This window comes from Vibrio sp. 2092, assembly GCF_033339635.1.
GTDB classification, from domain to species: domain Bacteria; phylum Pseudomonadota; class Gammaproteobacteria; order Enterobacterales; family Vibrionaceae; genus Vibrio; species Vibrio alginolyticus.
Map to the genome: position 1 here is coordinate 1 of NZ_JAWOUY010000010.1, position 57671 is coordinate 57671.

Here is a 57671-nt window from a genome sequence, read left to right on the forward strand (position 1 = left end):
GAGTGGCCAAAGGGAGCAGACTGTAAATCTGCCGGCACTGCCTTCGATGGTTCGAATCCGTCCCCCTCCACCATATTGAAGAAGCCAGCTCATTGAGCTGGCTTTTTTCGTTTCAGGATCTTGATAGCATAGTCCTACTACAACGAACCCTTTCACTCCTAACCGAAACTCTTCTCGATTGAATACCTATCACGGTAAATAAGTGATCAGAAATAGCGTAGGGAAAATGCTTGAGAACAAGGCGCAATTTTTCGATAAGTAGTTATTCTACAATCAAAAATTGCAACGCAGTTATCGAGTATTTTAACAAGCTAGAATGACCAGTTATTTACTACGATTGGTATAACCTATACTCAATCTCACTAAAGCAACCAACCCCATGTGAAACTCCACAAACAAAAGGCTGAGGAGCAGATCTTTACCCTACAAACAATGTACTAGCTATTTTGATTTTGTTAGTTCGTATGGCCTTAATATGAATGTTCAATATAAATAGGAAAACACTTGAGGACTTACTAGAAAAAGTGGGCTCGCAAAATTACCAAACGGACTCAATTAGTGATGTTTGCATAAAAACACGTACAAGAAATATAAATGATAGATACAAAAAATCCCGCAGGGGATGCGGGATTTTTACTAGTGACTAAATTGGTTTAAAGGTGACTAGCCTTGAATACCAACGATTAACCATGGCGCATTAGGCGCAGTCAAGTCACGCTCTAGGTGCCAGATATCTTCGATTTCTTCTTCAACACCTTCTACTGTGTCACGGTAACGACCGCTAAACTGCAGACTAAGCTGTGCTTTATTTGCATCGTAATCAGCACGGACGATCTCCGCATCAACGTACATTACGTCAGTATGCTGCTCACCGTCGAGCTTCGCGCGCTCTGCTTTTAGGTCTTCAAACAAGCTTGGAGAAACATATTCTTCAATAGTTTCTAGCTGGTTGTGATTCCACGCACCTTGCAGGATTCGATAGTGTTCACGAGAACCATTAATGAACGCTGCTTGGTCAAAACCCGGTGGGTAGTTATGTGGTACGTCTGTTTGAGCGCCAAAACCACCAAAGCCACCATTATTTGTGTTTGGTTGTTGCTCAAAGTTTTGCATGTTTGGTTGCTCAAACTTAGATGCGTTGCCACCAAATGCAGGCTGTTGACGATGCTGGTTCATACTGCCCTGCTTCGCACCTAGCATACCGCGCATTAGTTTAAAGATGACAAAGGCAATCAAACCAATAATTAGGATATCCATAAACTGGATACCTTCAAAAGCACCGCCAAAGAATGCAGCAAGTAGACCACCAGCAAGAAGTCCGCCTAGCAGCCCCCCCATAAGGCCTTTCTTACTTGAAGACTTTGTCGTCTGATCTTTGCCGACCGTATTGGTGTTTTGTTGCTGTTGTTTCGGTGCTGGTGCAGTTTTGTAGCTCTTACCGAAAGACTTACTGCCACCAAACTTCTTCGCTTCCGCGATAGGCGTTACAGCAACAGTAAACATCAATAAAGCAACAATAGAAAATAAACGTTTCATCGTTATCCTTAAAGTTAGCTATCTAAGATAGTGCCCCATTTTCAAGACGAAACAATCGTTGTTTCAAACAGTAGCACGCCAAAGATGATTTTTAAGTCATCATACTCTGTATACCGATTGATGAAAATAGCTTATAGAAGCTGACATGTATCAGAATATTGCCAAAAATGCAGACTGCTCACACTGCTTGCAATTCAGCTGAAGGCGCTTGATCAATGTAAAAAAAGTATGGAATAAGTTCACTAATACTCCAGATTGTTTTACTTGAATTAGAATCAGTGACACAGCTCAGAATCCTACACCTTGAGGGCACTTGGACACATTGCCTTGTTGACGGTTAATAGGTAGCTGACTATCATATTGAACGATGTTCAATAAAGTAGTTTGAGAGTATGGCGCGCAGAAACGATCACACCCGAGAAGAGTTAGTGAATTTGACGTTAACAACGGTCAAAAACTTTTTAGATGAGAATTCTTACCACGAACTCAGTCTTCGTAAAATCGCTAACATGATTGGTTACGTGCCAAGCACATTGGTAAATGTTTTTGGTAATTATAATTTGTTGTTGCTTCATGTTGTCGCTCAAACTTTAGATGAGTTATCTCAAGAAGCACGCAAAGCGACTAATGACAGCAAAGACTCCCATCAAGCGCTTTTTGAACTCGCTTATTGCTACCACGATTTTGCTCAAAAACACCCATACCGTTGGCAGTTAGTGTTCGAACACAACATGAATGGAGCAGAACTTCCGGAATGGCATGCCAAACGTATCGATGGTATGACGGGAATGCTAGAGTCACTATTGGCTCAAATCGCACCACATCGTACTGAATCCGAAGTGATTCAAGCGAGTCGAGTCCTTTGGTCTGGCGTACATGGCATTACTTTACTCAGTGTTGATGATAAGTTTTTCTCTAGTGAACCGATTGATGGCAAAGAATTGATCAGTAATCTTCTTTCTAACTACCTCACGAACTGGTAACAAAGGATTATCCATGTCATCCGACAGACAGCCGTCCTTACTTACGCAGAGAAAGTTCCTGCCCTATTTCATTACTCAGTTTTTTGGCGCTTTCAACGACAATATTTTTAAAAACGTTTTGCTGTTGTTTGTCGCATTCGCTGGCTCCAGTGCACTACCTATTTCGAGCAATTTGTTCATCAACCTTGCGGCAGGCTTGTTCATTCTACCGTTCTTTCTGTTCTCTGCTTCCGCTGGCGTATTAGCCGACAAATATGAAAAGTCATGGTTTATTCGTAAGGTCAAACTATTTGAAATAGCCATCATGCTGTTAGGTGCCATCGGATTCATAACCGAAAGTTATGGTGTGCTTTTATTGCTACTGTTTTTAATGGGCACACAGTCAGCATTTTTTGGCCCAGTTAAATATGCCCTTTTGCCTCAAAAGTTAAATGCTAAAGAGTTAGTGCCCGGCAACGCTCTTGTTGAAGCTGGTACCTTTATCGCCATCCTTATTGGCACCTTAGGCGCTGGGATTATAGCCTCTGCAGACAACGCAAAATACCTCGCCGCATTTTGTGTCGTGATCTTCGCATTGTTAGGCTACTTGTCGAGCCGCTCAATCCCCTTTGCTGCAGCCAGCGCGCCCAATCTCTCTTTTCGTTGGCAACCATACAAGCAAACCAAACACACGCTCTCTATCGCCAAATCCGATCGAGTTGTTTTTCAATGCATAATGGCAATAAGCTGGTTTTGGTTTTTAGGCGCCGCATATCTAACACAATTTCCGAATTTCACTAAGATTTACCTAAATGGCACCGAGAGTGCGGTGTCTTTCTTGCTCGCTCTATTTTCTATTGGTATCGCGCTAGGGTCGCTACTTTGCAATTGGATCTCAAACCATCGTATCGAAGTCGGTATTGTGCCAATTGGTGCCTTTGGCATTACGGTATTTGGGTACCTAATGGCCACTTCCATTCCCAATGATCTACCTACTTTCCATAACTTTGTAGACTTCTTTAGATATGAGCCTTTTTGGCCATTATTTTTCTACCTATTGATGATTGGCGCTTCGGGCGGTTTGTTTATCGTGCCTCTTTACGCATTAATGCAGCATCGAGCAAAGGAAACCGAACGTGCTCAAGTCATCGCAGGGCTCAACATCTTTAACTCTCTGTTTATGGTCGGCAGCGCTGTCTTGGGTATTGTGTGCCTAAGTGTAATCAAGATGACAATTCCTCAGCTGTTTGCATTGTTAGCCATTTTAAATTTCTTAGTTGCCGCTTACATCTTTTTGCAAATTCCTATTTTTGTAGTTCGCTTTGTCATGTGGATGCTTACGCACACCATCTATCGAGTTAAGCATAAGAATCTACACAACCTACCCGAGCATGGTGGGGCATTAATTGTATGTAATCATGTAAGCTACATGGATGCATTGCTACTTAGTGCCGTATGCCCAAGGTTGATTCGTTTTGTGATGGAGGAAGATTACGCCAACCTACCTCCATTAAGGCGCTTTTTACGTCGAACTGGGGTAATTCCAATTTCAGCGAGTAACAGAAGCTCTATCAGACGTGCATTTAACGATGTGGAAGCTGCGCTAAGCGAAGGTCATATCGTCTGTATTTTCCCTGAAGGAAGATTAACTTCAGATGGTGAAATGAATGAATTCATGCGAGGTATTGATATCATTCTACGTCGTAGCCCAGTACCCGTCATACCTGTTGCACTTAAAGGCTTATGGGGAAGCTATTTCAGCCGCGCAAAAGGTCGCGCATGCTGTGGCTTACCGACTCGATTTTGGTCAAAGCTAGAAATAGAGGCAGGACAACCGGTGCCACCAAATGAAGCAACGGCAAAAACAATGTTCGATAAAGTGCATCAACTTAGAGGCGACTGGCGATAAATACACTTGAACACATGTTTAGGATAACTGAACATGTGTTCAAATCATTAAGACAAACTGACCACACCCAGTGCGATATACTCTCCCTTTCATTCACAACAGCGAATAAAAACCTTGAATAGAAACTACCTCCTGTTTGGATTGGCGTTACTTTTTTGTCTAACCCCTCTTGCCTCCTCTCCCATTGCTCTAGTTATCGGTTTTCTACTCGCAAGTTTTGGTTTTGTGCCTTCCGAGCTGCCCATCGCTTCTTTTACTAAAAAGCTGCTGTCTTACTCGATTATTGGCTTAGGCTTTGGCATCAACTTTGAGCAAGCACTTGCAGTCACATCGGATGGTATCGGCCTGATCATCGCCACTATTACAGGCACACTGATCATGGGCACTCTCATTGCTAGGGTACTTAAATTGGAGCGAGTAACCGCTTACTTAATCTCATCAGGTACTGCAATTTGTGGTGGTAGCGCAATTGCTGCTGTGGCACCGGCGATTAAAGCGAAAGACGAGCAGATTGGATTAGCACTGGCAACGGTATTTGTCCTGAACTCCATTGCACTCTTTGTGTTTCCTGTGATTGGACATGCTTTAGGGCTCGATCAACACACATTTGGCACATGGGCTGCGATTGCCATTCATGACACATCTTCTGTTGTCGGGGCTGCCTCGGCCTATGGGGAAGAAGCGCTAACTACGGCAACAACATTGAAACTCGCGCGCGCTTTATGGATCATTCCTGTTGCTTTGATCAGTGCCGTCATCTTTTCAAGAGGCCAAAAAGAGAATGGAAAGAAAAAACTAGCTATCCCTTATTTCATTTTTTGGTACTGTGCAGCTATCGCGTTTAGCGACTTCTTTCCTCAATTTGAAATGGTCTATCACGGCATTTTCATTGGAGCAAAGCAAGCGTTGGTTGTATGTCTGTTCTTGATAGGTTGTAGCATTTCAATTTCAAAACTAAAGTCTGCTGGAGCTAAGCCACTGTTGTTTGGTATGACTCTGTGGGTGTTAATTTCGACCACTTCTCTAAGTTGGTTACTGTTTTAGATATTGGTGGTCTGCTTATCGCGTTGAGGGGACGGCATTTCCCGTTTGCTATTTTTGTATATAACGACCAACGCAATAGCGATCAAAAATGCCGTTAGCTCTGCAAGAGAGCGGGCTAGCCCTTCACTACTTATCGCGATGCCAATTTGTAGTGCTACTGCCGCAATTAAAACTAGCTTTGCCATCCTGAACCTTATGCATTTTCTCTCCACGAAGAAGCATAATTATGATTCAGAGTTATAAGGATACGAAATTCTCTTTATGACTAATACATAGCAAAATTGACTAATGCTGAAGTGATGACAGCAGCCACTCTTTCACGGCCTTACGTGAAATTTTGATCCCGCCTTTTAGTAGAGTTTGTGGCATTACATGGTATTCCACTGGCCATTTAAACTTCTCTAACTTTGATTGCAAGTGCTGGTCATACTCCGACTTGCTGCGCAATCCATTGGTCTGAATCACAGCTACTGGTCTATGACCAAACTCCGCGTCTTCGACTGGAACCACTATACTCTGCACTACACCATCAATTTGGTTCAAAGCGGCTTCAATCTCTTCACAATGGATATTCTCACCACCAGAGATAAACTGATTGTCGGCACGGCCGATTATCTTTAATTCATCACCTTGCCACTCGCCAAGATCTTTGCTGTCAAACCAGCCTTTCTCATCCAGAAATGGGGTAACATGTCCTTGATGGAAATACCCTGCCGCTAATGTCTTACCGCCAACAAAAATGCGTTGGTCAACTAATTTTATCTTACGGTGCTTCAATACATGTCCAGCATTACTGGTGCTGTCAATTCTCTTTGCGGTAACGGTAGAGGCCGCCTCCGTCATCCCATAACCTAACCATGTCTCAATGCCTTGCCCTGTTGCTCGTAGTGCCAACTCGTGATCAACGTGGCTGCCGCCCAGTAGCACATGTGTCAATGACAAATGTGCATCATCATCCAATAACCGTTTGAGCTGAGTCGCAACCAAAGAAGCGTGTGATACGCCCTGAACATCATCAACAAGTTTCCCTGAACCGACTTTTAGTGTTGCTCCGACATATAGCCAACGATAGACAATCGCTAATCCAGAGACGTGATACAGCGGAAGCGATAACAGCCAAGCATCTTGCTGAGTGAAAATGAACTCCTGCAACAAGCCCTCTGCAGACGCAAGATGCTGTCGATGTGTATGAACCACAGCTTTAGGCTCCCCTGTAGAGCCAGAAGTAAATACTACTGAAGCGAGCCGGTCATGATGATAGCTATCTTCAGTCAACGAATCACTCTCTTGCTGTGATACTACAGGCGGTGAAAGCAATGTTGCCTTGAGTTTTTGTATATCATGTTCAGAAAAGGTCGAAGCGCACTCCTGAGAAAACCAGATAAACCGAGTTTGATCAGGCCTGTAAAGTGTAGCAAGCTTACCCTGCAACTTATCTAGTGGTTGTTCCATGGTCAGCGCAGCGAGCGCACCCAACTGTTTGGAGGCAAGATAAAACAACAGTGTTTCTACTTGGTTCTTGCCAACCAAAGTCAGCACATCCCCCCGAGTTACACCCAAGTCATTCAAATAGTGAGTGTATTGGTCAATACGCTTCGAGAGTTGTTGCCAGTTTAATACTTCTGTTGATGTCTTGAGTGCAATAGAAAAAGGGCTCGTTTGAGCCCAATATTTCCATGGTGCCTTCGCAATATTGTCTACGCAGAATGCCACACAATCTCCTGGTCTTTTAGAGGAAGAACGGGAAGTTCACACTTAGGCCAGCCCTGCTCTAGCTGAGCTTTGAATAAGCCAATCGTATCCAAACCTGGAACTTCATCAGGCAGCTGCCATTGGGCAAAGCGCGCTAATTGAGTTAAACCGAGACTGGATTCAATGCTCGAGCTAATCACTGCTTTCATCCCTAGTGACTTCGCTTTCTTTATCAGTGTAATACAAAAATCCACTGAACCAATGAGTGTGGGTTTGATGATGATCGTTTTCACACCAGTTAGATCTTCAAGACGGAAATCTTCACGACGAACCGCATCTTGCAATGTTTCATCCCAAGCGATAGCAATACCAGTATTAATCGCAAAAGAGAGACTATCGCCAGGAGAGCGGCACGGCTCTTCCAAAAAGGTAATGCGCTGACGCAAAGACGGAGTAATGTATTTAGCAAACTGCTGCGCTTTTTCTGGTGTCCAACCGCGGTTTGCATCAAGTCGAAGCGTTAATTGAGGGATTGATTCAAGAAAAAGGTTCACAAGCATGCCATCGCGAATTGGCTCATAAAGTCCAACTTTCACCTTAGCGACTTTCTCACCTTCCATTTCGTTCAGCTTTGGAATGAGCTCATCTGGGTCGCCAGTGCATAGTGGCGCTGTTTGGTATTTACCTTGTTGTGGTAAGCCACCAGCTAATTCAAGCTGTGCCATCGATAAACCAAACGCAACCGACGGGTACATATTGGCATAATCCACATCCAACTCTGCAACCCAACGCTCCGCCTGTTCTTGTAGCTGAACACCCGCATCTTCGGCGCTCTCTAAGCTAAAACCAGGAAGAGGAGCGACTTCTCCAAGCCCTGTTTTACCATCTTCGGAAAGCGCAACAACATAACCAACACGTTCGGTTAGCTTGTTGTCACGTAGGATGACACCACTATCCATGGGCAAGCTATAACGATAAATTTTCGCTTCACGCATAATTCAAGTCCTATGTAATGCCGTATATTTGAGCGTTCTGACGAGCAATCCCACCAGCCTCCCAGAGGGCGAGGCGCTCAGGAAAAAAGGAACAGAGGAGCTAACACGCTCCTCATTTAGACGGATTATGGGTTGCGAGGGAATTTATCGAAGTCTGGGCGACGCTTCTCGTTAAAGGCATTACGACCTTCTTGGCCTTCATCTGTCATGTAGAACATCATCGTTGCGTTACCCGCTAACTCTTGCAGACCCGCTTGACCATCACAATCTGCGTTTAATGCAGCTTTCAGGCAGCGCAATGCCATTGGGCTGTGCTGTAGTACTTCACGACACCAACGAACGGTTTCTTTCTCTAGATCCGCCAGTGGTACAACTGTGTTTACTAGGCCCATGTCTACCGCTTCTTGAGCATTGTAGAAACGACATAGGAACCAAATTTCGCGAGCTTTCTTTTGGCCTACGATGCGAGCCATGTAAGATGCCCCCCAACCACCATCAAATGAACCCACTTTAGGGCCTGTTTGACCAAATTGAGCGTTGTCAGCTGCAATCGTTAGGTCACACATCATGTGCAGAACATGACCACCGCCCACAGCCCAACCAGCTACAGATGCGATCACTGGTTTTGGACAAGTACGAATATCACGTTGGAAGTCCAATACGTTTAGGTGGTGCGTACCTTGGTCGTCTTTGTAGCCGCCGTAGTCGCCGCGGATCTTCTGGTCGCCGCCAGAACAGAATGCGTCTTCACCTAGACCTGTTAGAATGATCACGCCAACACCAGAGTCGTAACGCGCATCTGCCAACGCATCAATCATCTCTTTTACCGTTTGAGGACGAAACGCGTTACGCACTTGAGGACGTGCAATAGTGATTTTCGCGATACCATCTTCAGACTTATGGTAATGAATGTCCTCGTATTTCTCGCCGCAATCTTTCCATTGAACCGGAGCGTAAAGTTCTTCTTCAGAAATGCCTACTGTTTTAGCCATGGTGATTCCCATTGTTCTCGTTACTCTCACCAAAGTGAGACTGAATTATTTGCTTGGTATGTATCGCAAACTGTTTGGGCTGCTCTTGATGGACGTTATGACCAGCGCCTTCAACTTGTCGATACGCCAACCCGCTACGTTGTGCCAGTTGGCTAAATTTTTGGTCTTTCTCACCACACAAGTAATACACTGGTATATTCTGCTTTTGCAGTGAGGGCAACAAATATGCCTGTTTGGCTAACGATGTCGCCATCAACATACTCGCCACCGCTGAGCCAAGATTATCACTTCGCTTCGCAATGAATGTTTGTCTTTGCTCATGGTTTAGTGAAGAAAACACCGCTTGTTGGTACCAATCGTTCAAAACACGTTCAAGTGGTTCAGTTTTGAAACGCATTGCCCAGCGAGCATCATTCTCTAATCTCACCTGTTTCTCTGACTCAGTTTGAAGCCCGAAGTTTCCCCCTTCAACAATCGCGCCCGCAATATTGAGATCTGGAAAACATTGATGGGCAATACCATGCATCGCAATGCGGCCGCCCATAGAGTAACCAATCAAAATAAGTGGTTGTTGTGAGGGAAATAATAAAGATAGTGTGGAACCAAGAAGTTTGCAGCAATCATTCAGATCGCTGCAAGAAATAGATTGGCTATGCCCATGACCAGGGAGGTCAACCGTAACACGTTCATACTCGGGTAACGCGTTGATACACGATTGCCAATCTTCACCGCTACCAAGCAAACCATGCAAAAACACCAGAGTAGGCAAAGTAATACTTTGGTGCTTTTCCGTTGCTGGGAAGCGTTTAGAATAGAGCATGCAAATTCTTGTTGAAGGATTTTAGTTGCTCTACCGCTTGGTTCGATGGCGTTTGAACTTCAACCACTAACGCCCCTTCGCCGCTAGCAAAATGCTCAGAGACTATAGATTGATACTCAGCCAGCGTGTTCGGTTTGCAATACTGTAAACCAAACTGTTTCGCTGCATGTTCAAATTCATAACCATGAGGCATTTGATAGAACGACTCGCGATGCTCTTGCGGTACAGGCAGTAAGTCAAAAATCGCCCCACCATCGTTGTTAGTAATCACCAACACCGAAGGCAACTTGTTGTGCGTAAACAGTGCCAATGAGTTCAGCCCATATAAGGCAGAAGTATCGCCAATAAACATTAACATCGGGTTCTGGCGCGCGCGTTGTACCCCGCTTGCTGTGGCAAACAGCCCATCAATGCCAGACGCACCACGGTTAGTGAAAACCTCTGTGTTATCAAGCTTGCCGAACATGTCGATCAATCGGACAAACAGACTGTTGCCAACAAACAGATCCACACCCTGAGCACGCTCAGCCACATCAATCGCTAACGCAATCTCACTCAGCTCACTCTTAGGGTCAGAAGCAAACAAGCCTTTCGCGTGTTGCGTGACCTGTTTGATGTCCGCGGCAAGTTCATTTGCCCAACCAGCATGTTCTGATGAAAACTCCGTCGTACGTTCAACCCATGAGCTTGGCTGCTCCGCCCAGTGCCATTGTGGTAAGTGACTTTGGTTATCTCGCTCTAATCGAGGCGATACGTACCAATATTGAATGTCACCACCTTGCTGATTACGTGCTACGTGTTTTTCTAACCAGTGATTAAAACGTTTAGAAATGATTCGACTACCGAACTGCACGATTAAGTCACAGCCATCCAGTAGGCTAGCCAATTTCGAATTCTGCAACCATAAATCAAAATGCGCCCAATCCGAACTGACACCACTTTGTGGATCAGCAAGGACTGGCCAGCCCATTTGCTCTGCAAACGCTCGTGCAGCTTGAGCCTGAACCAGTGGCAAACTACCAATGACCACCACACCTTTGTTATCCCCACAGCTTGGAATTGCACTGCTGGTTTTCGGGTTAAAGCGCTGGCAATACGTCACCTTGCTATCTCGCCAGCCAGCAACGGTATCAAGGTAATCCTGATAGGTACTCTTTTCTGTATTGGAGTACAAAGGCTCTGGAAATGCACAATTAATATGAACAGCACTACCCTGCAATTGCTGAGTAAACATCACTTCGTCAACAGAGGTCAGCAACCAGTTAAGCGACGTTGCTAAATTTGGGCTTGGTAAATTCAAACTGGCCGAAACATGATGTGAAAAAATACCCAATTGATTTATCGCTTGGTTTGCACCACAGCCGACAAGTTCTACTGGACGATCTGCTGTCAGCAGCACCAGTTTTTCACCAGTAAGTTTGGCTTCGGCAACCGACGGTAATAGGTTCGCCACTGCCGTACCAGAGGTAACGATAATTGCCACTGGCTCCTGAGTAGCTTTCGCTAAACCAAGAGCCATAAAGCCCAGTCCACGCTCATCAAAATGAGTATGAATGGAAAAGTCGGACTGTTCTGCCGCTTCTAAAGTTAAAGGAGTAGAACGAGATCCGGGAGCGATACAAACATGCTTAACGCCAAATCGCTGAAGCTCAATCAATATGGTTTCTGACCAAACTCGATTGAGCACCGCTTGGTCATGACTCATGATGCGACTCCCAATGGCGGATGATCAGAAATCAGCGTAAGTAACGTCGACATTTTCTTATCAAGTTCTGCCCACTCATGTTCTGCCACAGAACCAGGCACAATCCCTGCGCCCGCAAACAGTTGTACTTGATCACCGAGCACAAGCGCGCTTCTGATTGCAACACAAAACTCTGCTCGTTCATGGCTTATATAACCCATTGACCCCGCGTACCAGCCGCGTGCAAAGGGCTCATTATCAAGAATAAACTGCATGGACTCTTGTCGGGGTAAGCCAGCAACCGCCGCTGTTGGCTGAAGCGCCGATAACAACTGAACACCATTTATCCCCGCTCTTAGACTAGCGTGAATATTTCGCTTAAGGTGCTGCACTTTTCGTAGTCTGACCAAACTAGGTTCAGCTTCCACTTCAACCATTTCAGAATGCGGTGATAGACGATCAATGATGTCGTCCACCACATACTGGTTTTCGTTGAGGTTCTTTTGGTCTTGGGATAACCAATTCGCCAACTCCATATCTTGAGTGGCATTGTCTCCCCGACCAATCGTACCTGCTAACGCTTCGGTATGTAGCTCATGCCCTACGCGAGAATACAAACGTTCTGGTGTAGACCCCATAAAACTGTGCTTACTGTCTAAGCTCAGCATGAAATGGAAGCTATGATGGTTATTTAAGTAACTTGCTTTAAGTAGCTGTGCAGCACTTAATGTGTTATCAAGCTGCACGGTAGATCGACGCGCTAAAACCACTTTCTTAAAATCATCATTCTCTATACCAGTCAGAACCTTATGAACTAACTCATTCCATTGAGGCTGACTTGGCGTATGAACAATAGAGCGGATGTGAGACGAAATTGGAGCTAAGGCCGCGACCTCACAAACCAGTTTATTCAACCCAGCTAGAGTTCGCGATTTGTCTTCTGAAATATTAACTGCGAGAGACCACTGATGGTCAAAACGAATTAACTCAATTTGAGGCAAAAAGAAAAAAGAAGGCATACAGCGACGATTCTTCTCATGCTGTCCATCAAAAGAGCGCCCGCCCCAGACTCTTTGCCCTTCACCTAGAATGGTATAAGCAGGACCTGGCTCAACAAAAGCGTGCAATTGCCCTAGTGCAACGACCTCTTCACGTGTATCGCGGGACTGCCAATAAAACTTAGGGAAAAGTGGTTGTGCATCAAGCCAATCAATAAATGAGAAATTGGGTTTCTCGCTAAGGGGCTCGACCAGACGTGTTTGATTGCCTTCCGATTGCTGAACTCGCTCGATAATTCTCTTTACGGCTTGATGGAACTGTGACAAATCAACCTCGTTGTATGTGAGGATAAATGGTAACTGACGGCTACTCTAAGTTTAGACCCAAAGCAAATCAAGGTCGTATGCGATCTTTTGCAAAATCCTGTGATAGCAAGCGAGCAAAACTTAACCAGCAGACAGATTATTTACAGATATATATTCTAATAAAAAACAAATTATTGTATTTTAATAAAGAAATTAACGAATTTTTAGGAATTAAACAATGCAAAATATCGGGATGTCGTCAAAACTCGACAATGTCTGCTACGACATTAGGGGTCCTGTACTCAAACATGCTAAGCGCATGGAGGAAGAAGGGCATAAAATCCTAAAGCTAAACATTGGTAACCCTGCCCCATTTGGTTTTGACGCCCCTGATGAGATTTTAGTCGACGTGATTCGTAATCTGCCGACTTCTCAAGGCTATTGTGATTCCAAAGGTATTTACTCTGCTCGTAAAGCTGTGGTCCAACACTATCAGCGTAAAGGTATACGCTCGCTAGATGTCGAAGATGTGTATGTAGGTAACGGCGTGTCTGAGTTGATCGTAATGGCCATGCAAGCGCTATTAAACAATGGCGACGAAATGCTGATCCCAGCACCAGACTATCCGTTATGGACAGCTTCAGTTGCACTATCTGGTGGTAAGCCGGTTCATTATCTATGTGATGAAGAGGCTGACTGGTACCCAGACCTTGAAGACATCAAAAAGAAAATCACACCAAAGACACGTGGCATTGTTCTGATCAACCCGAACAACCCGACAGGTGCGGTATACAGCCGTGACTTCCTACTTGAAGTGATTGAGATAGCACGCCAGCACAAACTGATCATTTTCGCAGATGAGATCTACGACAAAGTGTTGTACGACGGTGCAACACATACCTCAGTCGCCACACTCACTGAAGACGTGCTAGTCATGACATTCAATGGCCTTTCAAAAGCCTACCGTGTTTGTGGTTTCCGTGGTGGCTGGATGTTCTTAACGGGGCCTAAACATCTGGCTCAAGGGTACGTGAATGGCTTGGAGCTGCTTTCATCGATGCGTTTATGTGCAAACGTACCAATGCAACATGCCATTCAAACCGCGTTAGGTGGATACCAGAGTATCAATGAACTGATTTTACCTGGCGGACGCTTGTTAGAGCAGCGCAACCGAGCGTATGAACTGATCAATCAGATTCCTGGCGTTTCTTGTGTCAAACCTAAGGGTGCGATGTACCTCTTCCCGAAAATCGACACTAAAATGTACAACATCAAGAACGATCAACAGATGGTTTTAGATTTCTTAAAACAAGAGAAAGTCTTACTGGTGCAAGGTTCCGGCTTTAACTGGCCAAAACCAGACCACTTCCGCATCGTGACACTACCGCACGTTGAAGATCTAGAAATCGCCATTGGACGTTTTGAAAGATTCCTATCAACCTACAGCCAGTAATGAATCACTGGTAGTAATTAGTGCTGATCTCTCATATGCTTAGAGGAACTCCTAGTGAGTTCCTTTTTTACACCAGAAACGGAGAAAGCCATGAAAGAAAGCCATTTTTTCGCCCACCTGGCTCGAATGAAGCTGATCCAACGCTGGCCTTTAATGCGGTCCGTCTCACCAGAAAACGTTTCAGAGCATAGCTTACAAGTTGCTTTTGTCGCTCATGCCCTTGCCCTCATTAAAAACAAAAAGTTCGGCGGCAACCTTAATCCAGAACGCATCGCGATTCTTGCCATGTACCATGACTCCAGTGAAGTATTAACGGGTGATCTTCCGACTCCAGTGAAGTATTACAACCCTGAAATTGCCAAAGAATATAAGAAGATAGAATCGGCAGCGGAGCAAAAATTACTCTCAATGTTACCGGAAGAGTTCCGAGATGATTTTGCCCCCTATCTTCTTTCTCACTCTGCACATGAAGAGGACGCAAAAATCGTTAAGCAAGCCGATTCCATCTGTGCCTATTTAAAATGTCTCGAAGAACTAAGCGCCGGCAACCATGAGTTCGCTCTGGCAAAAAAACGCTTAGACGTCACTTTGCAAGAACGCAGAACGCCTGAAATGGATTACTTTCTCAATACCTTTGCCCCAAGTTTCGAATTATCGTTAGATGAAATCAGTTAGCTTACGGAGATAATCGTGTCGTTTGAATTACACCCGCAATGGCAAGAGCGCCATGATGATGAGCATAAAATCCGTCGAGACGACCATCGGAGCCCGTACCAACGAGACCGAGCGCGCATTCTTCACTCGGCTGCATTTCGACGCCTACAAGCAAAAACCCAAGTACACGGCAATAGCTTGGAAGACTTTCACCGCAGTCGGTTAACGCACTCCTTAGAAGCGTCGCAACTCGGGACCGGTATCGTCGCCCAGTTAAAGAAAAAACAACCAGAGTTCCGTGAACTATTACCATCAGACAGCTTAATTGATTCATTATGTTTGGCTCACGACATCGGGCATCCTCCATACGGTCATGGGGGAGAAGTCGCTCTAAACTACGTAATGCGCGAACATGGCGGCTTCGAGGGGAACGCCCAAACCTTTCGTATCGTCACTAAGTTAGAGCCTTATACCGAGCATTTCGGAATGAATTTATCACGCCGCACACTGCTTGGTTTGATTAAGTACCCTGCCCTCATTAGTCAAACACGCTCCGTCAAGTTGCCTCAACCAGCCGAGCATCAACGTAAACTAAAAGCAAAAGATTGGAGCCCAGCTAAAGGCATTTATGATTGTGATAAAGACTTATTTGATTGGGTAATTGCACCGCTTTCTGACAACGACAAGGCATTGCTTAGTCTGATGCGTTCAACGCCAGAATCGGAGTTTGAGCACAGTAAAACGCGTTTTAAATCACTCGATTGCTCAATCATGGAGTTAGCAGATGATATCGCCTACGGTGTTCATGATTTAGAAGATGCAATCGTACTTGGTATGGTGACACGTCAGCAATGGCAAGAAGGCGCAGCAAGTCAATTAGTGGACTGTGGCGACCCGTGGTTTGAAGCTCATATCGATTCCATCGGACAGATGCTATTTAGCGGTAAGCACCATGAGCGGAAAGATGCCATCGGTGGTATGGTTAACGCGCTACTGACCAGCATTTCAATCAAAGCGGTGGATGAGCCGTTTAATAACCCGTTACTGTCTTGGAATGCGTGTTTAGAACCACAGATGGCACGTGCACTTGACGTACTCAAGCACTTTGTCAGCACCTTCGTTATCCAAGTCCCGCAGGTCCAGATCGTTGAGTATAAGGGTCAGCAAATTATTATGGATATTTTTGAAGCGTTAACAGCAGACCCAGAGCGATTACTACCCGTTCATACAAAAGATCTGTGGTGTCAGGCGAAGAGCGAGAGCAATAAGATGAGGGTCATCGCCGATTATATTTCTGCAATGACCGATGGTCACGCGCAAAAGCTACACCGCCAACTTTTCTCTTCCATCGTTCTTTAGTAACACTCAACCTTTCAAGTAATTCTTTTCAAAAACGCCCGGAGGCATCTGGGCGATTTGGAATTCGATCATCTTTTCAAAGGCACGCATCAGCGGTGTAAAGTCTCGCTCGGGTTCAAGCAAGCGAAGCGAATGATAACCAGCCTCGACTGTCGATAAGCTATTCTCAGAGGGCGCCTTACGAATGGTGTAGTGCCCTTGTAGTTGCTTAGGCAACTGCACGGTTGGGAATGAATGTAAGTTGCTTGAGAGTTGCCACATTTTGTACGCTTTTTTCCACGTACCATCGAGCAAAATCAAACGTATTTTCTTAGATACACTATGACTCGCTTGAGTGATTTCAGAAATGCATCGTGACTCTTCTGATGGGTAAAGAACAAAATGTTGATATGACTTATCCGCTAATAAGTGATTTAAGACATCATCACAAGAAAAGTCCTCTCCTATCAAACAAATACAGTTATCTAAACTCAAATTGAGAATCCGTGCCGTACCAAGCGGACGATGTTCTTCACTCGTGTGCTGAAGAATGATAAGTTCTACCTCGCTTGCCAGCGGTACAATCCATTGGCAAATACACGCTTTTTGCGATTTTCCACAACGAGAACAATAACGAGACATAGAGTGAACCTTTATACCTTGCTGAGTATTATCAGCGTGATCTGTTTGATACTTCAATTTGAACCAATGGCAAGCCTAACCGAGTGGCACAGCTACAATATACGCCATGGTGAATGGTGGCGAATCGTAACAGGAAATCTCACACATACCAACTTTGCGCACTTAGGAATGAACCTCGCCGGATTGTGGATCATTACTTTTATTTTTCGCCCAAGCACTCGTAACTTCCTTATCGTTTTTTCAATCTTATGTGCATGTGTTGGTGCGCTGAATTTGTTTACCAACATGTCGGTATACGTGGGTTTATCCGGCGTATTACACGGATTGTTTGGATTTTGGGCGCTCAGAGAAGTCTTTGAAAGCAGAAGAAGCAGTGTGTTGTTAGTCGGAGGGCTAATCGCCAAAGTAGCATGGGAGCAGGTCTATGGCCCATCCAGCAGTACTGCTGAGCTTATCGGTGCAAACGTTGCTATTGATGCTCATATGTTTGGCGCACTCGGTGGGTTAGTAATGGCTTTACTGGAAAAAGGCCTTCGCCGTCGTTTATTCGGATAAAAAATCCCGAACCACGAAAGAGGAGCTGGTTCGGGAAAGCAGTAATAGGGAAACAGATATTGTTCTGAATTCAGACTCAATATCTGCAATACATCAAGCTACAGTAAAATGCGGTCTTCGTTTTTCTTAACTGTCGCTTCACCTATGCCTTTTACGCTCTTCAAATCTGCTGCCGTTTTAAAAGGGCCATGTTCCTCGCGGTAGTCCACTATACTCTGCGCTTTCTTCTCACCTATACCTTTCAACATGGTCGCAATTTCTTCAGCAGTGGCCGTGTTGATATTTACAGTAATTTCAATTCCTTCATATTTGTCAGTGGCTGAATCCGCAGCCATGCTAAAAGGTGCAAAAACAAATAAGCACAATGTCAAAATCCATTTCATATTGAACATACAATCTCCAAAATAGTAGGCTAAAAACAGTCATCGAGAGCGAGTCACTATCAAGTTTGCAATGGAAAGCAATATGGTTATGCATTTAACAAACTGAGATGACCCGGAATTCACAACGGCCGCTATCACTTAAACGCGCACTAATTTAAGTAATGCCTATTGATGATTGAAGTTCATAAAGACAAAAATAAAACGGACCGCTTATGCGGTCCGTTTTATTCAACATACAAATTACACTAATTGTGCTTAGTTGCTCACAACAAAGTACTCAATGTCAGTATTTGCACGCAGTACGGCTAGTACAGATGATAAGTCTTGCTGAGAAGATGCACGCTGCATTTGCATCGCAACTTGATCTTCTAACTCACTATCTAGCTCTGCGTTTACAGCATCAAGCTCGATGATAATGATGTTACCTTCAAGATCTTTAGACTGACCGTATACTGGTTTACCATCGACTGGTTTTGCCATCGCGAATACCGTTGTTGCCAACGGAGAACGACGATCTACTGTCTCTTGTTCACCAAAGGCAAGATTGTTTTCAGCAAGCACGTTCGTCTTACCTTCTTTCAATGCCGCAACGACTTGTGTTCCAAGCTCCATCGCTTCTTGCTCACCTTTAACACGAGATAGCTCTGCAACAACCTGATCTTTCACTTCTTCTAGTGGAAGAACTGTCTCGTCACGCGCATCTTCAACACGAACAACGATAATATGCTCAGGCGCAACTTCGATAGCTTCAGAGTTTAGGCCATCTTCTTTAACTTCAGGACTCAGGATAGCTTGCATTACAGCAGGGCTACGAAGCACTTCAGGTGCATCAACCTGAGAAATAAAGTCCGTTGTCTTCACTTCTTGGTTAACCGCTTGAGAAGCATCATACAATGAGTCTGGGTATTCAAACGCTACGCGCTCAAGCTCATTTTGCAACTCGTAGAATTGATCGATAGCTTGTTGGTCAACCATCTCTTGTTTGATTTCAGCAGCGACTTCTTCAAATGGCTTCGCCACAGAATCTTTTAGCTCTTCAAGCTTGATAATGTGATAGCCAAAGTCCGACTTTACTAGACCCGACGTATCGCCAGGATTCTTCAGTGCGAATGCCGCTTCTTCAAAAGCAGGGTCCATCACATCACGCTCGATCCAACCTAAGTCACCACCGTTTTCAGCGCTGCCAAAATCGTCAGATTTCTCTTGAGCAAGCGTCGCAAAATCTGCACCCGCGTTTAGCTCATCTAGGATAGCTTGCGCTTTTGCTTCATCGTCCCCTTCTACAAGAATGTGAGCGACACGTCGTTGCTCTTCTGAAGAGTATTTGTTTAAGTGCTCGTCGTAGTACTTTTTCACCTCAGCATCAGAAACATTAACTTGTTCCTTTAGCGCTTCAGCTGATAGTTCGATGTAAGAGACTTTAACCTGCTCTGGGCGTGTAAAGTTGTCTGGGTTTGCTTTGTAGTACTCTTGAATTTCTTCGTCGGTCAATTCAATATTTTTCGCGAACTCCGCTAAGTCGATCTGAATCGTGCGAATATCACGAGTTTGAGTGAACAGCTTGCCTTCTGCTTGTACTTCGCCCGGCAGAATAAATTCACTGTTTTGTAGCGCATTCAGCAGTTGCTCACGAACCAATTCACGACGCATGTACTCAGCAAAAGAGTCTGGCGAAAAGCCTGCACGACGCAAAGAAGCTTGATAGATCTCTTGATCAAACTGACCATTAGATTGGAACTGAGGCATGTCTAGAATCATGCTACGCACTTGAGTGTCGCTGATTCGCAGACCCAAAGCTTCAGCTTGTTGGTCAAGCAACACGTCATTGATCATTCGATCTAAAACGGATTTGCGGAAAGATTCAACATATGCAGGGTCAGCCAGCATTTGAGAGAAGTAGTCACCCAACTGAGCTTGCATACGGTTACGCTCATTTTGGTATGCCATCTCGAACTCACCACGAGGAATCTCAGTGTTACCGACTTTCGCTGCAGAGTTGTTGCTACCACCAACGATGTAGCTACCTACACCTGCAAATACGAAAGACAGGATGATAAGTCCAAGGATAATTTTGACCGCGATGCTATTCACGCCTTCGCGTAGTCGATCCATCATAATTTAACTGCTCTCCACAATTGAAGCCTACTGCTTCTATCTAATAGAAATAATGGCGCAATAATATCAGAAAAAGAAATGCGCATCAGTATGATGCGCATAATTTAAGAAAGTTCGGCTCGAAGTTTGTAAATTTTTGTTCGAAACTTATTGTTTGAGCAAAAGTTAAGCAAATGGCCGGTTACAGAAATAACGCCGTGATTAGTTACAAGCGTCTTTCAGTGCTTTACCAGCTTTGAAAGCTGGTACTTTTGCTTCTGCGATTTGGATTTCTTCACCAGTTTTTGGGTTACGACCAGTACGTGCAGCACGAGTACGAACGCTGAATGTACCAAAGCCAACTAGAGCGACTTGATCACCAGATTGAAGAGTTCCGCTTACTGCTTCGATGAATGCATCTAGAGCACGACCCGCTGACGCTTTAGAAATATCTGCATTTTCTGCGATTTGTTCTACTAACTGAGTTTTATTCACTGTAATTTCCCCTTTGTGTCATCTGTGATTATTTTTGTGATGACTTTCGTTCCATTGTTAAGAAAATATGCTCCACCCCTTATTCATCAAGGGCTGGCAGCTATCGAAACTAACTTAGCGCCCAAAAAAAACGCTGACAAGCCTTTTTGGGCTTATCAGCGTAAACTTTTACTTATTTTTGCTACACATCACTATTTTTGAGACTCAAACTCAACGCCCGTCGGGTCTCGCTCTAGTGCGACTTTCAGTACTTCATCAATCCACTGTACAGGGATAACTTCCAGATCCGCGATAACATTATCAGGAATCTCTTCCAAATCACGCTCGTTATCTTTTGGAATTAGCACTGTCTTAATGCCACCACGGTGTGCCGCAAGTAACTTCTCTTTTAGGCCGCCGATAGGTAAAACCTCACCACGCAGTGTGATTTCACCCGTCATCGCTACTTCTGCTTTCACAGGGTTGCCTGTCAGAGAAGAAACCAATGCTGTACACATTGCTGTACCCGCACTTGGGCCATCTTTTGGTGTCGCGCCTTCCGGGACGTGTACGTGAATATCTTTCTTCTCGTAGAAGTCAGTATTGATACCTAGCTTTTCTGCACGAGAGCGAACCACTGTCATTGCTGCTTGGATAGACTCTTGCATCACATCACCAAGAGAACCCGTTTGTGTCAGCTTACCTTTACCTGGCATTGATTGAGTTTCAATCGTTAATAGATCGCCACCCACTTCGGTCCAAGCTAGGCCAGTTACTTGACCAATTCGGTTACTTTCATCCGCTTTACCGTAATCGAAACGTTGAACACCTAAGTACTCTTTTAGGTTGTCCATCGTTACCGTTACTGACTTGATGTCCTTATCCAGCAAGATGTTCTTCACCGCTTTACGGCAGATCTTAGAAATCTCACGCTCTAAGTTACGGACACCCGCTTCACGCGTGTAGTAACGAATGATGCCAATAATCGCAGAATCTTCAATGACGATCTCATCCGCTTTCAAGCCATTACGCTTCACTTGTTTATCAACAAGGTGACGTTTTGCAATGTTCAGCTTCTCGTCTTCGGTATAACCAGATAAACGAATAACTTCCATACGGTCTAACAATGGACCCGGGATGTTCATCGAGTTCGATGTCGCAACAAACATAACGTCAGAGAGATCGTAATCCACTTCTAGGTAGTGATCGTTGAACGAGTTATTCTGTTCAGGATCAAGTACTTCTAGTAGAGCCGATGCCGGATCACCACGCATATCGGAAGACATTTTGTCGATTTCGTCCAATAAGAACAGCGGGTTCTTCACACCAACCTTCGACATCTTCTGGATCAATTTGCCTGGTAATGAGCCGATATAAGTACGACGGTGACCACGAATTTCCGCTTCATCACGCACACCACCCAACGCCATACGAACATACTTACGGCCTGTAGCTGAAGCAATTGAACGACCAAGAGACGTTTTACCTACACCAGGAGGACCAACAAGACAAAGGATAGGACCTTTTAGCTTGTTGATACGGTTTTGAACAGCCAGGTATTCAAGGATACGTTCTTTGACGCGTTCTAGACCGTAGTGATCTTCATTAAGAACCTCTTCTGCTTTCGCTAAGTTTTTCTTAACTTTTGAGCGCTTAGCCCAAGGAACGCTGACCATCCAATCGATGTAGCTACGAACCACTGTTGCTTCAGCAGACATTGGAGACATCATCTTAAGCTTTTGTAGCTCTTGCTCTGTCTTTTCACGTGCCTCTTGAGGCATTTTTGATTCGTCAATCTTCTTCTGTAGCGTTTCGAACTCGTCTGGTGCGTCTTCCATCTCACCAAGTTCTTTCTGAATCGCTTTCATTTGCTCATTCAGATAATACTCACGCTGAGATTTTTCCATTTGCTTTTTAACGCGACCACGAATTCGTTTTTCAACTTGCAGCAAGTCGATCTCTGATTCCATCTGGCCCATCAGGAATTCCAGACGCTCAGTGACGTCAACAATTTCAAGTACTTGCTGCTTATCCACCAACTTTAACGGCATATGAGCCGCAATGGTATCCGCTAAGCGTGCGGCTTCGTCGATACCATTAAGTGACGTTAGCACTTCTGGTGGAATCTTCTTGTTTAGCTTAATGAACCCTTCAAACTGATTAATCGCGCTGCGAACAATCACTTCTTGCTCACGCTCATCCAATTCTGGCGTAACAACAAATTCAGCTTCCGCTAGGAAGAAGTCACTCTCTTTAAAGTGATTGATTTTTGCTCGCTGCTGGCCTTCGACCAATACTTTTACTGTGCCATCCGGAAGCTTCAAGAGCTGGAGAATGGTGGCTACCGTACCTACGTCAAATAGGTCGTCAACCGTAGGCTCGTCAGTATCCGCTTGCTTTTGTGCCACAAGAAGAACTTGTTTGTTGGTTTCCATCGCCGTTTCTAGACAGCTAATCGATTTCTCACGACCAACAAACAATGGAATAACCATGTGTGGGTAGACCACTACGTCACGTAGAGGTAGTACCGGGATCTCGATACGCTCGGAACGTTCCAAGTTCATATAATTCTCTCTTCCGCTTTCACGTTTAACGTATTACTTAAGGCAGTATATGGGGGCTAATTGTTTGGATTCAATAAGAGAAATAAAAAAAGGAGGTAATTACTTACCTCCTTTTTCATTATGGCTGAATTTACTCTGCTCCAGCTGCCTGATTGTCTGCGTTACTGTAAATAAGCAGTGGCTCTGACTCGCCATTAATGACGGACTCATCAATCACGACTTTACTAACGTCTGTTGCAGATGGTAATTCGTACATGGTTTCAAGTAGCACGCCTTCAAGAATCGAGCGTAAGCCACGAGCACCTGTTTTACGCTCCATTGCTTTTTTCGCGATAGCGCGCAGCGCATCTTCACGGAATTCAAGTTCAGCGTTTTCCAGCTCAAACAATGCTGCATATTGCTTGGTCAGTGCGTTCTTCGGTTCACATAGGATCTGAATCAATGCTTCTTCATCAAGCTCAGTCAGTGTTGTTGTTACAGGTAGACGACCAATGAATTCTGGAATGAGGCCGTACTTCACTAAGTCTTCAGGTTCAACTTGAGTAAATAGCTCACCTACTGTCTTCGATTCATTCTTCGAACGAACTTCAGCACCAAAGCCAATACCTGTACCTGTTGCAACACGCTGCTCAATCACTTTGTCTAAGCCAGCAAAAGCACCACCACAGATGAACAGGATCTTAGATGTGTCCACTTGTAGGAATTCTTGCTGAGGATGCTTACGACCACCTTGAGGTGGAACCGATGCAACCGTACCTTCGATAAGTTTTAGTAGCGCCTGCTGAACACCTTCACCAGATACGTCACGCGTAATAGATGGGTTTTCAGCTTTGCGTGAAATCTTATCAATTTCATCAATGTAAACGATGCCGCGTTCCGCTTTAGCTACATCGTAATCACATTTTTGCAGAAGCTTTTGGATGATGTTTTCAACGTCTTCACCTACGTAACCGGCTTCGGTTAGTGTCGTCGCGTCTGCCATTGTAAATGGCACATCCAAGAATCGAGCTAATGTCTCCGCAAGTAGTGTTTTACCGCTACCTGTAGGACCAATTAGAAGGATGTTACTCTTACCAAGCTCCACACCTTCGCTCGTTGTATCACCATTGCGTAAACGCTTGTAGTGGTTATATACCGCAACTGCGAGCACTTTTTTCGCGTAATCTTGCCCGATCACATAGTCATCAAGGTGTTCACGGATCTGTTTTGGCGTTGGTAACGCTTCAGATTCTTTCTTAGGGAGAACATCCTTGATTTCTTCGCGAATAATATCGTTACATAAGTCGACACACTCGTCGCAAATGTACACTGACGGACCTGCGATTAGCTTGCGAACTTCGTGCTGACTTTTGCCGCAGAAAGAACAGTACAGCAATTTACCGCTGCCACTTTCTTTGCTTTTATCTGTCATTCGCTAACCTCTTAGCCTTTACTCTTCATGAATGAGTGTATATCAATTTTTGCCAAAATGCGCTGGCTAATTACTCGCCACGGTGGCTTAACACTGCATCCACGATACCGTATTCCACAGCCTGCTCTGATGACATGAAGTTATCACGATCAGTATCGCGCTCAATGACTTCAAGAGGTTGGCCTGTATGTTCTGCTAACAACTTGTTTAGCTTCTGTTTAATCGTCAGGATTTCCTGAGCATGGATTTGGATATCAGAAGCTTGACCCTGGAAACCACCCAATGGTTGGTGGATCATTACACGTGAGTTAGGCAGTACATAACGCTTACCTGGCGCACCACCTGCAAGCAGGAAGGCACCCATTGAACATGCTTGACCCATACACACAGTGCTGACATTTGGCTTAATGAACTGCATGGTATCGTAAATAGACATACCAGCTGTTACGCTGCCGCCTGGCGAGTTGATGTATAGGAAAATATCTTTATCTGGATTTTCAGATTCTAGGAAAAGTAGCTGAGCCACGACAAGGTTTGCCATGTGGTCTTCCACTTGACCCGTTAAAAAAATCACGCGCTCTTTCAGCAGACGTGAGTAGATGTCGTAAGAGCGTTCGCCTCGGGAAGTTTGTTCAACCACCATTGGTACTAGCGCGTCCATAATTGGCGACATTGCATTTTTTTCTTGGTAGCTCATATTCTTATGTCCCTAAAATAAATGGCCCGGATGATGACTATCATACGGACCATTGTTAGCAGAATAGTTAACGTTAAGTCAACCTTCTACGCAAGATATTGCTTATTAAGCAGCAGGTTGTTGTTGGTTAAGTAGCTCGTTGAAGCCTACTTCTTTCTCAGAAACCTGTGCTTTAGCGATGATCGCGTCGATTGCTTGCTCTTCTAGAGCTACGTTGCGCATGTTGTTCATCATTTCTTCGTTTTGCTCGTAGTAAGCAATAACTTCTGATGGATCTTCGTATGCAGTAGCCATTTCTTCGATTAGAGCTTTAACTTTCTCGTCGTCCGCTTTTAGCTCTTCAGATTTGATTACTTCACCTAGTAGAAGACCAACAACTACGCGACGTTTAGCTTGTTCTTCGAACAGTTCACGTGGAAGCTGAGCAGCAGCTTCTGGGTTACCACCGAAGCGTTGTGCAGCTTGTTGACGTAGAACTTGGATTTCTTGCTCGATAAGCGCTGATGGTACGTTGATGTCGTTTTGCTCAACTAGACCGTCAATCGCTTGCTCTTTGATGCGGTTCTTAACAGCTTGCTTAAGTTCGCGTTCCATGTTCTTACGAACTTCAGCTTTAAGTGCTTCAACACCACCTTCAACAACACCGAACTTAGCAACGAACTCATCGTTTAGTTCTGGAAGTTCACGAGCTTCAACTTTATTCACTTTGATTGCGAACTTAGCTGCTTTACCTTTTAGGTTTTCAGCGTGGTAATCTTCTGGGAAAGTCACGTCGATGTCGAATTCCATACCAGCAGTTTTACCTGCGATACCGTCTTCGAAACCAGGGATCATGCGACCAGCACCCATTTCTAGAGGGAAGTTCTCAGCTTTACCGCCTTCGAACTCTTCACCGTCGATAGAACCAACGAAGTCGATGCTTACGCGTTTGCCATCTTCTGCTGCTTCTTCAACTTCAACCCAAGTTGCTTGTTGCTTACGTAGAGTATCGATCATCTCTTCTACGTCTGCATCTTTAACTTCTGTTAATGGTTTTTCAACAGTGATGCTCTCTAGGCCTTTAAGCTCAACTTCTGGGTAAACTTCAAAAGTTGCAGTGAAAACTAGGTCTGAACCTTCTTTGTTCTCTACAGGAGCGAAAGTTGGAGCGCCAGCTGGGTTGATTTTCTCTTTAACGATAGCTTCGATGAAGTGGCGTTGCATTACTTCACCAAGAACGTCTTGACGTACTGCTTTGCCGTACATCTTAGCAACCATTTTTAGAGGCACTTTACCCTTACGGAAACCATCGAAACGACGGTTTTTAGCGATGTTGCGTAGTTCAGCTGTTACAGCGTCTTCGATGTTTGCAGCTGGAACAGTAATGTTTAGACGGCGCTCTAGGCCCTCTAGCGTTTCAACAGTAACTTGCATTATATATAAACCTCTAAAGTGGCTCGGTTTTCCGAGCGTATGAGCGAAACTCAGAGGAGCTTACGCTTCATCCTTGTGTAGTGTTCTGTCCGAACACCTAATTTAAAATCGAGTATCGATACTGGTTGTCAGTACCGGACTAATCAGTGATATCTTCGATAAAATAACCAAAGGTATCTCCTATTAGCCTCAGGACAGAATTTTTAGACGCGACATTCTAGCGATCTGTCGCAACCCTGTCGAGCCAATAGCCACTATGTGGACATTGTCTGCGCTAAATTCTCGAATGCTGACCCATTTTTTCTTCAAAAATGCGATTCAGACACCGTCTAAGCATTGCCAGCATATCTAGAATGGGGACAATAGCGACTTTTTCAAGAGAATCGACCGGTTTTTTTATCGAAAAGCCTAAAAAGAGATCTTGCTCTTGTTTTACTCCACAGAGTTGAAAACTAAATCCCTAATCCTTCCTACAAACTATTAACATTTTCTTACGTGACCAAAGGAAGTTGTAAGGAGTGTAAGGATGTCGCAAAAAAAACGGATTCTGCTGACATTTTTTGCTTTCTATTTCCTGTCCGCAATTATCGGTGGCCATTGGGTTTGGCAGACCAGTTATCAATCTCTACTTGATAAACACCAATCACAGTTGGAGCAGTTTTCTGGCCATATAAAAAATAAACTCGATAAGTACGCCCATATTCCAAATCTTCTCGCTAAAGATGATCCTCTTTATCAAGCGCTTCTGCACCCCAACAACAGTGCGCAACTGGAAATCACTAATCGGTATTTAGAATCCGTTAATGGCGTGATTGAAGCAGCGGATACGTACTTAATCGATCAATGGGGTACAACGATCGCGGCCAGCAACTGGCGTAAAGAGCGCTCCTTTATCGGGCGAAATTTTGCATTTCGCCCTTATTTCAAACAAGCCATTGTAGGCAAAAGAAGCCAATACTACGCACTGGGCTCAACATCTGGTAAACGTGGCTACTACTATTCTTATCCCATCATATACGCTGGCGGTGTACTTGGTGTCGTCGTGGTGAAGATGGACCTAAGTAAGATAGAGGACAACTGGCAGCAACCAAACAGTGTTTTTGTCGCCAGCGACCCATACGGAATTGTTTTCATGAGTAGCCGAAGTGAATGGCTACTCAAAAGCTTACAACCACTGACAAAAAAAGAGAAAAAGCAAGTTTGGGCAAGCCAACAATATCTTGATGCGCCAATTGAAACGCTTGGATTAGTGGGTAGTTTGGACGAGGTGCATTCTGAGCTTAAACAGGGTTACCCATACAATAAAGGAACCTTGGTAGTCTCTTCGCTGCCCCTACCCGAACTCAAACTGACTATTCGTGTGCTGTCTCCTAAACAGTCGATCGTTTGGTTCACCATGGGTTACATCTTTGTACTCACTCTAGCATTCATGGTTTTGTTTTTAATTGGTCAGCTTATCTATCACCGTCAACAGCGTCACTTGCAACTTGAACGAATTCAACAAGAAGCAAATCAAAAGTTGGAATATCAAGTCATGGCACGGACTGCCGAGTTGCAAGCGGAGATCGCACAGCGTATCGATACCGAACAAACTTTACGCGTTACTCAAGACGAATTGGTGCAAGCAGCGAAACTCGCGGTGTTAGGACAAATGTCGGCCAGTATCAGCCATGAACTGAATAATCCACTTGCGGCAATTCGTAGCTTTGCGGAGAACGGCAAGCTGTTTCTAAAAAAAGAAAAATATGAGCGAGTGGAAGATAATCTCACTCGCATTTCTGCTCTCACTGACCGTATGGCAAATATCAGTCAGCAACTTCGCTCTTTCGCCAAAAAAACCAGTGGTGACGAGTTGGCTCAATCTCGACTGTTCCCTGTTATTGCCTCTGTAAAAGAACTGATGAAGCCCGCATTTAAATCAGGGCGCGTCACGTTAGAAACAAATTTGCCAGAGCATGATGTTGAAGTGCAGATCAATATTATTCAACTGGAGCAAGTGTTGGTCAATTTACTGACTAATGCGATAGAAGCACTCAAAGAGCAACAAGACAAACAGGTAGAATTATCTGTAGAACACGATGAGCACACTGATTTGGTTTGGATTCATGTTGATGATAATGGCCCAGGGCTTGGCTCTTTCTCACTTTCTGATTTATGTGAACCGTTTCTAACCACTAAACTGAACGGTTTAGGTTTGGGCCTCTCTATCTCGCAACAAATCTTAGCCAGTATGAATGGAAAATTATGTGCCCATAATCGAGAACAAGGCGGCGCTCGATTCTCATTGTGTTTACCTATCACTTCTTACAACACTGAACCATCAAAAGGATAAGATCATGTGTCAGGTGTTTTTTATTGATGATGAGGCCGATCTCAGAATCGCTATAGAACAGACCTTTGAACTGGCGGATATCGACGCCAAGTTTTTTGTGGATGCAGAATCGGCTTTAATAGCGATGCAGCAAGGGGAAGAAGCTGGCGTCGTGGTCACTGATATCTGTTTGCCGGGCATTTCTGGTATGGATATGCTGACAACTTTGACTCAACGCGATGCAAACTTACCCGTCATCATGATCACTGGACACGGTGATATTTCCATGGCTGTGCAAGCCCTTCATCAAGGCGCTTACGACTTTATTGAGAAACCTTTTGCGCCAGAACATTTGGTTGAAACGGTTAAGCGGGCGATTGAGAAGCGCAAACTAACCAATGAAAATGAAAAACTGCGCCTGTCACTTAAAGCCAGTAAAACCCTTGGTCCACGAGTTATTGGTGAAACCTCTAGCATCCAAATATTACGAGAGACCATCACCCAAATCGCCGATACCGACGCCGATATTTTATTGTTTGGTGAAACCGGTACAGGGAAAGAGTTAATCGCTCGTTCTTTACATGAGCAAAGCTCTCGCCGGAACCAAAACTTTGTCGCCGTAAATTGTGGAGCGGTTCCAGAGAACTTAATTGAGAGTGAACTCTACGGCCATGAAAAAGGCGCATTCACTGGCGCCGAAAGCCGTCGTATCGGTAAATTTGAGTTTGCACAAGGCGGCACACTTTTCTTGGATGAGATCGAGTCGATGCCTATCCAAGCCCAAATTCGTTTATTGAGGGTATTACAAGAGCGCGTGATTGAGCGTGTCGGTTCAAATGAATTATTGCCTTTAGATATTCGAGTGATTGCCGCAACAAAGGTCGATTTAAAACACGCAGCTGAAGAAGGTACTTTCCGTCAGGACCTCTATTATCGGCTCAATGTCGTGACCTTGGATCTCCCGCCACTACGCGAACGAAAAGAAGACATTCCAGCCCTCTTTCACCACTTTCTGTTAGTAGCAGCTTCACGTTATGGCAAAAGCTCACCTAGCTTGTCACCCCAAGATCTAGCGCAACTGATGAGCCATGACTGGCCTGGCAATGTTCGAGAACTCAGAAATGCTGCAGAGCGTTTTGTGCTATTGGGTAAGTTAATTCAGTTGGGAGAATCAAACCCAGTCGCTAAGTCTTCCTCAAGCCTTGCAGAGCAAGTAGCGGAGTTTGAGAGAGCAGCCATTGAAGGCGCTTTATTAGAAAACAACGGTAGTATTAAACAGACAATGTGCCAATTGAATGTGCCAAGAAAAACCCTTTACGACAAGATGCAGCGCTACCAAATAAATAAAGACCTTTACAAATAAAACACGTTCAGATAACTGGCATTATATTCAACTTGAATCATAATTTTTAACAACAGGTTTATCATGGTTGTTACAGATATGAACGAAAAAGTGAGAATACCGATTGTTACAGATACCGTGCTCGTAGACGGTTGCTATCAAGAAGAGAGAAGATTCGGTGAAGAGCGTCGTAAAAATAAAAAGAGGTGGCGACACTATGAACGTCGAATTAATTCAGACCCGCGCAAAACTTGTTACAAGTCAATAGACGAAGAGGTGTGAATTCTCACACCTCTTTCTACTTTCTGGCTTCCATTACTTGGTAATGATCTCCGGCCCCATCAAGGTATTAGGCAACCAAGTCGAAACCCATGGTACATATGTGACGATAATTAGGAACAAGAACATCACTCCAACCCAGGGTAATGCTGCCTTCACTACGTTCATCATCGACATTTTGGCAACACCAGCGGTCACAAATAAGTTAAGACCCACGGGCGGCGTTATCATTCCTATCTCCATATTCACCACCATCATTATGCCCAAATGAATTGGGTCTATACCTAATGCAATCGCAATTGGGAACACGAGCGGCGCAACAATGATCAACAAGCCTGATGGCTCCATGAACTGACCACCAATCAGCAACAAGACGTTCACCACAATCAAAAAAGTGATTGGTCCAAGACCAGCCGAGAGCATCGACTCGGTGATCATTTGCGGGATCCGTTCTTCCGTTAAAACATGCTTCAAAATTAAGGCATTAGCAATGATGAACAGCAGCATGATGGTGAGTTTGCCCGCTTCATACAGGGTGTGTTTCGTGTCTTTATGAACAAAGGTTTGGAAGATTTTAACGAGCGCAGGTTTAGTGTTTTTCTTGTCTGCAAATGGCCCCATGTCTTTGTATACAAAGTTAGCAATAAAGAATGAGTACACAGCAGCAACCGCAGCGGCTTCTGTCGGCGTAAAGATACCGCCATAGATACCACCAAGAATGATGACGACCAACAACAAGCCCCAGCTTGCATCCTTGGCGGCATCAAAGGTTTCTTTCCAACCGACAAAAGGTTGTTTTGGAAGGTTCTTGATTCTCGCGGCAATGTAAATCGCGATCATCAACATGACACCCGCCAGCAAACCGGGAATCACACCACCAAGGAACATACGTCCAACTGACACATCCGTTGCGGCTGCATACACCACCATCACAATCGAAGGTGGGATCAAAATCCCTAGCGTACCTGCGTTACAAATTACCCCAGAGGCAAACTCTTTTGAGTAACCGTTTTTGATCATACCTGCGATAACAATACTACCTATGGCAACAACCGTTGCAGGTGAGGAACCTGACAACGCGGCAAACATCATACACGCGACAACCGAAGCCATCGCCAAACCGCCGCGGAACCAGCCTACAATGGCAATGGCGAAACGAATGATCCGCTTTGCTACGCCACCCGTCGACATAAAGCTTGAAGCCAATATAAAGAATGGAATAGCCAATAGCGTGTAGTGGCCCGCGAATGCATTAAACAGCGTTTGAGCAACTGACGCTAAAGAGGCATCCGAATGCATTAAAAGGAAAAGAACACTGGAAAGGCCCAGCGAAATAGCAATTGGCACGCCAACCAGCATAAAGCCAATTACCATCAAAAATAGAAATAAGATATCCATGGCTTATTGCTCCTTGTTTTTAGCGTCTTGCGAGGCCTTTGGAGCCATTACGTCTTCAGCGTCACTCATCTCAGCTTTAAGAGATTCGAGCTCTTCCTCCGCTTCATGTCCTGCAATCAAGCGATCGAGCTTACCAGTAGCGATTTGCCACGTGACTTGAACAAATCTAAACGTTAGTAGCGCCATTCCAAGTGGCAAAGCGAAGTAAGGAATAAAACGTGGCAGCTTTTCATAACGCTCTCCCTCATTTAACCAGTCGGCCATGAACTGGAGCATTTCAGGCATCGGAATATCGTCCGTTTCATACCACGCTCGGTCAGTAGCGAACGGATACCAGTAGTTCCAAGCGCCAATTAACAGCAAAATAGAGAAGGCTAAGCAACACATTGCTGCAAAAAGCGCCAGGGCTTTTCGTTTACCTTCCGGAACGATGTTAATAATGACATCGACACCAATATGAAAGTGTTTTTTCACACCATAAGATGCGCCAACCAACACCATCCATGCGAACATGAAAACGGTGAGCTCAAGCGCCCAAAGAATATTGTCGTTAAAGACATAACGAAAGATGACATTGGCAAAAGTCAGCAAGGTCATGGCACCCAAGAAGAAAGCAATCAAAGTCTCTTCAATGGCATCGGTGATTCGTCCAGCCTTGGCAAAAAAAGTCTGTTCCATAATTACATCACGTCGTCTGTAGGGGGAAAGAGCCCCCTCAGTTTGAGAGGGCTAAATGTGCTAGCTGTTATTATTTTTGGTTAGACGCCAAAGCGGCTTCGATTAGGTCAGAACCAATGTCTTTTTCGAACTTCTTCCATACTGGTTGAAGTGCAGTGACCCATTCTTGACGCTGTTCTGGCGTTAGAGTACGAACCACACCACCGGCTTCGATGATATTGTTCTTATTCGCAAGGTTTACTTTGGTTGACTCAGCATTACGCTGCGCAGTTACCTCTTGAATAATGGTATTTAACTGCTCGCGCTGAGCATCTGGTAGGTTTTTCCAGAAGTCGTTTGACGTCACAACTAAGTAATCCAAAATTCCGTGGTTCGTTTCCGTAATGCCATCTTGAACTTCGAAGAATTTTTTGCCGTAAATGTTTGACCAAGTATTTTCTTGACCATCAATAACCTTAGTTTGCAAACCGCCGTAAACTTCTTTGAACGACATTTTTTGTGGGTTAGCACCTAGCTGCTCAAACTGAGCAACGAGTACATCAGACGCTTGAACACGGAACTTAAGTCCTTCAGCATCAGTTGGAGAAATGAGCGGCTTGTTGGCTGACATTTGCTTCATGCCGTTATGCCAAAACGCAATGCCTTGTAGGCCACGACGTTTCATTGAATTTTTCAGCTTTTCACCCGCTTCCGAGTTTTGGAAACGGTCAACCGCGTCGACATCATCGAACAAGAAAGGAAGATCGAAAAGGCGGTACTTCTTGGTGAATTTCTCAAACTTAGAAAGAGAAGGAGCAGCGAGTTGAACATCACCATTCAGTAGCGCTTCCAACACTTTGTCATCATCATAAAGTGTTGAGTTAGGAAACACCTGCATACAGACTTTACCGTTCATCTCTTCGTTGACGCGCTTTTCAAGTAACGAAGCCGCGATGCCTTTAGGGTGTTTGTCCGCGTTCGTTACATGGCTAAACTTGATGACCGTTTCACCCGGGTCACAATTTGCGGCAGCATTAAAACTGGTAACAGCAAGTGCAGAGACAGATAGTAGAGTTAGAGGCTTAAACATTATTATTCTCCTTGTTGAATCACATCCCATCCCGTCCATGAGTAACTAGGTGTTAGGCGATGGGTACGGATGTTCAACAAAGAGCAATTAATGGACCATGTTAAAATTTATATTCATTTCAATAAATTAACATAGCCCATTAACATGAATCCGAAGTGTAACGAGTGAATTCCACCCAATAAAAAGATACAAATGGGTGGGAAATGACCCATTTATGAAGAACAGCTTATCTCCATTTTCTTCCCCCATTCCGGCGGCAATTTCGCATAATCATCAAACTCGGGTTGCTCATCAAATGGGCGTTTTAACAGTTCGGCCAATCGGTGTAATTCGCTAAAGTCCCCTTCTTCCGCTTTATCAATCGCCAACTGAGCCAAGTAGTTACGCAAGATGTATTTGGGATTGGCTTGACGCATCTGTTTGCAACGCTGTTCGGTTGAAATCAGGCCCCCTAGTTCATCAACCTCTAGCTCACACCGAGCTAAGTACAGATCAAGCCAAGCTCGCGCTGCTTCTCGGTCGAGAAATAAATCGATTACGGCTTGGGAAGGCGCATTATCAAGGTTTGAAAGTGTTCTGAAGAAGCGAGTGTAGTCCGTTTTGTTCTGGTGAAGAAGCTCAAACATAGCTTCAAACAAACGCCCGTCTTCCGCTATCTTGGTTTTTAAGCCCAACTTCTCACGCATGAGGCGGCTGAACTGCTGGCTTAAATGAACTTCAAATTGACTCAACGACGATTCTAAATCTTCTCGTTCAACGAGTGGCGATAGCGCATGCGCCAGTGCTGACAGGTTCCAAAGCGCAATTCTAGGCTGTTGATCAAATGCGTAACGACCCTGGTAGTCTGAATGATTACAAATGTATCCCGGCTCATAATCATCAAGAAAGCCAAACGGACCATAATCAAAAGTTTGCCCAAGAATTGACATGTTATCGGTATTCATCACACCATGCGCAAAACCAAAAGCTTGCCAATATGCGATCATCTCGGCTGTTTTAGTCACGATGGCGTCAAACATCGCGGCATATGGTTTCTCCGCCGATGCACAATCAGCAAAGTGCCACTCAATCACCTTATCCGCCAACAGCTTCTGCTCTGCTAACTGGTTGGTGTAAAAGAAATGCTCAAAGTGACCGAATCGAACGTGGGTTTCAGCCATTCGAAGTAACAAAGCGCCCGATTCCGTTTTTTCTCGATAAACAGGTGTATCACTGACCATCATACCGAGAGCACGTGTCGTGGGAACCCCAAGGCCTGCCATGGCTTCACTGCACAGGTACTCACGGATAGTCGAGCGTAATACCGCTCGCCCATCTCCCATTCGCGAGTAAGGCGTTAGCCCTGCACCTTTGAGGTGAAGATCAAACCAAGTACCATCCTGATGCTCAATTTCTGCCAACAGTAATCCACGTCCATCGCCCAAATCTGGGTTGTAAACGCCAAACTGATGGCCTGCATATTTCATCGCAAGAGGACGAAATTGTTCGAATTCACTTAGCCCGGAAAAAACCGCCAATAACTCATCGTTTTGCTCTTCTGGCAAACCAAACTGCTGTGCAAACTCACCATTCCAAGCGACCCAGCGAGTGTTGTCCAAGGGTTGTGGCTCGACCAACGTATAGAACGCTGACGGTAATTGACTAAAGCGATGGGTGAAATTGACCCGTTGCCAAATGGACATGTAGGGTTCCTTAATAAAAAGAAGTACTGTTGTGAGTATACGTGTGAATGTCCCTGTCATTCAGCCATGAAATGGGCATGGGTATTTTGCGTGAATAACGCGAAGGCGGCAGGAAGGTATCAACCTGCCGCAGACCGTCTCCTAAACGGAGGTAGCATGTAAAAACGATCAAAGGGTTAAGCGGAAAATTCTTCACCCGTTTTTGGTGGCTGTGATGGCGTATCAAAACGAGCGCGTTCGATATCCACTACCGTTTTATAGCTCAACGATAACAATGCCAGCTGGTACGCGCCAAAAATACCATAGGCCACACCGACGAGGCTCAACATCAAGAGATTCGTAAAGTGGCTAAAGATCAGCTGACTGAGCAAGCCCGCACCCAATGGAATTAGTCCCATCAAAATGAATACTTGTTTGTTGTATGCTCTGCTCTGGTTCCACGAACGACGCAAACTGCGAGGCTGATGATCCATTGCAGTCGCTGGCAACACAAATGACCATCGCGCCATTACCCAATAGCCGGGAATGCTTGCAATCGTTGTGATAATAGCCATAGCAACAAAGTCGGCTTCACCACTTTCTGCAATGTAGATAAACGACAACACAAAGATCGGGATACCAATAACGAGCATCATCATCAGTCCAAACAGTATCCACCAGCCTATGAAACGGAATTCTCGAGCTGACAAACGAAATACATCCAACGCAGAGTGCATGTAATCGCCGGCTAAATAAATTCGATGCACACGCACAGCCGCCATAGCGGCAACAAGTGGGTACAAAATAATTGTGACGAAATAAAATCCTGAGACATTGCCTTCTTGAACGTTCGCTTGATCTTTCCCCGTCATTTCAGGATACATAAAAGCAAAAATTGAGTGCACGATAATCAACGGAATACAAGCAATAACAATTGCGAGTAGATTCCTTCTGACCATCACTGCCGCTTCTCGGCATATTTCCGAAACAGAAAAGGCCTCGGTAGACATATAACATCCTTAGTTCATAAAAATCGGCCCCTAGGGTAACCGCAGAGTAGAAAAATCGCTTTAAAAATAATGAGAAACACATCTCATAAGACAATGAGAACGAAACCAAAATAGATCAGATAAAAAATAAGCCACTCAATGTGAGTGGCTTATACCGCAATTCAATACCGTTTTAGACGCGACGTCGCCAGCCTAATGTTGCAAGTAACATCAAAGCCCAATAAGAAACACTGCCGCTACCTTCTGAGTTCTTGAATGTCGTTGTCTTCAAAGAAGCAACAACCGTCACGATAACTTCCCCCGTAGCAGTGGCACCATGACCATCTGAAACCGTATATTGCAGCTTGATGCCGTCAGTAGGGCTATCCGGTGCTTGAAAACGGATTTTGCCATTCTCTACACTCGCACTTCCCACACCCGTTACGTTCTGTACGCTTTCTACAACCAGTTTATCGCCGTTCACATCCGAATCATTGCTCGCTGCATCAATCAGAATACTTTCACCAACGGCAACGGTCGCCGTATCTGCAAGCGTAAGTGGCGCTGCGTTTTTCATGGTTAAATCGACGGTAGCACTGGACGTTTCATTACTAGGGTCAGTCACGGTTAAACGGAATGTCAGAACCTCACCCGCTTTTGCACCTTGAGGCACCGTAAAGCTTGTGCTAACACTGGTTGCATTGCCAAGAGAAACTGAAGTGCCAGCCAACTGCTCCCATTTATAACTCAACACATCGCCATCAGCATCCGTACTATTTAACGCAGACAACGTGACTCGCTGCCCAACCGTCATGTCTTTATTATCAACATCAATCACGGCCACTGGCGCTTCGTTGCTGCCAAGCACTTCCACCTGCACATTCACGATTGAAGATGAGTACGCACCATCAACCGACAACAAACGATATTGGAAAGTGTCCAGACCAACGAAGTTAGTTTCAGGTTGGTACTGGTTGCCAGAGATGGTGCCGTGCTCAGGCTTCTGCACAATGTCCACATTGAACTGATACCCTACCGCCATGAAATCATTGTCCATCAGGTTCAGTTTGATTGGCGTATTTTTATTGGTTTGTAACGAATCAGATCTCGCTTCAACCAAGTTGCTCGCATCCACATTTAATAATGCTGCAAACGGAATATAAGAGAACCCGGCTTTTTCTAGACCAAACGTGCCAATCTCACTGTAATCACCAGTCCACATTACAGGTAGGGAGGCTTTTTCAGTTTTTAGCAAGCGGCCGAAGTCAAAGTTTGCATCAAATTGACCGCCTTCCAATTCAACGACCAATAAATGCTGACCCGCACTCAATTGGCTTGATTGAGGGAATAAAATTCGAGATGACTTTTGGAAGTTACCTTGCTGTAAAAGCTCAGCGTTGTTTTGATTCAATATTAATCGATAGCCAATGTTTCCAGAAAATGGGAATCGCCAAACTCGATAAGTCATGTCACTTTGAGCGCTATCTCTTTGCGCGTAAAGTTGAAGGCCATCAAGCTCTGTATCACTATTCAAGTCCAGTGACACCGCCAGAGTGTTACTCCCACTCGCGTACACATAACCTTGGTGAAGAGAGTTCAGCCATGCTGATTTATTTGGTTCGTTTGTATGTTCAAGAGAAAAACTACCACCGTTGGTGTTGCTGGCAATGTTGGAAATACGAACCCCAGTATCAAACCCTGTGATCGTTCTCAGACCCGGGGTCGATGTATCTGAAATGACATTGCCACCATTAGGGTATAAATCGTCAGCGTCACTCCTACCATCATTTTCTAACTCATTCAGACCATCAGCCTGCATGATTTGAACCTGCATCGCGCCAACATCATTAAAGCGGTTCTGGACATTGACCGACGTCGCCAGGATACCTTCAGCCGCCAATGCTCGGTCGTAACCGCTAAAGGTGCGATTTTCCAAGTAAACACGTGGGCCAAACTCTTTCAAGTACGGGTCGAGATACACCAGCTTGACATCGTCGTTGTTCACAGAAATAGGCGCTGGACTTTCATGAGTTACCGTTGGTACAACAAAACCAGCAGCGTGTTTGCTCCATGCACTCATGTTCACCGGAGTGTCACCAGCGTATGAATCTCCCGGTTTCTGCGCCCATGAACCGCCACCCATCACGCCCCAAGAGCCGATCGAGGCATCACTGTTCCTTGCGTACAAATCCGGTAAGCCAAGCATTAAGTGGCCAAGCTCGTGTACGATCACGCCCAAGGTCGCTTGATGATCAACTTGATAGTCAGCGAACACACAATAGTCTGTGATCTTTTTACCATCTAGTGTGACATCATCGTGAGAGAATTTGTGCGGCCAAATAGCAGGACGGTTGAGAACCCCTGTTGAACGATCGCCCCCCGCAAAAATAAACATGACAGAGAGTTCTGACGGTTCTACGGTACCATTTTGATTGCTGTCGTAGGCCGAAAGATTAAAGTATGGATCCAGTTTTTGATAAGCCTCGGTGAAAACCGCATTCAACTTGGCGGTGCATGTCTTATCAGTCGAACTAGAGTGACAGTTAGGGTGGCTTTGTGCCACAGTCACATCTATCACACCGTCATTGGCGGTGCCGTAACTCTCAAGTGCAGGAACAACTTTGAATTTACCTTGAGAGTTTTTATCAAAGTAATCCACAACGCTTTGACCATTGGTATTAAATACGCGTTGCTCAAAATCATGCACCATTGCTTGGTCATCAAACGAAACTTGCACAACCAATAGGGGCTGCTGCTTCACCGTTGAACTGCTCATCGCCTGGTAACCTTGCGCCGAACGCAGTAGGTTTTTTCGTGCCATCGGCTCAATGGTTTTTAGAGAAGATAATTGCGGTTTAACTTGTAAATCCGGGCGAAACTTCGCCGACTCAGGTGGCTCACTCGACTGCGTTTTCACCACACCTGTCGAGATCAATATTGGCGTGTCTGACTCGCGCTGAATCTGCGCGAAAAACCAAACGCCGTCTTCCTGAAGTAAGGCATTGCCCTGCTTATCTTCAAACCAGTGGAAATCTGCCGTTCCACGTAGAATTGCCTCACTGGAGCTACCATCGCTCAACGCAATAGTATGCCAAACCGGCGATGGCGGAGTAGTTGCCATGCTCTTCCCTGCAAGAAGCGCAGTTAGCATAGCCATGGCGAGTGTGTTGAATTTCAAAGTACGACTCCATCTTTTCGATTCGTTCATTCATACCAAGCACAACAAACACAAAGTAACCCTATGGGCATAGAGTAAGACTGAGTGACTATTGACGAAGGCTGGTATCAATTCGCTCAGATAACACGACGTAGTTTGGTGTCACACTACAAAAGCGTCGGATTCCAAAACGCTGTTATGAGCGTAGCTTCTGAGAATATAAATTGAGTGAATGAATAGTATCGAAACGAAAGGAAGAAGAAATGAACTTCTACGAATTTATAGGTAAAACTGGGCAACATTCCACATATTCTATAAATGTACGAGCACTGCTATTAATCAATGCTCGTAGTGGTCGCGCGGCCATTGTTTAACGCTATATTAACCTGTAAGAACGGCGTCTTCTGGGTATTTGACCAAGGTAGGTTCAGGACGTGCCAACATGTAGGCAAGCGTGAGCGGCCCAATACGACCAATGATCATCACCACGATCATAATGTATTTACCAGGTTCAGAAAGTTCCGCAGTCAAACCGGCGGTGAGCCCCACTGTGGCAAATGCGGAAATGGTTTCAAACATAACTTTATCAAAGCTGGCCTTCTCGGTAAGCATCAATAAAAACATTGCGCTTGTCAGGATGGCTCCGCTCACAACGATAATTGCCAATGACTTAGTCACAGTTTGCCAATTTATGGTTCGCTTAAACATAACCACATGTTTCTTTTGGCGTAAAAAGGTCCACGTAGCCATAAACGCAACAGCAAATGTGGAAACTTTAATACCGCCCCCCGTTGAGGTGGAACCCGCTCCAATTAACATCAGAACAATCATGACCAGTAAGGCTGGCTGGGTAAACAGCGCCAAGTCAACACTATTAAACCCTGCCGTTCGAGCACTCGCAGATTGAAAGAATGCCGCCAACCATTGCCCTGCTGCAGGTAAAGACGCCATTGTGTTTGGGTTGCTTCGTTCAAGTAACCAAAACAGCATCGTTCCGACTAAGAGCAATATCGGTGTCGCAATCAGCATGATTTTGGTGTGAAGATGCCAAAAGTGGAAACCTTTGCGCCAGTTTAGCCAGATGTCACCCACAACAGTAAAACCAAGCCCGCCAAAAATGAATAGCCCCGCCAGTGTAAAGATAACCAACGGATCATTCACAAAGCTCATCATACTGTCAGAAAACAGCGCGAACCCAGCGTTGTTAAATGCAGAAATTGCATGAAACAAGGCGTAAAACATACCAGTCTGCCAGCCCATTTCAGGGACCCAGCGGATAGAGAGAAAAATAAACCCGATCGTTTCTGCAACAAGCGCGAAAACAACAATCCGCTTTACTAGTCGGTGTAGATTGACTTGCCGATCTTGCCCTAATGCTTCTTTCGCCAGCGCTTGTTGACGCAAACTCAAACGCACGCCGAACATATAGAGTAAGACCGCCGACAAAGTCATCTGCCCCAACCCACCGATTTGCATTAAAAACATCAGCAAGATTTTACCCGCAAGCGTAAAGTGTTGCCCAGTATCGACAACACCAAGCCCTGTCACACTAATAGCGGACGTTGCGGTAAACAAAGCATCCGTTATCGACAGGCCCGTAACAGAAAAAACTGGCAAGGTTAGCAATACCGCAGAAGGCAGTAAAACACCGAGAAAACTGAGCAATATAATTCGCGGTTCGTTGCCTTTCGCTTTCTCTTGTTTACCATCTGGTGCGTAAAAAACACCTTTCTGATGAAAATACGTCATAGCGATTTTAATTTATTTGCGAGCGCATCTTGAGGGCCGACCACAATAATTAGGTCACCAATTTCTAGTGTGGTATTAAGGTCAGGTGCCTTGGTAATTTCTGGGCCCCGTTTAAACCCTAGCACTTGCACGCCATCGACTTTGCACAGAGCCAAATCACTTAGTGTCTTACCCATCCAACGAGAGCCAATCACAAACTCCGTCATAGCTAAGCCACTGCCTAATGGGTGGAACTCAAGAACCCGTTTATCGAGCATTTTACGCGCGACACGTATTCCCATGTCACGCTCAGGCATGATAATGTGGTCTGCGCCAATTTTTTGCAGAACACGAGCTTGGAAGCGGTCGTTGGCTTTAACCCATACTGACTTTACTCCCGCCTCTTTAGCAATCAATGTCGCAAGAATACTGGCATTGACATCCGCTCCGATGGCAATCATCACCATGTCGTAATCATCAAGTTTGAGCTCAGCAACCGTCTCTTCGTGAGTACAGTTAGCCACAACCGCCTGACTAACAAAACTGGCGGCTTCTTTAACTCTGTCTTCGTTGATGTCAACGGCTAAAACTTGAGCGCCTGAATCTTGTAACTCTTTACACACTGCCAAACCAAATCGGCCAAGACCAATAACGGCGAATTGCTTATCACCTGTTTTCATTTGTGCCCCATCTTATGCATTCATTAGCAAGCAAAAAAGTTTGCGCCCATTCCTTACCTTGTGCAAACCTGCGGACAGATAATTGACAAAAGCTTAACGCACCTTGATTCACTTTACGTGTTAAGCGTATGACACTGATTAACTTTTTTCCTCATTACCGAATAGAAACCGTCGCGATGGCTACATAATTGGATGCCTTAAAACGCAAAAAGCCGCAAGAATGCGGCTTTTAGATCATGGGATAAACTGGCTATTTTGATTCGCGCTTATCGTGCGGTTTACGTTTATTCTTAGGCACGTAATTTAAAATTGAAATTGGTACTGGCTTTCTTGGCGCAAAACCTTCAATTTCCACTCGCTCTAGCAAGTGCCCTAAACGACTTTCAATCATGCAGAGGTTCTTAAAGTCGTCTTTTGAAACCAGTGATATCGCCTCACCTTTCGCGCCAGCACGACCTGTACGACCAATACGATGTACATACTCATCCGCTGGGTAAGGTAAATCGTAGTTGATGACAACTGGCAGATTATCAATATCAATACCGCGCGCAGCAACGCCGGTTGCGACTAAGTACTGGATTTCACCCGCTTTAAACTTTTCTATTAATTCCTGGCGAACACGCTGATTACGGCCACTGTGGAATGCTTCTGCCACAATGCCACGTTTCTCAAGTTGGCTTACCAGTTTGGCTGCGCCGTGTTTAGTTTCAATAAATACCAGTACTTGCGACCAGTCATTTTCTTTAAGCAAGTGACTTAACAGCGACGACTTCATGTCTTTATCGACGGTCGTGATCCACTGTTTAATATTTGATTTTGAGGCACTGTGCTTTGCAATCGTGATCTCTTCAGGATCAATAATCGCATTTTTCGCCAAGTCACGAACAGGGTTAGATAACGTCGCTGAGAACAGCAAACTTTGCACATGTTCTGGCATACAGTCGACGATTTTGTCGATCGCATCGATGAATCCCATATCCAACATTTTGTCGGCTTCATCAAGCACTAGTATTTCCACTTCATCAAAGTGAATCGCGCGTTGACCGTACAGATCAATCAAGCGCCCAGGCGTGCTTACCACAATATCGACACCCTCGATCAAGGCTTGTTTTTGTGGTGCATAATCCACACCACCAAACATCGCCATTGAGCGTAATGGTAAGTTTTTACCATAAGCTTCAATACTTTGATGAACCTGAAGCGCAAGTTCGCGTGTTGGCGTTAGGATAATCGCACGAGCGCGTTTTTTACGTTGCGTTTCGCCTCGACTAAGCTTTTCTAAGATTGGCAGAACAAAACTGGCCGTTTTACCTGTGCCCGTTTGCGCTGCTGCAATTAAATTGCGGCCACGCAATACGATTGGAATGGCTTTTTGTTGGATAGAAGTGGGTTTTTCATAACCTAGCGCTTTTACTGCATCAGCAATCGATGCGCTTAAACCAAGCTTAGAAAATGGCATAGAAAGGTCTCAACAGAGGAAATGGGCGCGTAGTGTATCAGAATCCCCGTGAAGTAACAGAAGGATTCATGCGCGAAAAACTAGGAACATGATACAATCTTAGCCCAGGAAATTGGGCTGCAAACCTTTTTCTAATTTTTTCCTCACTTTGTAGGAAACATCATTAAGCGTGATTTTCCCCGTTTTGTGGCGGTCGATACCTGCATTCTGTCGATAGGCAATTGAGCCTTGTCTGAACAAAACGAAAGACGGCGGTTTACCAATCGCAGCAGGGTAGAGAATGGCCATGTAAGCATCTTCTAAGCTATTAATTTTATTTCGATAGGGCCAATAGTACGCTTTCACATAGTCAAGTTGCTCAAGCGCGCCCATTCTCGCAAGAGTCTTTGTGTTCACTCCTAATGACTCTGCGGTAGAGGGCATAAATTGAATTAACCCTGTAGCCCCGCTTCCGGAACCATTTTTGATGCTTGGACTGAAAGTTTCAGCAGTTTCAAATGCCATGCACGCCATAAGATGATTAGGATTGATCTTTAGCTCTTTACTAATACGGATGACTTTAGATTTGAACTCTGGAGAAACTTTACCTCCCCACGCTACCGCGTTCTCGGGATCTGCAATCGAAGAGACCGTTGATGCGTCATGTTCTTCGACAATTTTAGAAAGTAGAGGAAGCGTTTGGCGTAGTCGATGGCTCGAACTCACCAAGCGAATTGATTTGGTAAGAAACTTGTCTTTTTTTTGGTGTAGTTTTTGGAACTTTACTAACTTATACAGTTGCTTATAAACCGTTTTCACAACGAAGCCGGATGTAGGGAACACTCCCAGAATGTAATCCATTTCCTACAAATTTAATATAAATATCAGCAACAGGAATTCTAGATGTGATCAATGTCACCATAAAAATTCTCAAATTCGATACACACCGATGTAAGTGGTCAATGTGTCTCCAACACGCTAGAAGTAAAAGTAAAGAGGCATTAAAAAGGTCTTACCAATTTTTTGGTAAGACCTAGGTTTACTGATTCTCGGATAAGCGAATGTATATTCTTACAGTTCAGCTTCCCGAACCAGTTCTGCAAGCGTCGACAAACGCTGCTCACTTTGTTTTACGTAAGGATTATTCGTATCCCAAGCATATCCAGCCAAAATCGCACTAATCATCTGTTTAATACGTGGATTCGGGTTTTGATAGAAAATCACATCTTGCAACGTGCCGTTGTACCAGCCTTCCACATAAGTGCGGAATGTGTTCACTCCCACCATTAAGCGTTGCGAGTACTCTTCTTGCCAATCAACCTTTTCACCATTCAGCTGACGAACCACGCAGTCCGCTGCAAACTCTGCCGATTTCATGGCGATAGTGACACCCGATGAAAATACAGGATCAAGAAACTCACCAGCATTACCAAGCAACGCGTAGTGCTCTGTCGCTAAACGTTTGACGTTAGCAGAATAGCCACCCAACTCGCCTGCTGGATTCGGGTAATTCGCGTTTCGCAATAAAGCAGCCAAACCCGGCTCTTCATTGGCTAACTGCTGCAACGCTGCAATCTTATCTTCTGGGTATTGTTCAAAAAATTCTGGCTCACCCACCACACCAAACGAACAGGTACCATTAGAGAATGGGATTAGCCAGTACCATACGTCGTGATTTTCAGGATGAACTGAAATTAAAATTTTGTTGCGATCGTATTCCGGCTCTTGGGGAGAGATATGATCTTCGATATGGGTAAAGATCGCTTTTCTAGGCGGAAGACAAGAAGGTTCTTCTAGCTCCAACAAGCGTGGCAAAACACGCCCAAAGCCACTTGCATCCAGCACAAAATCTGCTTCGATTTGATAAGCCTTCTTATTTGAGTCGAGCACTTCTAATCGAGACTTTTTCCCTTCAAACACTAGGTTGAGCAGCTCATGCTGATAACGAATCTCTACGCCTTGCTCTTCAGCGCTATCTGCCAATACTTTATCAAAGTTGGCACGTTGAACCTGAAACGTCGTGCCCGGTCCTGGTGTGTATTTGTTTGTAAAGTCGAACTGGGTGTATACGCCATTACGACGAAATGCAGCACCATCTTTATACTGGAAACCAAACTGCTTTACTGCATGAGTCATTCCTGCTTGTTCAACAACTTCCATACATGCAGGGAGTAGGCTTTCTCCTATGGAAAAACGTGGAAAAGTCGCTTTTTCTAAGACAACAACATCTATGCCACGCGATTTTAATAAGGCAGAAACGGTTGAACCTGATGGCCCCGCTCCTACGACAACAACTTGCTTGAGCTCTATTTTCATTCTGAATTTAGTTTGCTTGTAGTTTTAATAAGGTATGACCAAGGCCAATATTGTCGGTTCTTTCAACGACAGATAAACCTGCCGCTTCGACAATTTCTAAGAAATCATCACTGCGATAAAAGCGACTATTACCGTTAGCTAAACAGGTAAAATAAAGAGAAGTGGCATTAAGGCTATAGGAAGCTCCCGCGTATTTTTGAGCATCCCAAAACAGCTCCAATACGTAAATAGTATCTCCCTTCGTTAACTGGGCTTTAACTTTTTTAAGGATATTGAGGATCTCAATTGGGGAAAAGCAATCCAAGAACTGGCTCATCCACCATACGTCAGCATGCTCAGGCAATGTTTGTGCTTTATCAAGCATGTTTGCAGGGTATGGACGTACACGCTCGACGAACTGGTTTTCTGAAACATTCTTCATCGCTACTTCTAATTGCTGCGGTAAATCAACAATCGTCACTTGAACGTCAGGGTCATGTTTACAACACTGAATCGCCCATTTTCCCGTATTTCCGCCAATATCCACAAGATGCTTTGGCTTCCTTGCAAATACCTCTTTAAGCAGAAGTGGGAACGAGCGATCCGAATAGAAATGATCGAACTTAAACCAGCTCTGTTTGGCTTGTTCTGGTAACGTCGATAGACCTTGATAAATGGTCTCCCAATTGCCCAACTCTTTCAAACCTGACGGTTTACCTTCTTGAATTGCTTCCGTCAAATGCATCATCGCGGCGTAACAAACATCTGCCGTAAAATCCATGTTTGCATTCGTCATACCATCATGAAGAAGGTAAAAACCAAGGTTTGCAAGCGAATAGTTAGGTCGTTCCCATAAAACAATATGCGCACTAATCGCCATATCCAACAGTACTTTAACACCATATTCTGATACTCCCGTTTTCTCGGCAATATCTGTGGCACTCATGCCTTGAGCGCCAGCGCTGTCTAAAGCGGCTAAAATACCTAAATCTCGAAGCGTTTTGGCGGTCTGGAACACGATTGGTGCAAAAGATAACTTCTGAGCTTCTGTCTTCGCTTCAAAAGCATTAAAAGGGTCATTATTTTGATTTAACACGGAAAAACCTAACTGCAATTAATAGTTTTATTGTTGAGATTGATTGCCCAACAATGCAATAGCTCGCTGAATATCAACATTCAAGTTGTTTACCCAACGATTGTAATTGCGGTGGATTTTGCCATCACTTGCTTTGAGATTTACTGAGTTGAGATAAATAATTGAGTAATATTTATTATTGTATGGGATTTTTACTTCTGCAGAGTGTTTACGAACGTGGATTTTTGCAATAAGAACACCAGGGCTTACTTCTTCGATCGTCCAGCCTCGGTTAGTTGCTGATTGCACTATGGCCATTTTTACTTGTTTATTTTGAAGATCATAAGCAACTGGAGTATCCTCCACATTCATTACAGGTTGTACTCGTCCACAACCAACAAGAAGCAAAGTTAATAATAACGAGACATACAGCTTAAAACGCGACATGATAATTTCCTTTTTATTGTGAATTTGGGTCAACCCCAATTTGTATCGAGCTGTAAAATAAACAATTTAACCCAATATGCCAAACTCGAAGATCAACATTTCGTTCAATATTGATGCGTGGACAGCGAATTCATTCGGTTTATCCGAATCCAATGAATGGAAACAATGGGCAACAGAGATAAAATGGCCAGAAGATGGCAAAATCAATGTTGCAAATATTCCTGCGATGATGCGCAGAAGAATGAGCCCACTCAGTAAACTGGCGGTACAAACTGCAATCGAAATGCTTAATCAACATCAAGTTGATTACCTTGTATTTTCAAGCCGTCATGGTGAACTGCATCGCAGCGTCGCACTAGTTGAAGATATAATTAATGGAGAAGAGGCGTCTCCGATGGCTTTTTCTCAATCGGTGCACAATACCGCCGCAGGGCTTGCCACTATCGCAACTAAACAACCCATTCCCCTAACTTCTATCGCTGCGGCAGAAAACACATTCCAAAGCGCAATATTAGAAGCATGGCTGTTTTTGTCCGACAATCCTGACAAAAAAGTACTGCTTGTTGATTTTGATGAGCCTATGCCTGACTCTTATTTAGAATATGAAAACCAACAATACCAAGGGTTTGGACTTGGCTTAATACTTTCTCATGGAGACAAGTTCGCGATACAAAGCTCCATAAACGCAGAACGTTCCGGTCATCCTCTTCCTCAAGGTTTAGTATTTTTGCAACAATACTTGTTAGATAAAAGCCAGTGGACTATTTTCGCTCCGCAACAAGCTTGGGAATGGCACAAAAAATGACTCGCTTAAATCAGTATTGGCGTGTGCTAGCAACAGGCTTTTGTTTTTCAGTATTTGGGTTAGGTGGTTTAGTACTGAGTTTCATTGTTATTCCGACCATTCGTATTTTTGTTTCAGACCAAACGGAACGCGAATATAAAGTTCAGGGTGCGATTCGATATTCATTCAACACATTTTGTAAATTGATGAAGCTAAGTGGCGCAATCGATTATCAAATTATTGGTGCCGATATTCTTCAACAAGATCGTAATTGTTTAATTGTTGCCAACCACCCTAGTTTAATCGATTACGTTCTCATTGCTTCACAATTAAATCGCTGCGACTGTTTAGTAAAATCGGCAATATGGTCGAATCCTTTTATGAAGCACATCGTAAAAGCAGCCGGATATATTCCCAATGAAGCACCGGATGATTTATTAGCACTTTGTGATGAACGATTTAACAAAGGCAACGTGTTGCTTATATTTCCTGAAGGAACAAGAACAACACCAGGTGTAGAGCCGAAATTACAACGCGGTGCAGCACAAATTGCGGTAAGAACAGAACGAGATTTAAGAGTTGTCCATATTACGGTAACACCAAGTTTCCTCACAAAAGAGAAAAAATGGTATCAAGTACCGGCAACAAAGCCCTTTTTCAGGGTTGAAGTTAAGGATAAAGTTGAGATTACCCCCTTTATAAAGCAAACTACGTCGCCGACAATAGCGGCGCGACGCTTACAACAGCACCTAGCTGAAAACATTTTTCCAGAAAACTTTTATTAATAAGCAGGTCCCAGTGGAACAGTTACACAACGACATTAAGCAACTTATTATTGATGCTTTAAACCTTGAAGATTTAACCGTAGATGATATTGAAACGGATGCACCACTTTTTGGTGATGGACTTGGCTTAGATTCTATCGACGCGCTTGAGCTTGGACTCGCAATAAAAAAACAATACAACATCGTTATTGATGCCGACGACTCAAATACGCGCGAACACTTTGCGTCTGTAGCAAATCTAGCGAAATACGTTTCTTCTCAAACTAATGAATAAGTTGTAGGTATATTCATGACTGATGTAAATAAAGATCAAGTATTTGAACAAGTTAAAGATGCGCTTGTTGAGCTGTTCGAAATTGACGCAGCCGACATTCAATCAGATGCGCACTTATACCAAGATCTCGATCTTGATAGCATTGACGCCGTTGATTTGGTCGTACACCTACAGAATGTCACTGGCAAAAAAATCAAGCCAGCAGAGTTTAGTGCAGTAAGAACCGTTGACGATGTGGTTAACGCTGTCACTGAATTATTGAAGGAAAGTTAATGCGCCAATTGCTGACTGGTCTGTCTGCAATTGTACTGTTTGCCTACCCCTTCGCCGTCTATTTCGGTATAGATAAATTTGGCTTGAACTTAGTTGGGGGCTTGTTAATTGCTGCGTTACTTTTGCGTGTTTTCGTCGCAAATAAGACCCCACTAAAAGAGTTTAAGTTCTTGGCGCTCGTTACGGGCGCTGTTGGCATTGTCCTAATTACGCTTGGCATGGTGTTTAAACAACATGGGTGGCTTCAGTTTTACCCTGTCGTTGTCAATGTATGTATGCTGTGTGTATTTGGACTGAGCTTAAAACAGCCGCAATCGATCATAGAGAGGCTTGCTCGCTTGCAAGAACCCGACCTTCCGGCTAGTGGCGTGGCTTACACTCGCAAAGTGACGATGGTTTGGTGCGCCTTTTTTACGCTCAACGCTGCCGTTGCACTCTATACCTGTTTCCTACCAGTAAAAATATGGACGCTTTATAACGGCCTCATCAGCTACTTACTTGCTGGTGGCTTGTTCGCTGGAGAATGGATCGTGCGTCAATTTGTTCGAAAGGAACACTAATCGTATGAATACAACGTATTCGAGCTTTACCTCCCTAGCGACCTTGTTCATCGCGGAGAGGTCTGAGCAATCCCCAGTCTCTTACGATCGCGATACGGTTATCACGTGGGGTGATTTCCAACAGCACGTCGCAACACTTACTCAACAGCTAGAAACCCAACCAACGCAAAACATTGCGTTGTGTTTTGGCAACAGCTACCTGTTTGCCGTTGGCTTTTTTGCTTGTTGTTATGCAGGAAAATCCATTGTATTACCTGGTAATTACCAACCAGAAGCACTCAAAGAGCTCAGTGAGCACTACGATTTGTTGCTGCATGATGCCGATGTCTCGGCTCCAGAACTCGTGAGCTCGCTTTTGATCGAAGCTCAATCATTGCTAGAAACCACCGTGATTAGCGAGCCAGAGGCCAAACAACCTTATTTTTGGCGTGAATTAAACCTGGCAGAAATACCAGTAACGCTATTTACTTCGGGTTCAAGCGGCACACCAAAAGCCATTGCAAAAACGCTGAAACAGCTCGATATCGAAGTTGCTATTCTAGATAACCTGTGGGGCGACACGGTTGCCAGCACACGCGTTGAAAGCACCGTTTCTCATCAACACATTTACGGCTTGCTGTTCCGCGTATTGTGGCCTTTGTGCTCCGCACGTCCATTTTCAGCACACAACCTTGAGTTCCCAGAGCAACTTGTCCATCACGCTGATGCTGACACCACGCTAGTAAGCAGCCCTGCGTTACTAAAACGACTCAGTGAAGAGCACAATCCGGTTGCGATTCGGTGCGTATTTTCTTCTGGTGGTCCCTTGCCAAACCAAGCCGCGCAGCACAGCCAGTTGTTGTTTGGGTCATTTCCTATTGAAGTTTTTGGCAGCACAGAAACCGGCGGCATCGCTTACCGTCAGCAGCACGAAGCCAGTACTCCCTGGACGTTATTCCCTGGTATTGAAGCCGAGCTTAACCATGAAAATTGTTTAAAGCTCCGCTCGCCACACATTGATGAAAACACTTGGTACCAAACTGCGGATAAATGCTATTTCCATGATAGTATTTCTTTTGAATTGCGTGGACGCACTGACCGAATCGTCAAAGTCGAAGAAAAGCGTATTTCCCTTGTCGAAGTGGAAAAACGTTTAGAGCAATTGCCGTGGGTTCAAGAAAGCGTGGTGATCCCAATGGAAGAATCTGGTCGCCTCACGTTAGTCTCGATCATCGTACTTAACGATCAAGGCAGCGATGTGCTTAATGAACTTGGTAAAGGCAAATTTTGGCTTGAGCTTCGCAAGGCACTGCGCAATTGGCTAGAACCGATCGCTATCCCGAGAAAATTCCGAGTGGTCGACGAAATTCCATTGAACAGCCAAGGCAAACGCCAAGTTGCTGAAATTGAAAAACTATTCCAATAAAGCTAGTAACATGGATAAAAGAAAACCAACTATTCAGAATATTGAAGTGAGTGACCATACCGCGGAGCTGTCGCTGCGAGTGGATGCTGACATCTTAGATTTCCAAGGTCATTTCAATCACTTCCCTCTTTTACCCGGCGTCACTCAAATTGATTGGGCGCTGTTCTACGCCGTTCAATATTTGAATACTCCCAAGGTATTTAAAGGAATGGAAGTCATCAAATTTCAAGAGCCGATTCTACCAAACGCAGCCGTTTGCCTCTCACTCTCTTGGGACAATGAGCGCGAGAAATTGACCTTTAAGTACACATCGAAAAACGGTGAAACCTTGGTGACTCACTCGTCAGGAAAAATGAAACTGGGTGAGTCACGTGAGTGATTATCGCCCCTGCTTTTTAATTCCTTGCTACAACCACGGCAGCACAATTGCAGACGTGGTTGCGTCGTTATCCTCTTTCGCTTTGCCAGTGCTGGTCGTGGACGACGGCAGCAATGAAGACACCAAACAAGCGCTTTCTGCTTTGAGTGAACAAGGGCTGATAAAACTGATTAGTTTGAGTGAAAACCAAGGCAAAGGTGGCGCGGTGATGGCAGGCCTACATCAAGCTCACCAACTTGGTTTTACGCACACCATTCAAATCGACGCAGACGGTCAACACGACCTAGAGGCATTGCCGAAATTGCTCAGCGCCAGCGAAACAAAACCAGATAACCTGATTTCGGGCCAACCGATATACGACGAGAGCGTACCTAAATCCCGTTTGTATGGTCGCTACGCTACGCACGTGTGGGTGTGGATAGAAACCTTGTCACTGTCTATCAAAGACAGCATGTGCGGTTTTCGCGCCTACCCAGTGGCGAAAACGGTCGCCGTGTTGAACAAGTACAGTATCGGCAAACGCATGGATTTTGATATCGAAATTCTAGTGCGAATGTACTGGGAAGGCGTCGACATTGATTTTGTTCCAACGCGCGTGATCTACCCTGAAGGTGGCATTTCCCACTTCGACGCATTGTGGGATAACGTCAAGATAAGCTGGATGCACACTCGCCTATTTTTTGGCATGTTGCCGCGCATTCCTTCGCTACTCGCCAGAAAGCACAGTCACACAGACGACAGCAATGCCCACTGGTCGAAACGAAAAGAACAAGGCACGATTTTAGGCATCAAAACCTTACTCGCGGTTTACCGCTTGTTCGGCAGAAAAGCGTTTGACCTGATTTTAAAATTAGTCATGCGCTACTACCACTTCACGGGTAAATCTGCCCGTGAAGCGTCTGAGATTTACCTGCAAAACTTGCAGTACTACGCAACGCAGCAGAGCATCGCACTACCAAAACAGTTGGACAGCTATCATCATCTGCTTTCTTTTGGGCGAACCATGCTCGACAAACTGGCAGCATGGCAAGGTGACTTTAACGTCGATAACCTAACCATTCACGGCCAGCATCATTTCGAAGAGATGGCGCAGAAAAAACAAGGCGTGCTCATTTTAGGCTCGCACCTTGGCAATATCGAACTCTGCCGTGCGCTTGGTCGTCGACACTCTCATGTCAAAATCAATGCCTTGGTATTTACCCAACACGCTGAACAATTTAATGCGGTAATGAAGGCGGTAAACCCAAATTCGGAACTGAATCTGATTCAAGTCAGCTCAATGGGACCAGACACCGCGATTCTGCTTCAACAAAAAATCGAGCAAGGCGAATGGGTGGTGATCGTTGGCGATCGCACTTCCACCAGCAAAGAAAATCGTGTCGTTTGGGCAGATTTTCTTGGTAAACCTGCACCATTCCCGCAAGGCCCATTCATGCTAGCCTCGGTATTAAAAGCGCCGGTTTACTTACTCTTCGGCCTACGCGACGATGAAGCGAACACTCCGCATTTTAATGTGTACTTTGAACACTTTAGTGACCAAGTCACGCTACCACGCAAGGAGCGTCAGCAGGCACTAGAACGCGTTGTTCAACAGTACGCACAAAGATTAGAACACCACACACTGCAAGCGCCGTTACAGTGGTACAACTTTTTTAACTTCTGGACTTTAAGTAATCAGCCACATGACAAACAACAATAATCACAACATCACTTTTGGTGCCCAATCTTTAACCATCGAAGATGTCGTTGCCATTGCTCAAGGTGCAAAGGCACACATGAACACCTCGCCAGAATTTACCGCGAAAATTGATCGTGGCGTGGCGTTTCTGGAACGATTACTGAAGGAAGAAGGTGTTATTTACGGCGTGACCACGGGTTACGGCGATTCATGTACTGTGGCGATTCCACCCGCTCTTGTGGATGAACTTCCGTTGCACCTTACACGCTTCCATGGTTGTGGCTTAGGTCAAATCCTTTCTCATGAGCAAGCTCGTGCGGTGCTGGCAACACGTTTATGTTCATTGTCGCAAGGCGTATCTGGCGTGTCTCACGATCTGTTAAACCAAATCGTTACGCTTATCAACCACGACATTGCGCCGCGTATTCCACAAGAGGGCTCGGTGGGCGCAAGTGGCGATTTAACGCCTCTGTCTTACCTAGCGGCGACCTTAATTGGCGAACGTGAAGTGCTTTACAAAGGTGATGTGCGACCAACACAAGAAGTGTTTGCAGAGCTGGGCATTGAGCCAATTCGCCTAAAACCAAAAGAAGGTTTGGCGTTAATGAACGGTACATCCGTGATGACTGCCCTCGCCTGTCTTGCCTACAAACGCGCAGAATACCTAGCGCAGCTTTGCACCAAGATTACGGCAATGGTCTCTGTGGGTATGCAAGGTAACGATTTCCACTTTGATGAAGCGTTGTTTGCGGTAAAACCTCACCCTGGTCAACAGCAAGTTGCGGCTTGGCTGCGTGATGATCTCAATGCTGAACGTCCGCCACGCAATAGCGACCGACTGCAAGATCGTTACTCGCTGCGTTGTGCGCCACACGTGATTGGCATGGTGCAAGACTCACTGCCTTGGCTACGTCAATTGATTGAGAATGAACTAAATAGTGCCAACGACAATCCAATTATCGATGGCGACAATGAGCGCGTTCTGCACGGCGGTCACTTCTACGGTGGTCATATCGCAATGGCGATGGATACGTTGAAAGTGAACATTGCCAACTTAGCTGATTTGCTGGACCGTCAGATGGCGCAACTGATGGATTACAAGTTCAATAACGGCCTGCCGTTTAACTTAACCGGTGCAGAAGGCGAGCGTAAACCGATCAACCACGGCTTTAAAGCGGTTCAGATTGGTATCTCAGCTTGGACGGCAGAGGCGTTGAAAAACACCATGCCAGCAAGCGTTTTTTCTCGCTCAACCGAATGTCACAACCAAGACAAAGTGAGCATGGGCACCATTGCGGCTCGTGATTGCTTACGCGTACTTGAGTTAACAGAGCAAGTTGCTGCGGCTTCACTCCTAGCAAGCGTTCAATCGGTTGAGATTCGTCGCCGTCATAACGAATTGGACGAACACCACATGAGTCAGAGTTTGCGAGTAATTCGTGACGCCGTACTGAGCGAGTTTGAATTTGTGATTGAAGATCGCCCATTGGAACAAGATTTGCGCCATTTCATTGAACGCATTCAGCAACGTCATTGGCCACTCTACGCGGAGGTATAATGCAAGAGCAGGTTCTCTACCCATTAGAAGCGGAGGTGACTATGGTCACCTCTTTTCAAGATGCTGACCCAATGGGCGTGATTTATCACGGCAACTTCTTTCGATATTTTGAAGAAGCGCGTCGTGTGCTGATGGAGAAGATCCAATACAGCTATCGCGATATGCAAGACTCTGGGTACATGTGGCCGATCATCGACACGCGCGTTAAATACGTGAAGGCGGTTCCGTTTAATCACACCATTCGTATTACCGCGCAACTCACTGAGTGGGAAAACCGCTTACGTGTGGATTACGTGATTTACGACGCCGAAACGAATCAACGTATGTGCAAAGCGCATACAACGCAAGTCGCCGTATCCATTGAAAAGCAAGAGATGTGCTTTGTTTCTCCAGCAATCTTTTTAGATAAAGTAGAGAAATGGCACAACCATGGGAGTCTGGACTAATGCAAAAGTGGTTACTCTCTTTTTTGTTGATATTTTCTGTTCCAGCACTGGCCACACCGACAGCAAACGTAACGGATTTGGCATCGCTTCAACAGCAGTTGTCTCAGCATGAAATCGTACGCGGAGATTTTACGCAGCAGCGTCATCTGGAAATGTTTAGTCAACCTTTAACCTCTAAAGGTCAGTTCACACTGAGCAAAACACATGGCTTGTTGTGGCAACAAACTGAACCTTTCGCAGTCAATTTGGTATTGACGGAAAACAAACTTCGTCAGACTTTTGCCGACCAAGCTCCGAAAACGATTTCTGCTGAAGAAAACCCAATGGCGTTCTACTTTAGCCATGTGTTTTTATCCGTGTTCCACGGGGATACTTCTGCACTGCAAGAACAATTCACACTCGATTTTTCAGTTGAGAACAATCAATGGCAGCTCGTTTTAGTGCCAAAACAGTCGCCATTAAATGCGGTGTTTCAATCCATCACTCTTTCCGGTAAAACGCACATTGATCGCCTAACCCTACAAGAGCTGCGTGGCGATAAGACCGAAATCACGTTTACGAACCAGACCTCTCTACCTCAGGAACTCACGGATGCCGAAGACGCTCAATTCCGTTTCTAAACTCAGTCTCGGCACTCACACCTTTGCTCTGGTTTGGCTCAATCTCGTTGTTTTAGCGGGCGCGTTGCTACTCAAACAATGGGTTTGGAGTGCAGAATCTCCGATTGAGACCAACATTTTAAAACTGTTGCCGAAGAACCAACAAAACCCGGTGGCTGAGCAAGCCTTTGAGTCGGTCTCGGCAAGTATGAGCGACAAAGTCATTTTCGTGATCACAGCGCCGGACAAAAATGCCCTTTTTGCAGCGGCCGCTGAATTTGATAGAGGGTTACGCCAAAGTAATCATTTTCGCGATGTGGTGGGAAAAATCTCACCTCAAGAACAGCAAGCTTGGGCGAGTTACTACTTTAAGCACCGCTTCCAATTGCTGACGCCTCAACAACGAGAGCGTTTAAGCCAAAATCCAGAACAGCAAGTGCAGCATGTGATTCAGTCGCTGTACAACCCGTTTTCTGGAGTGACCGGGCAAGAGTTACAAAATGACCCTTTCTTGCTATTTCGTGATTATTTAAGCCAAGTTACCCAGCAATCGTCCTCTTTCCGATTGGATAACGGCTATCTATCCGTCGAAAAAGACGGTGCTCAATACTTGCTTATTACTGCCGAACTAAAAGACTCGCCTTATAGCCTAACTGGGCAGCTTGTAGTCCCTGATATTCAAGCGCTAGAACAAAGCGTCGCGCAGAAATATGGCGCTAAAGTGGCACATACTGGCGTTCTATTTTACGCCGACTTTGGTACGCAAAGTGCCAAATCGGAGATCAGTACCATCGGTGTGTTCTCTCTGCTCGGTATCATTGCATTGCTCGTGTTGGTCTTTCGTAGTGTGATGCCACTGTCTCTGGCACTGCTTTCCATCACCATTGGTTTGCTCGTTGCTTTGTCCGTTACGACGTGGATTTTTGGAAAAGTCCATCTGTTCAGTTTAGTGTTTGGCGCAAGTTTAATCGGCGTGTCTATCGACTACGCATTCCACTACCTAACCGAACGTCTTGCGGCGGGAAATGAATGGGATAGCGAGCAAGGATTAAAGCATATTTTCATAGCTATCACACTTGGCTTAATCACCAGTTTGATCGGCTATTTGGGCATGTTAGTGGCACCGTTTCCAGGTTTGCAGCAGCTTGCGCTGTTTTCATCCATTGGTCTGATTGCTGCTTACATCACCGTGGTGGCTTGGTATCCGATACTGGCTCGTAACCCATCGCGATCCATTTCGAACTTACCAGGACAATCACTGTTGGCGAAATGGTTAACGCTTTGGAATCAACCTCGAATTAAAGTCGGATTACCGATGTTATGTGTGGTTGCGAGTGGCTTTTTCTTGCTGCAATTGAACTACGATGACGACATTCGTCTGCTGCAAACGATGCCGAAAGATCTCAAGCAGCAAGAAACCTTGATTACGACGCTCAGTGGCATGCAATCTTCGCAGCAAATGTTGGTCGTTACCGCCGACGATGACGAAAGCCTAATGAAAAAGCTGGAGTCTTTGACACCAACTTTAGAAGCGTGGAAAGCGGACAGCACCATCGAAAGCTACCAGAGCCTGAGCCGCTACTTGAGCTCAGTGGAACGTCAGCAACAAGACTATCAATTGATTCGCGATCTTTACGCGACACAATCCAGCCCACTTGCTTCCGGGCTGGGCTTAAGTAAAAAGCCCAAAATGGACGCCGACTTTATCCCTGTTACGGTTGAACAGTACTTGCAAAACCCGGTATCAGCGCCTGTACGTTTTCTTCA

51 protein-coding genes and 1 pseudogene (1 of these 52 running past the window's edge) are annotated in these 57671 nt (G+C 44.9%); 22 read left to right on the forward strand and 30 right to left on the reverse strand.

What is annotated here, in order from left to right; translation table 11 throughout:
* Positions 1 to 663: 663 nt before the first annotated feature.
* The gene (locus R7P80_RS16840) at positions 664 to 1536 is read right to left on the reverse strand and encodes a Tim44 domain-containing protein (protein ID WP_005384268.1); all 873 of its coding nucleotides are present in this window, start codon (positions 1534 to 1536) and stop codon (positions 664 to 666) included.
* A gap of 392 nt (positions 1537 to 1928) precedes the next feature.
* On the opposite strand from R7P80_RS16840, the gene R7P80_RS16845 reads away from it, so the two are divergent.
* From R7P80_RS16845 to R7P80_RS16855, 3 genes are all read left to right on the forward strand, one after another.
* Positions 1929 to 2519, forward strand: coding sequence for a TetR/AcrR family transcriptional regulator (locus R7P80_RS16845; RefSeq protein ID WP_005382308.1), 591 nt, complete (start codon positions 1929 to 1931; stop codon positions 2517 to 2519).
* A gap of 13 nt (positions 2520 to 2532) precedes the next feature.
* Entirely contained in the window at positions 2533 to 4407 is a 1875-nt protein-coding gene (locus tag R7P80_RS16850; RefSeq protein WP_005384269.1) for an MFS transporter, read from the forward strand.
* 114 nt (positions 4408 to 4521) lie between these two features.
* The gene (locus tag R7P80_RS16855) at positions 4522 to 5451 is read left to right on the forward strand and encodes a YeiH family protein (RefSeq protein ID WP_225491783.1); all 930 of its coding nucleotides are present in this window, start codon (positions 4522 to 4524) and stop codon (positions 5449 to 5451) included.
* Here R7P80_RS16855 and R7P80_RS16860 read toward each other — a convergent pair.
* From R7P80_RS16860 to R7P80_RS16890, 7 genes are all read right to left on the reverse strand, one after another.
* Positions 5448 to 5636: a hypothetical protein gene (locus tag R7P80_RS16860; protein ID WP_005382314.1), complete on the reverse strand. Its 189-nt coding sequence runs from the start codon at positions 5634 to 5636 to the stop codon at positions 5448 to 5450. The two genes, R7P80_RS16855 and R7P80_RS16860, sit on opposite strands and share 4 nt — an antisense overlap.
* Before the next feature lie 100 nt (positions 5637 to 5736).
* Positions 5737 to 7164: an o-succinylbenzoate--CoA ligase gene (menE, locus tag R7P80_RS16865; protein ID WP_149191941.1), complete on the reverse strand. Its 1428-nt coding sequence runs from the start codon at positions 7162 to 7164 to the stop codon at positions 5737 to 5739.
* Positions 7149 to 8138 (reverse strand): o-succinylbenzoate synthase, encoded by a 990-nt coding sequence (gene menC, locus R7P80_RS16870; RefSeq protein WP_149191942.1) that lies wholly within the window; start codon positions 8136 to 8138, stop codon positions 7149 to 7151. Before menC ends, menE begins: the two co-directional genes overlap by 16 nt.
* Before the next feature lie 125 nt (positions 8139 to 8263).
* On the reverse strand, positions 8264 to 9130 hold the full coding sequence (gene menB, locus R7P80_RS16875; protein WP_005382318.1) for a 1,4-dihydroxy-2-naphthoyl-CoA synthase: 867 nt from the start codon (positions 9128 to 9130) through the stop codon (positions 8264 to 8266).
* On the reverse strand, positions 9123 to 9950 hold the full coding sequence (gene menH / locus R7P80_RS16880; RefSeq protein WP_225491782.1) for a 2-succinyl-6-hydroxy-2,4-cyclohexadiene-1-carboxylate synthase: 828 nt from the start codon (positions 9948 to 9950) through the stop codon (positions 9123 to 9125). Before menH ends, menB begins: the two co-directional genes overlap by 8 nt.
* Positions 9937 to 11655: a 2-succinyl-5-enolpyruvyl-6-hydroxy-3-cyclohexene-1-carboxylic-acid synthase gene (gene menD / locus R7P80_RS16885; protein WP_017819992.1), complete on the reverse strand. Its 1719-nt coding sequence runs from the start codon at positions 11653 to 11655 to the stop codon at positions 9937 to 9939. The genes menH and menD overlap by 14 nt, the downstream gene beginning before the upstream one ends.
* Entirely contained in the window at positions 11652 to 12959 is a 1308-nt protein-coding gene (locus R7P80_RS16890; RefSeq protein ID WP_149191945.1) for an isochorismate synthase MenF, read from the reverse strand. Before R7P80_RS16890 ends, menD begins: the two co-directional genes overlap by 4 nt.
* 217 nt (positions 12960 to 13176) lie before the next feature.
* On the opposite strand from R7P80_RS16890, the gene R7P80_RS16895 reads away from it, so the two are divergent.
* From R7P80_RS16895 to R7P80_RS16905, 3 genes are all read left to right on the forward strand, one after another.
* Positions 13177 to 14391, forward strand: coding sequence for a pyridoxal phosphate-dependent aminotransferase (locus R7P80_RS16895; protein ID WP_005384283.1), 1215 nt, complete (start codon positions 13177 to 13179; stop codon positions 14389 to 14391).
* A 90-nt stretch (positions 14392 to 14481) separates the two neighbouring features.
* The gene (gene yfbR / locus R7P80_RS16900; protein ID WP_021707675.1) at positions 14482 to 15066 is read left to right on the forward strand and encodes a 5'-deoxynucleotidase; all 585 of its coding nucleotides are present in this window, start codon (positions 14482 to 14484) and stop codon (positions 15064 to 15066) included.
* Between the two features lie 15 nt (positions 15067 to 15081).
* A complete protein-coding gene (locus R7P80_RS16905; RefSeq protein WP_017819918.1) occupies positions 15082 to 16404 on the forward strand; it encodes an anti-phage deoxyguanosine triphosphatase in 1323 nt (440 codons plus the stop codon).
* Between the two features lie 6 nt (positions 16405 to 16410).
* Here R7P80_RS16905 and R7P80_RS16910 read toward each other — a convergent pair whose 3' ends face one another.
* Entirely contained in the window at positions 16411 to 17025 is a 615-nt protein-coding gene (locus R7P80_RS16910; RefSeq protein ID WP_017819919.1) for a tRNA-uridine aminocarboxypropyltransferase, read from the reverse strand.
* A 3-nt stretch (positions 17026 to 17028) separates the two neighbouring features.
* Between R7P80_RS16910 and rrtA the strand changes: the two genes are divergently transcribed.
* Positions 17029 to 17580 (forward strand): rhombosortase, encoded by a 552-nt coding sequence (gene rrtA / locus R7P80_RS16915; RefSeq protein WP_005382331.1) that lies wholly within the window; start codon positions 17029 to 17031, stop codon positions 17578 to 17580.
* A 98-nt stretch (positions 17581 to 17678) separates the two neighbouring features.
* Here rrtA and R7P80_RS16920 read toward each other — a convergent pair whose 3' ends face one another.
* The 8 genes and pseudogenes from R7P80_RS16920 to R7P80_RS16955 all read right to left on the reverse strand — a co-directional run bounded on the left by R7P80_RS16920 (position 17679) and on the right by R7P80_RS16955 (position 27103).
* Positions 17679 to 17963, reverse strand: coding sequence for a ComEA family DNA-binding protein (locus tag R7P80_RS16920; RefSeq protein WP_031777211.1), 285 nt, complete (start codon positions 17961 to 17963; stop codon positions 17679 to 17681).
* A 255-nt stretch (positions 17964 to 18218) separates the two neighbouring features.
* Positions 18219 to 20078 carry a peptidylprolyl isomerase gene (gene ppiD, locus R7P80_RS16925; protein WP_005382334.1) on the reverse strand — a complete coding sequence of 620 codons (1860 nt, stop codon included), beginning with the start codon at positions 20076 to 20078 and terminating at the stop codon, positions 18219 to 18221.
* A gap of 201 nt (positions 20079 to 20279) precedes the next feature.
* Positions 20280 to 20552, reverse strand: coding sequence for an HU family DNA-binding protein (locus R7P80_RS16930; protein WP_005382341.1), 273 nt, complete (start codon positions 20550 to 20552; stop codon positions 20280 to 20282).
* A 191-nt stretch (positions 20553 to 20743) separates the two neighbouring features.
* Entirely contained in the window at positions 20744 to 23095 is a 2352-nt protein-coding gene (gene lon, locus R7P80_RS16935) for an endopeptidase La (RefSeq protein WP_005382343.1), read from the reverse strand.
* A 130-nt stretch (positions 23096 to 23225) separates the two neighbouring features.
* On the reverse strand, positions 23226 to 24506 hold the full coding sequence (gene clpX / locus R7P80_RS16940) for an ATP-dependent protease ATP-binding subunit ClpX (protein ID WP_005382345.1): 1281 nt from the start codon (positions 24504 to 24506) through the stop codon (positions 23226 to 23228).
* Between the two features lie 70 nt (positions 24507 to 24576).
* Entirely contained in the window at positions 24577 to 25203 is a 627-nt protein-coding gene (clpP, locus tag R7P80_RS16945) for an ATP-dependent Clp endopeptidase proteolytic subunit ClpP (RefSeq protein WP_005382347.1), read from the reverse strand.
* Positions 25204 to 25308: 105 nt separating this feature from the next.
* Positions 25309 to 26616, reverse strand: a complete 1308-nt coding sequence (tig, locus tag R7P80_RS16950; protein ID WP_005382251.1) for a trigger factor — start codon at positions 26614 to 26616, stop codon at positions 25309 to 25311.
* A gap of 274 nt (positions 26617 to 26890) precedes the next feature.
* Positions 26891 to 27103 (reverse strand): annotated as a pseudogene (locus R7P80_RS16955) (hypothetical protein).
* A gap of 39 nt (positions 27104 to 27142) precedes the next feature.
* On the opposite strand from R7P80_RS16955, the gene R7P80_RS16960 reads away from it, so the two are divergent.
* From R7P80_RS16960 to R7P80_RS16970, 3 genes are all read left to right on the forward strand, one after another.
* Positions 27143 to 28948 carry a sensor histidine kinase gene (locus tag R7P80_RS16960; RefSeq protein WP_104975972.1) on the forward strand — a complete coding sequence of 602 codons (1806 nt, stop codon included), beginning with the start codon at positions 27143 to 27145 and terminating at the stop codon, positions 28946 to 28948.
* A gap of 4 nt (positions 28949 to 28952) precedes the next feature.
* Complete coding sequence (locus R7P80_RS16965; RefSeq protein ID WP_005382254.1) at positions 28953 to 30290, forward strand: sigma-54-dependent transcriptional regulator; 1338 nt, start codon at positions 28953 to 28955, stop codon at positions 30288 to 30290.
* Between the two features lie 78 nt (positions 30291 to 30368).
* The gene (locus R7P80_RS16970) at positions 30369 to 30551 is read left to right on the forward strand and encodes a hypothetical protein (RefSeq protein WP_021034161.1); all 183 of its coding nucleotides are present in this window, start codon (positions 30369 to 30371) and stop codon (positions 30549 to 30551) included.
* Positions 30552 to 30584: 33 nt separating this feature from the next.
* Here the strand turns inward: R7P80_RS16970 and R7P80_RS16975 are convergent, their stop codons facing one another.
* The 13 genes from R7P80_RS16975 to R7P80_RS17035 form a co-directional block, all read right to left on the reverse strand.
* Positions 30585 to 31946, reverse strand: a complete 1362-nt coding sequence (locus R7P80_RS16975) for a TRAP transporter large permease (RefSeq protein ID WP_176310854.1) — start codon at positions 31944 to 31946, stop codon at positions 30585 to 30587.
* Positions 31947 to 31949: 3 nt separating this feature from the next.
* The gene (locus R7P80_RS16980) at positions 31950 to 32624 is read right to left on the reverse strand and encodes a TRAP transporter small permease (protein ID WP_005382256.1); all 675 of its coding nucleotides are present in this window, start codon (positions 32622 to 32624) and stop codon (positions 31950 to 31952) included.
* Between the two features lie 70 nt (positions 32625 to 32694).
* On the reverse strand, positions 32695 to 33693 hold the full coding sequence (locus R7P80_RS16985) for a TRAP transporter substrate-binding protein (RefSeq protein ID WP_047102866.1): 999 nt from the start codon (positions 33691 to 33693) through the stop codon (positions 32695 to 32697).
* A gap of 212 nt (positions 33694 to 33905) precedes the next feature.
* The gene (locus tag R7P80_RS16990; RefSeq protein WP_053303268.1) at positions 33906 to 35375 is read right to left on the reverse strand and encodes a protein adenylyltransferase SelO; all 1470 of its coding nucleotides are present in this window, start codon (positions 35373 to 35375) and stop codon (positions 33906 to 33908) included.
* A 176-nt stretch (positions 35376 to 35551) separates the two neighbouring features.
* On the reverse strand, positions 35552 to 36364 hold the full coding sequence (locus R7P80_RS16995; protein ID WP_225491781.1) for a sugar transporter: 813 nt from the start codon (positions 36362 to 36364) through the stop codon (positions 35552 to 35554).
* 172 nt (positions 36365 to 36536) lie between these two features.
* Entirely contained in the window at positions 36537 to 39521 is a 2985-nt protein-coding gene (locus tag R7P80_RS17000; protein ID WP_225491780.1) for a M6 family metalloprotease domain-containing protein, read from the reverse strand.
* Positions 39522 to 39881: 360 nt separating this feature from the next.
* Positions 39882 to 41249, reverse strand: a complete 1368-nt coding sequence (locus R7P80_RS17005) for a TrkH family potassium uptake protein (RefSeq protein ID WP_171343114.1) — start codon at positions 41247 to 41249, stop codon at positions 39882 to 39884.
* On the reverse strand, positions 41246 to 41908 hold the full coding sequence (locus R7P80_RS17010) for a potassium channel family protein (protein ID WP_005388291.1): 663 nt from the start codon (positions 41906 to 41908) through the stop codon (positions 41246 to 41248). The genes R7P80_RS17005 and R7P80_RS17010 overlap by 4 nt, the downstream gene beginning before the upstream one ends.
* 250 nt (positions 41909 to 42158) lie before the next feature.
* Entirely contained in the window at positions 42159 to 43367 is a 1209-nt protein-coding gene (locus R7P80_RS17015; RefSeq protein ID WP_225491779.1) for a DEAD/DEAH box helicase, read from the reverse strand.
* Positions 43368 to 43466: 99 nt separating this feature from the next.
* On the reverse strand, positions 43467 to 44207 hold the full coding sequence (locus R7P80_RS17020; protein WP_085569947.1) for a transglycosylase SLT domain-containing protein: 741 nt from the start codon (positions 44205 to 44207) through the stop codon (positions 43467 to 43469).
* Between the two features lie 210 nt (positions 44208 to 44417).
* A complete protein-coding gene (locus R7P80_RS17025) occupies positions 44418 to 45662 on the reverse strand; it encodes an NAD(P)/FAD-dependent oxidoreductase (protein ID WP_206949635.1) in 1245 nt (414 codons plus the stop codon).
* 7 nt (positions 45663 to 45669) lie between these two features.
* A complete protein-coding gene (locus R7P80_RS17030; RefSeq protein WP_017634791.1) occupies positions 45670 to 46737 on the reverse strand; it encodes a class I SAM-dependent methyltransferase in 1068 nt (355 codons plus the stop codon).
* 27 nt (positions 46738 to 46764) lie between these two features.
* On the reverse strand, positions 46765 to 47163 hold the full coding sequence (locus R7P80_RS17035) for a hypothetical protein (protein WP_005382272.1): 399 nt from the start codon (positions 47161 to 47163) through the stop codon (positions 46765 to 46767).
* A gap of 76 nt (positions 47164 to 47239) precedes the next feature.
* Here R7P80_RS17035 and R7P80_RS17040 point away from each other — a divergent pair, with 76 nt between their 5' ends.
* The 12 genes in view from R7P80_RS17040 to R7P80_RS17095 are tightly spaced (at most 15 nt apart) and all read left to right on the forward strand, a layout consistent with a single transcriptional unit that may run on beyond the window.
* Positions 47240 to 47968 carry a beta-ketoacyl synthase chain length factor gene (locus R7P80_RS17040; RefSeq protein WP_017819930.1) on the forward strand — a complete coding sequence of 243 codons (729 nt, stop codon included), beginning with the start codon at positions 47240 to 47242 and terminating at the stop codon, positions 47966 to 47968.
* Positions 47965 to 48732, forward strand: coding sequence for a lysophospholipid acyltransferase family protein (locus R7P80_RS17045; protein ID WP_005388305.1), 768 nt, complete (start codon positions 47965 to 47967; stop codon positions 48730 to 48732). Before R7P80_RS17040 ends, R7P80_RS17045 begins: the two co-directional genes overlap by 4 nt.
* Before the next feature lie 13 nt (positions 48733 to 48745).
* Positions 48746 to 49006 carry a phosphopantetheine-binding protein gene (locus R7P80_RS17050; protein WP_005382278.1) on the forward strand — a complete coding sequence of 87 codons (261 nt, stop codon included), beginning with the start codon at positions 48746 to 48748 and terminating at the stop codon, positions 49004 to 49006.
* 15 nt (positions 49007 to 49021) lie between these two features.
* Positions 49022 to 49279 carry an acyl carrier protein gene (locus R7P80_RS17055; RefSeq protein ID WP_005382279.1) on the forward strand — a complete coding sequence of 86 codons (258 nt, stop codon included), beginning with the start codon at positions 49022 to 49024 and terminating at the stop codon, positions 49277 to 49279.
* Entirely contained in the window at positions 49279 to 49839 is a 561-nt protein-coding gene (locus R7P80_RS17060; protein WP_025766967.1) for a hypothetical protein, read from the forward strand. Before R7P80_RS17055 ends, R7P80_RS17060 begins: the two co-directional genes overlap by 1 nt.
* 4 nt (positions 49840 to 49843) lie before the next feature.
* The gene (locus R7P80_RS17065; protein WP_213905398.1) at positions 49844 to 51244 is read left to right on the forward strand and encodes an AMP-binding protein; all 1401 of its coding nucleotides are present in this window, start codon (positions 49844 to 49846) and stop codon (positions 51242 to 51244) included.
* A 10-nt stretch (positions 51245 to 51254) separates the two neighbouring features.
* Entirely contained in the window at positions 51255 to 51623 is a 369-nt protein-coding gene (locus R7P80_RS17070; RefSeq protein WP_176310852.1) for a 3-hydroxyacyl-ACP dehydratase, read from the forward strand.
* Positions 51616 to 53322, forward strand: a complete 1707-nt coding sequence (locus R7P80_RS17075) for a glycosyltransferase family 2 protein (RefSeq protein WP_225491778.1) — start codon at positions 51616 to 51618, stop codon at positions 53320 to 53322. The genes R7P80_RS17070 and R7P80_RS17075 overlap by 8 nt, the downstream gene beginning before the upstream one ends.
* Complete coding sequence (hutH, locus tag R7P80_RS17080; protein ID WP_169628622.1) at positions 53306 to 54859, forward strand: HAL/PAL/TAL family ammonia-lyase; 1554 nt, start codon at positions 53306 to 53308, stop codon at positions 54857 to 54859. Before R7P80_RS17075 ends, hutH begins: the two co-directional genes overlap by 17 nt.
* Complete coding sequence (locus R7P80_RS17085; RefSeq protein WP_213905400.1) at positions 54859 to 55305, forward strand: acyl-CoA thioesterase; 447 nt, start codon at positions 54859 to 54861, stop codon at positions 55303 to 55305. Before hutH ends, R7P80_RS17085 begins: the two co-directional genes overlap by 1 nt.
* Positions 55305 to 55925, forward strand: coding sequence for a LolA family protein (locus R7P80_RS17090; protein ID WP_017634795.1), 621 nt, complete (start codon positions 55305 to 55307; stop codon positions 55923 to 55925). The genes R7P80_RS17085 and R7P80_RS17090 overlap by 1 nt, the downstream gene beginning before the upstream one ends.
* Positions 55897 to 57671, forward strand: partial view of an MMPL family transporter gene (locus tag R7P80_RS17095; RefSeq protein WP_225491777.1) — the 5' portion only. Its footprint extends 568 nt past the window's final position; only the first 1775 of its 2343 coding nucleotides appear in the window; it begins with the start codon at positions 55897 to 55899; its stop codon lies off the right edge, out of view. Before R7P80_RS17090 ends, R7P80_RS17095 begins: the two co-directional genes overlap by 29 nt.

What these genes read in the sequence shown, in the direction of transcription:
- R7P80_RS16840 (WP_005384268.1), bottom strand. Translation starts at nt 1,536, where the DNA reads ATGAAACGTTTATTTTCTATTGTTGCTTTATTGATGTTTACTGTTGCT.
- R7P80_RS16845 (WP_005382308.1), top strand. Translation starts at nt 1,929, where the DNA reads ATGGCGCGCAGAAACGATCACACCCGAGAAGAGTTAGTGAATTTGACG.
- R7P80_RS16850 (WP_005384269.1), top strand. Translation starts at nt 2,533, where the DNA reads ATGTCATCCGACAGACAGCCGTCCTTACTTACGCAGAGAAAGTTCCTG.
- R7P80_RS16860 (WP_005382314.1), bottom strand. Translation starts at nt 5,636, where the DNA reads ATGGCAAAGCTAGTTTTAATTGCGGCAGTAGCACTACAAATTGGCATC.
- menC (WP_149191942.1), bottom strand. Translation starts at nt 8,138, where the DNA reads ATGCGTGAAGCGAAAATTTATCGTTATAGCTTGCCCATGGATAGTGGT.
- menB (WP_005382318.1), bottom strand. Translation starts at nt 9,130, where the DNA reads ATGGCTAAAACAGTAGGCATTTCTGAAGAAGAACTTTACGCTCCGGTT.
- menH (WP_225491782.1), bottom strand. Translation starts at nt 9,950, where the DNA reads ATGCTCTATTCTAAACGCTTCCCAGCAACGGAAAAGCACCAAAGTATT.
- menD (WP_017819992.1), bottom strand. Translation starts at nt 11,655, where the DNA reads ATGAGTCATGACCAAGCGGTGCTCAATCGAGTTTGGTCAGAAACCATA.
- R7P80_RS16895 (WP_005384283.1), top strand. Translation starts at nt 13,177, where the DNA reads ATGCAAAATATCGGGATGTCGTCAAAACTCGACAATGTCTGCTACGAC.
- yfbR (WP_021707675.1), top strand. Translation starts at nt 14,482, where the DNA reads ATGAAAGAAAGCCATTTTTTCGCCCACCTGGCTCGAATGAAGCTGATC.
- R7P80_RS16910 (WP_017819919.1), bottom strand. Translation starts at nt 17,025, where the DNA reads ATGTCTCGTTATTGTTCTCGTTGTGGAAAATCGCAAAAAGCGTGTATT.
- R7P80_RS16920 (WP_031777211.1), bottom strand. Translation starts at nt 17,963, where the DNA reads ATGAAATGGATTTTGACATTGTGCTTATTTGTTTTTGCACCTTTTAGC.
- ppiD (WP_005382334.1), bottom strand. Translation starts at nt 20,078, where the DNA reads ATGATGGATCGACTACGCGAAGGCGTGAATAGCATCGCGGTCAAAATT.
- lon (WP_005382343.1), bottom strand. Translation starts at nt 23,095, where the DNA reads ATGAACTTGGAACGTTCCGAGCGTATCGAGATCCCGGTACTACCTCTA.
- clpX (WP_005382345.1), bottom strand. Translation starts at nt 24,506, where the DNA reads ATGACAGATAAAAGCAAAGAAAGTGGCAGCGGTAAATTGCTGTACTGT.
- clpP (WP_005382347.1), bottom strand. Translation starts at nt 25,203, where the DNA reads ATGAGCTACCAAGAAAAAAATGCAATGTCGCCAATTATGGACGCGCTA.
- tig (WP_005382251.1), bottom strand. Translation starts at nt 26,616, where the DNA reads ATGCAAGTTACTGTTGAAACGCTAGAGGGCCTAGAGCGCCGTCTAAAC.
- R7P80_RS16960 (WP_104975972.1), top strand. Translation starts at nt 27,143, where the DNA reads ATGTCGCAAAAAAAACGGATTCTGCTGACATTTTTTGCTTTCTATTTC.
- R7P80_RS16965 (WP_005382254.1), top strand. Translation starts at nt 28,953, where the DNA reads ATGTGTCAGGTGTTTTTTATTGATGATGAGGCCGATCTCAGAATCGCT.
- R7P80_RS16970 (WP_021034161.1), top strand. Translation starts at nt 30,369, where the DNA reads ATGAACGAAAAAGTGAGAATACCGATTGTTACAGATACCGTGCTCGTA.
- R7P80_RS16975 (WP_176310854.1), bottom strand. Translation starts at nt 31,946, where the DNA reads ATGGATATCTTATTTCTATTTTTGATGGTAATTGGCTTTATGCTGGTT.
- R7P80_RS16980 (WP_005382256.1), bottom strand. Translation starts at nt 32,624, where the DNA reads ATGGAACAGACTTTTTTTGCCAAGGCTGGACGAATCACCGATGCCATT.
- R7P80_RS16985 (WP_047102866.1), bottom strand. Translation starts at nt 33,693, where the DNA reads ATGTTTAAGCCTCTAACTCTACTATCTGTCTCTGCACTTGCTGTTACC.
- R7P80_RS16990 (WP_053303268.1), bottom strand. Translation starts at nt 35,375, where the DNA reads ATGTCCATTTGGCAACGGGTCAATTTCACCCATCGCTTTAGTCAATTA.
- R7P80_RS16995 (WP_225491781.1), bottom strand. Translation starts at nt 36,364, where the DNA reads ATGTCTACCGAGGCCTTTTCTGTTTCGGAAATATGCCGAGAAGCGGCA.
- R7P80_RS17005 (WP_171343114.1), bottom strand. Translation starts at nt 41,249, where the DNA reads ATGACGTATTTTCATCAGAAAGGTGTTTTTTACGCACCAGATGGTAAA.
- R7P80_RS17010 (WP_005388291.1), bottom strand. Translation starts at nt 41,908, where the DNA reads ATGAAAACAGGTGATAAGCAATTCGCCGTTATTGGTCTTGGCCGATTT.
- R7P80_RS17015 (WP_225491779.1), bottom strand. Translation starts at nt 43,367, where the DNA reads ATGCCATTTTCTAAGCTTGGTTTAAGCGCATCGATTGCTGATGCAGTA.
- R7P80_RS17020 (WP_085569947.1), bottom strand. Translation starts at nt 44,207, where the DNA reads ATGGATTACATTCTGGGAGTGTTCCCTACATCCGGCTTCGTTGTGAAA.
- R7P80_RS17025 (WP_206949635.1), bottom strand. Translation starts at nt 45,662, where the DNA reads ATGAAAATAGAGCTCAAGCAAGTTGTTGTCGTAGGAGCGGGGCCATCA.
- R7P80_RS17035 (WP_005382272.1), bottom strand. Translation starts at nt 47,163, where the DNA reads ATGTCGCGTTTTAAGCTGTATGTCTCGTTATTATTAACTTTGCTTCTT.
- R7P80_RS17040 (WP_017819930.1), top strand. Translation starts at nt 47,240, where the DNA reads ATGCCAAACTCGAAGATCAACATTTCGTTCAATATTGATGCGTGGACA.
- R7P80_RS17045 (WP_005388305.1), top strand. Translation starts at nt 47,965, where the DNA reads ATGACTCGCTTAAATCAGTATTGGCGTGTGCTAGCAACAGGCTTTTGT.
- R7P80_RS17055 (WP_005382279.1), top strand. Translation starts at nt 49,022, where the DNA reads ATGACTGATGTAAATAAAGATCAAGTATTTGAACAAGTTAAAGATGCG.
- R7P80_RS17060 (WP_025766967.1), top strand. Translation starts at nt 49,279, where the DNA reads ATGCGCCAATTGCTGACTGGTCTGTCTGCAATTGTACTGTTTGCCTAC.
- R7P80_RS17065 (WP_213905398.1), top strand. Translation starts at nt 49,844, where the DNA reads ATGAATACAACGTATTCGAGCTTTACCTCCCTAGCGACCTTGTTCATC.
- R7P80_RS17070 (WP_176310852.1), top strand. Translation starts at nt 51,255, where the DNA reads ATGGATAAAAGAAAACCAACTATTCAGAATATTGAAGTGAGTGACCAT.
- hutH (WP_169628622.1), top strand. Translation starts at nt 53,306, where the DNA reads ATGACAAACAACAATAATCACAACATCACTTTTGGTGCCCAATCTTTA.
- R7P80_RS17085 (WP_213905400.1), top strand. Translation starts at nt 54,859, where the DNA reads ATGCAAGAGCAGGTTCTCTACCCATTAGAAGCGGAGGTGACTATGGTC.
- R7P80_RS17090 (WP_017634795.1), top strand. Translation starts at nt 55,305, where the DNA reads ATGCAAAAGTGGTTACTCTCTTTTTTGTTGATATTTTCTGTTCCAGCA.